The following is a 55,730-nucleotide window of genomic DNA, read 5'->3' on the forward strand; positions in this document are numbered from 1 at the left end:
GGGTTGTTCTCCACGCCTTCCTTGACCCCGGAGGTCTGGGTGTTGGCGGCGTAGGCGAAGACCTTGCCGACCCGCTGCGGGTAACGCATGGCCAGGTCCAGGCCGAGGATCGCGCCGTCGCTCCAGCCGACGAAGTCGGCGCGGGGGATCTGCAACTGGTCCAGCAGGGCGACCACGTCATCGGCCATCAGGTCGTAGCCATAGGGCCGGGCGTCTCGCGTGCTGCGCCCGTGGCCGCGGCTGTCGACGCTGATCACCGTGTGCCGGGCGGCCAGGGCCTTGGCCTGTAGTCCCCAGTAGTCGGCATTGCCCAGGCCGCCATGCAGCAGCACCACCGGCGAGCCGTGGCCGAGCTTGCTGTAGTAGAGGCGAATGCCGTTGACCTCGGCATAACCGGCTTGCGCCCCGGCCACCGGGGCGGGGGTGGGCGGCAGGGTCTGCCAGCGTTCGCCGGCAAAGGCGCTGTTGAAGGACATCAGTAGAGCGATCACTGCGAACAGACGACGAGGCATGGGCTTCTCCGTGCATGGGCCCTCGGGTCGGACCGACCTTGGGGCAGGTGGTTACCGCGATTGATTCGATGAGGGACAGGCTAGACGTCGATGATCACCAGGGTGCCGTGGCTGCCGGGCAGCACGCTGTGGGCCTGGCCGGCCTCCACCAGGTACATCTGGCCCGCCATGACTTCCACGCAAGCCTGGCCAATGCCCAGGCGCAGGCAGCCCTGGGTCACCAGCAGGCCTTCGTTGTAGTCGTGGGTTTCTTCCGGGTAGGGCTGCTCGTCCATGCGCAGCACCTTGATGCGGGCCGGGCCGACCTGGCCCACCCGCGTGGATTGCCAGGGCGCCGGCAACTGGTGGGACAGGTATTCGAATGACAGCAGAGGCATGGCGGATCTCCGAAAGGTCAGTGAGGCTTGGGCTGCTTTCGGTGGTCCGGTCAAGCAAGGGCTGGGTCGGGTTTTCTAGAATTCGTCCATCAGCAGCACACGGCATTCGCGGCGCTGGAAGGCATTGATCTGCGGCACCAGGCGGGTGAAGTGCTCGGTCTGGCAGTGGGCGTCGAGGGCGGCGCGGTCCGGCCACTGTTCGACGAAGATGAAGTGCCCGGGGTCTTGCTGATCAACGAACAGATCGTAAGCGATGCACAGCGGTTCCTGGCGGGTTTTTTCCACCAGTTCGGCGTACCACGGGCGCACCGTGTCCAGGTGTTCGGGGTGGATGAAGTCTTCAGCGATGACCTTGAGCATTGCAATCTTCCTTGGGTTGCGCCCGGCGCTCCCCGGCAACCGGGCAGCGTCGGGCAACGGGGGTTAAGCCGCGGCTTGGTTGTTGGGTTCGAAACTGTCGGCCCGGGCCAGTTGCCACATGCGCGAGTAGAACTCGCCATTGACCTCGCCGGTGAGCAATTCGCCGGGCTTGAGGAACACGTGCAACTGGGAGAACAGCTTGATCTCGGTGGCTGACATGCGCCGCACCAGGTGCTTGGCTTCCAGTTGCGAAGGGTGTTGCAGGCCGGCGGCGGCGAGCATTTCCGCCAGGGCCTTGAGGGTATTGCGGTGGAAGCTGTACACCCGCTGGGCCTTGTCCGGCACCACCAGGGCACGCTGGCGCAGGTTGTCCTGGGTGGCCACGCCGGTCGGGCACTTGTTGGTGTGGCAGCTTTGCGACTGGATGCAGCCGATGGCGAACATGAAGCCGCGGGCCGAATTGGCCCAGTCGGCGCCGATGGCCAGGACGCTGGCGATGTCGAAGGCGCTGACGATCTTGCCGCTGGCGCCGAGCTTGATCTTGTCCCGCAGGTTCAGGCCCACCAGGGTGTTGTGAACGAACAGCAGGCCTTCGCGCATCGGTGCGCCAATGTGGTCGGTGAACTCCACCGGGGCTGCGCCGGTGCCGCCTTCCTTGCCGTCGACCACGATGAAGTCCGGCAGGATGCCGGTTTCCAGCATGGCCTTGGCAATGCCCATGAACTCCCACGGGTGGCCCAGGCAGAACTTGAAGCCCACCGGTTTGCCGCCGGACAGCTCACGCAGTTGCTGGATGAAATGCATCATTTCGATCGGGGTGGAAAAGGCGCTGTGGCTCGACGGCGAAATACAGTCCTCGCCCATGCGGATGCCGCGGGTGTCGGCAATTTCCTGGGTCACCTTGTGCTTGGGCAGGATGCCGCCGTGGCCCGGCTTGGCGCCCTGGCTCATCTTGATTTCGATCATGCGTACCTGGGGGTTCTGCGCCTGGGCGGCGAAGCGCTCGGGGTCGAAGCGGCCGCCGGCAGTGCGGCAGCCGAAGTAGCCACTGCCCAGTTCCCAGGTCAGGTCGCCGCCGTGCTCGCGGTGATAGGGGCTGATGCTGCCTTCACCGGTGTCGTGGGCGAAGTTGCCGAGCTTGGCGCCCTGGTTCAGGGCGCGGATGGCGTTGGCGCTGAGGGAGCCGAAGCTCATGGCCGAGATGTTGAATACCGAGGCTGAGTAAGGCTGGGTGCATTGCGGGCCGCCGACGGTCACGCGAAAGCTGCTGGGATCGCTCAGGGGCGCCGGACGCATGGAGTGGCCGATGAACTCGAAGCCCGACTGGTAGACGTCGATCAGGGTGCCGAAGGGTTTGTCGGCGCTTTCGTTCTTGGCCCGGGAGTACACCAGCGAGCGCTGGGCGCGGGAAAAGGGCAGGGCCTCGCTGTCTGACTCCAGCAGGTACTGGCGGATCTCCGGGCGGATGCCTTCCACCAGGTAGCGGATATTGCCCAGGATCGGGTAGTTGCGCCGCACCGCGTGCGGGCTTTGCAGCAAGTCGAAGATCCCCAGCAGGCTCAGCAGGCCGGTGACCAGGGTGAATGGCCAGAGCCAGTCGTGTTCAAGAAAGGGCAGGCTGGCGAGGGTGAAGATCACGCAGGCAGCAAAGAAGGCGTAGCGGCTCAGGAGTGACAGGCTCATACGGTTTCCTTGGTTCGGATTCATCGGGTCAATCAGGCAGCGGTAGCCTTGATAGCGGGTAATCCACAGCGCCACCGAACGGCTGGGACGGTGAGCTGCGCGGGTATTTCTTATAGGAATTCACGGCTGTGTCAGAGCGTTGCAGCCCAGCATACTGGCCCGCCGGTGCCGTGCGGGCAAGCCTGAATCGGCGGATCAAGGCTGGCGTTAGACCATTGTTGCAGGATCTTATTGCGATAAATTCTCGTTTGCGCGGGATTTTATTGTTACTGTATAACAGTGTTTTTAACCCCAGCCGCTGGAGATTTTGATGAAACCCAACATCCACCCCGACTATCGCACCGTGCTGTTTCACGACACCGCCGCCGACGTGTTCTTTCTCATCGGCTCCACCGTCGACACCGATCGCACGCACACCCACAGCGACGGCAAAACCTACCCCTACGTGACCCTGGACGTGTCCAGCGCCTCGCATCCGGTGTACACCGGCCAGCAGCGCAAGACCCAGTCCGAAGGCCGTATCGCCGGCTTCAACAAGCGTTTCGCTTCCTTCGGCTCCAGCGGCAAAGCGGCCAAGTGAGAGCCTGGCTGGCAGGCGTTGCCTGAAGGCGGCGCCTGCTCTTGGCTGCGCCTGGACGCGGCAACGGATGGATGGCATTAAAAAGCCATCATTCGGACTGGAAATTCTTCTAGTCTTGAATCAGGCAACAGGGATCAGGGTGCCAGCACCACTCATCAAGGACATGTGCATCGATGGTGACCCGAGGTGTCTCATGGGTGAACTAAACGTTGCCACAGTCACACGCTTGCCCGGGGTCCTGCTGGTGGATAGCCAGGACACTGTTCTGCAACGCCTGCATCAACTGCTCAGCGCCCATGACTACCGCCTGTACCTGGCCCACGATGCCAGCGAGGCGTTGCAGGTGATGGCCCGCGAGGAAGTGGACCTGGTGATCAGCGCCGCCCATCTGCCCCAGGTGGACGGAGCGACCCTGTTGGCGCGCCTGCACCAGGACTACCCGGCTACCACGCGCATCCTGCTGACCGGCGATCCAGACTTGAAGCTGATCGCCAAGGCCATCAACGAAGGGGAAATCTACCGTTACCTGAGCAAGCCATGGGACGACCAGGAGCTGCTGCTGACCCTGCGCCAGGCCCTGGACCATCAGCATTCCGAACGCGAGCGCCAGCGCCTGGAAGCCCTGGCCCAGCAGCAGAATCGCGAGCTCAAGGCGGTCAACGCCCTGCTGGAGAAGCGGGTTGCGGCCCGTACCGCCGAGTTGCAGCAAACCGCCGACATGCTCGATCTGGCCTATGAAGAGCTCAAGCACAGTTATGCCACCGGCGCCGAGCTGTTCTCGCTGCTGGTGAACCAGCGTCTGCCCAGCGACAAGCAGACCAACCGCCGGATCATCGAACTGGTGCGCGCCTACTGCAAGGTCCAGGGCATCGACGCCGTGGCCCAGCGCGACCTGGCCATGGCTGCGGCCCTGCACAACATTGGCAAGCTGAGCTGGAGCGACAGCATGATGATCACCCCGGCCGATCTGCTGCATCACCATGAGCGCGAGCGTTATCGGGCCTATCCGGCGCAGAGCGAGTCCCTGCTGATGACCCTGGAGCCGGTGCAGGATGCCGCGCGTCTGATCCGTCACCACCAGGAACACTGGGACGGCACCGGCTTTCCCGATCACCTCAAGGGCGAGGCGATTCCCCTGGGCTCGCGGCTGCTCAAGCTGGCGGTGGATTTTGTCGAACTGCAGTGCGGGCTGATCCTCGAACGTCGCATGAACAGCGACGAGGCCCTGGTGTTCATCCGCAAGTACGCCGGTCGGCTGTACGACCCGCAACTGGTGGAAGGCTTCATCCAGGTGTGTTCGGTGTACCTGAGCGACGTGACCCTGGGCGACCCTTCGGTCAAGGTACTGAGCACCCGGGAGCTGCAGGCGGGCATGGTTCTGGCGCGCAACCTGAATGCCGACAACGGCATGCTGCTGCTCAACGCCGGCAAGGTGTTGAGCATGCCCCTGGTGGACAAGCTGATCGCCTTTGAAACCATGGAGGGCGGTCGCTACAGCGTGTTCGTCAAGCTGCCCCAGGAGACGCCGATGAGGGCCTGAAGCAAGGCGATGAAGCGTCGAAAAGTGTCGGCGGCGGATGACGGCCCTCCGCCGGCCATGGGATCCTTGCGCCCTCACTCTCAAGGCTCCCGGGTTCCCATGTCGTCGTTTTCCGTTGCTGCACCCTCCATCATTCGTATTGCCGCCGCGCTGCTGATCGGTGCCGACGGTCGGACCCTGCTGGTTCGCAAGCGCGGCACCCATGCCTTCATGCAGCCGGGTGGCAAGATCGAGGCCGGGGAACTGCCGGTGCAGGCCCTGGCCCGGGAGCTGGAGGAGGAGTTGGGGGTGTGCATCGATCCAGCCCAGGCCCGCTACCTGCAACGGTTTTCGGCGCCGGCGGCCAATGAGCCGGGGCATGTGGTGGAGGCCGAGGTATTTCTGGTCCACATAAACGGCCCGGTACTTCCAGCGGCAGAGATCGAGGAGGTGCGCTGGATCGATCCGGCCGGCGATGGCGATTTGTTCCTGGCGCCGTTGACACGGGATCTGATCTTGCCGTTTTATCGCCAGGCCCAGGCGGATCTCGCCTGACCTCCCCGTTTGCCAAGGACTGCCATGATTCCACTCCACGACTATCTGATCTTCGCTGCCGCGTCGCTGTTGATGGTGCTGACCCCCGGGCCGAACATGATCTACCTGATATCCCGTTCGATCTGCCAGGGACGCAAGGCCGGCGTCACTTCGCTGTTGGGTGTCGTGGCGGGTTTCTTCGTCCACCTGTTCGCGGCCGCCCTGGGGCTGACCGCGGTGTTCATGGCGGTGCCCCTGGCCTACGAAGTGCTCAAGTGGGCCGGTGCCCTGTACCTGCTGTGGCTGGCCTGGCAGGCGCTCAAGCCGGGCGCCCGTTCGCCGTTCGAAGCCCAGCAGCTGCCGGCGGACTCGCCGCGCAAACTGGTGACCATGGGGTTTCTGACCAGCGCCCTGAACCCCAAGATCGCGATGTTCTACCTGTCGATCTTTCCCCAGTTCATCAACCCCGAGCATGGTTCGGTGTTCGCCCAGAGCCTGATTCTCGGCATGACCCAGATCAGCGTGAGCTTTTCGGTGAACCTGCTGATCGCGCTGTTTGCCGCGGGCATTGCCTCCTGGTTCGCCAACAACCCGACCTGGCTCTCGGTGCAGCGCTACTTCATGGGGTTCGTGCTGGCAGGGCTGGCGGTGCGGTTGATGTTCGAACAACGCCGTACCAACTGACCAGCACGCACTGACGATCCCCCATGAGCCTGCAGATCCAGCAACTGACGCCTGACGATGCCGAGCAATACCGGGCCTTGATGCTCGAAGCCTACGCGCGCCATCCCCAGGCGTTCACCTCCAGTGTCAGGGAGCGCGAGAAACTGCCCCTGGCCTGGTGGGGCGCTCGTCTGGACGGGGAGCTGGACCTGATCCTCGGAGCCTTTGTCCAGGGACGGCTGGCGGGGATCGTCGGCCTGGCCTTCGAGCTGCGGGAAAAGGCCCGGCACAAGGCGACCCTGTTCGGCCTCTACGTCACGGCCGAGCAACGTGGCAGCGGCCTGGGCCGGCAACTGGTACAGCAGCTGCTGGCCGAGGCGGCGCGGTACGAAGGACTGCGTCTGCTGCAACTGACAGTGACGGCGGGCAATGACCCGGCGCTGTCCTTGTACCGGCGCTGCGGCTTTGTCCAGTTCGGTCTGGAACCCCAGGCGGTGCGCGTGGGGGAGGACTATTTCGACAAGATCCATATGTGGCGGGAAGTGCCGGTCGAAGCTTGACCCGGGCCGAGGGGCCCGGACGCCGGTCCGCTGGCGCCCGGCGGATCAGCGTACCGCGCTGACCCCATCCAGGGTCGAGAACGAGGTGTCCTTGGCCGTCAGCAGGAAGTCACGCATGTAGGGCGCGTCCAGCATGTCGGCGCGAACCGCGGCGTACAGCGTGGCGAACAGGCCCTTTTCCCCCAGGCGCTTGGCCTTCACATAGCCCCGTGAACTGTATTCATGCAGGGCCCAGTGGGGCATGCCGCACACGCCACGGCCGCTGGCCACCAATTGCATCATCATCACCGTCAGTTCCGAGGTGCGCACCTGCGCCGGCTCGATGTCCGCCGGTTCCAGGAAGCGGGTGAAGATGTCCAGGCGGTCCCGTTCCACCGGGTAGGTGATCAGGGTTTCGTTCAGCAGGTCTTCGGGAACTATGTAGGGCTTGTTCGCCAGGGCGTGCTGGTTGGCCACGGCGAGCATGGCTTCGTAGGTGAACAGCGGCACATAGGTGATGCCGGTCAACTCCACAGGGTCGGAGGTCACCACCAGATCCAGGTCGCCCCGGGCCAGGGCGGGCAGCGGGGCGAAGGAAAACCCCGAAGCCAGGTCCAGCTCCACTTCCGGCCAGGCATCACGAAACTGGTCGATGGTCGGCATCAGCCACTGGAAGCAGCTGTGGCATTCGATGGCCATGTGCAAGCGGCCGGCGGTGCCACCGGCCAGGCGGGCGATGTCCCGTTCGGCGGCGCGCAGCAGGGGCAGTGTCGCGTCCGCCAATTGCAGCAGGCGCAGGCCGGCGCTGGTGAAACGCACCGGTTTGGTCTTGCGCACGAACAACGGCATGCCCAGGCGCTCTTCCAGCTCCTTGAACTGATGGGACAGGGCGGACTGGGTCAAGTGCAGGCGTTCGGCGGCTTCAACCAGGCTGTCGGCTTCGCGCAGGGCGTGCAGGGTCTTCAGGTGACGGATTTCGAGCACCAGTTTCTCCATGAGTAAATTTTGTGATCAACACGAAAAGGTTGAGTTTGTCTCATGTTGCTTGGGCTGTCGACAATAGCGTCATCTTTTACAAGGAGGCACTTTCCCATGGCCCTGGCCCACACCCTCGGTTTTCCCCGCATCGGCGCTGACCGCGAACTGAAAAAAGCCCTTGAATCCCACTGGAAGGGCGACCTCGATCAGGCGGCCTTGCAGGGGATTGGCCGCGCGCTGCGGGCCCGGCACTGGCAGTTGCAGAAAGACGCCGGCATCGACCTGCTGCCGGTGGGCGATTTCGCCTGGTACGACCAGGTACTCACCCACTCCCTGACCTTCGGCGTGATTCCCGAGCGCTTCGACAACCTTCGCGATGCCCAGGGCCGTCCGACCCTGGACACCCTGTTCGCCATGGCCCGCGGCGCGTCCAGTGGTTGCTGCGACGAGCAGGGGCAGGCGCAGTACGCCCAGGAACTGACCAAGTGGTTCGACACCAACTACCACTATCTGGTCCCCGAATTCAGCGCCGACCAGGCTTTCCAACTGAGCTGGGAGCAGCTGTTCGACGAGGTCGCAGAGGCCCATGCCCTGGGGCATCAGGTCAAGCCGGTGATCATCGGCCCCTTGACCTACCTGTGGCTGGGCAAGGCCAAGGGCAACGCCTTCAACAAGCTCGACCTGCTGGAGCGCCTGCTGCCGCTGTACGGCGAGATCCTCAACCGACTCAAGGCCCAGGGCGTGGAATGGGTGCAGATCGACGAGCCGATCCTGACCCTCGACCTGCCCCAGGAATGGAAGAGTGCCTTCGAGCGGGCTTACCACATCCTTCAGTACTCGCCCTTGAAAAAGCTGGTGGCCACCTACTTCAGCGGCTTGGAAGACAACCTTGGCCTGGCGGTGGGCCTGCCGGTGGACGGCTTGCACATCGACGCGGTGCGTGCCCCGGAACAACTCGGCCAGGTCCTGGACCGGCTGCCGACCTACAAGATTCTTTCGGTGGGGCTGGTCAACGGGCGCAACGTCTGGCGCTGCGAACTGGAACAGGCCCTGCAACAGTTGCAGGTGGCCCAGGAGCGTTTTGGCGACAACCTCTGGGTCAGCAGTTCCTGCTCCCTGCTGCATAGCCCGGTGGACCTGTCCCGGGAAGATCAGCTGGATGCGGAACTGAAAAGCTGGCTGGCCTTCGCCGTGCAGAAATGTGGCGAAATCTCGGTCTTGCGTGACGCCCTGAACGATCCCCAGGCCCCGGCGGTGCAGGCGGCCCTGGCGCAAAGCCGGGCGGTCCAGGCCAGCCGCGCCCGCTCACCACGGATTCACAAGCCCCAGGTCCAGGCGCGGGTCGAGGCCATCGGCGCCGCCGACAGCCAGCGTCGCTCGCCCTTCGCCCGACGCATCGAGCAGCAGCGGGCGCGCCTGCAACTGCCGGCCTTTCCCACCACCACCATCGGCTCGTTCCCGCAGACCTCATCGATCCGCCTGGCGCGCCAGGCCTACAAGCAAGGCAAGCTGTCGCTCAATGACTACACCGACGCCATGCACCGTGAGATCCGTCACGCGGTGGAAATTCAGGAGCGCCTGGGCCTGGACGTGCTGGTTCACGGCGAAGCCGAGCGCAACGACATGGTGGAGTACTTTGCCGAACAACTGGACGGTTACCTGTTCACCCGCTTCGGCTGGGTCCAGAGCTACGGTTCACGCTGCGTCAAGCCGGCGATCATCTATGGCGACCTGAGTCGGCCCCAGGCCATGACCGTGGACTGGATCCAGTACGCCCAGAGCCTCACCGACAAGGTCATGAAAGGCATGCTCACGGGGCCTGTGACCATGCTCATGTGGTCCTTCCCCCGGGAGGACGTGCCACGCAAGGTCCAGGCCCAGCAGTTGGCCCTGGCCCTGCGCGATGAAGTGCAGGACCTGGAGCAGGCCGGGATCAAGATCGTGCAGATCGACGAGGCGGCGTTCCGCGAAGGCCTGCCCCTGCGCCGGGCGCAATGGCAGGAGTACCTGGATTGGGCGGTGCAGGCCTTCCGCCTGAGCGCCTCTGGAGTGAAGGACGAAACCCAGATCCATACCCACATGTGCTACAGCGAGTTCAACGACGTGATCGACGCCATCGCCGCCATGGATGCCGACGTGATCACCATCGAGACTTCCCGCTCGGACATGGAGTTGCTGCAAGCCTTCGAGGCCTTCGATTATCCCAACGACATCGGCCCTGGGGTGTACGACATCCATTCGCCACGGGTGCCGGATACTGCCGAGATGGTCAAGCTGATCAGCAAGGCCGCCCGGCGCATTCCCGCCGAGCGCCTGTGGGTCAACCCCGACTGTGGCCTGAAGACCCGCGCCTGGCCGGAAACCGAAGCGGCCCTGGTGAATATGGTGGCCGCCGCCCGGCAGTTGCGCAGCCAACTGGCCTGAGCCCCTGGCCGGCGAAGGCGATCATCGCTCTGCGTCGGCCAGGCAAGCGCCGTCCGACCGTCTCCCCAGCGATGACCGCTGGGCAATCTTCATCAAACTGTCACGCAACTGTGGCAGCGCGAATCATCGAAGTTCATCAGACTCGCGCTCCACTGGGGTTCTGCGTTTCGGTGTTTTCCATGCGGGCAAGATTGTTTTCCACTGTCATCCTGCTGGCCGGGCTATTGCTCGGCCAGCTGTCCTTTGCGGCCGCGCGCTGCGATGTCAACGTACCCACGCAACGGGTCGACCTGCCACAGGTGAGCCTGGCCTATCAGAGCATTGGCCGTACTTCCGATCCGGCGTTGTTGCTGGTCATGGGCCTGGGCGGGCAATTGATCCACTGGCCGGACGAGGTGGTCATGGCCTTGTGTCAGCAGGGCTTTCGGGTGATTCGCTATGACAATCGCGACGTCGGCCTGTCCACCTGGCGGCAGGTGCCGGACAGCGCCAACCTGACCTTCGAGGTGCTGCGCTACAAGCTGGGCCTGCCGGTGTCGGCGCCCTACACCCTGACCGACATGGCCGACGATGCCCTGGGGCTGATGAATGCCCTGCACGTCGAGCAGTTCCATGTGCTGGGGGCGAGCATGGGCGGAATGATTGCCCAGCACTTGGCGGCCATGGCGCCACAGCGGGTCGAGAGCCTGACCCTGATCATGACCAGCTCCGGCGCCGAAGGTTTGCCGGCACCCAACGCGGCCCTGGTGCAGTTACTGTCCCGGCGCAATGCGCCGAATCGCGAAGTGGCCCTGGAGCAACAGGCCGACCTGTTGGCGGCGCTGGGCAGCCCCAAGGTCGCGGATGATCGTCGGGTCCTGCTGCATCAGGCGGCCCAGGCCTATGACCGGGCGTTCAACCCGCAAGGGGTTCAGCGCCAGATCATGGCGATCCTCGCCGAACCGAGCCGGGTGGCGCTGCTCAAGCAACTGCGGGTGCCGACCCTGGTGGTGCACGGCACCGCCGATCCGCTGTTGCCGGTGATGCACGGGGTGCACCTGGCGGCGCAGATCCAGGGCAGCCAGTTGAAACTGATCCCGGGCCTGGCCCATCGCTTCCAGGAAGCCTTCAAGGCACCCTTGCTGGCGGCGGTGCTGCCGTACCTGCAAAGCCATCGCGAAGACACTTCCCACTGGGCGCAGATCGAACCCGTGGACAATAGCAATGTGCTTTAGGCGAGCCGAGCGCTGGCGTGAGGCTGTTCGCTGGCAAGCCAGCTCCTACGGGCTGGTTTTTCTTGCCGCTTGAAGCTTGCCGCTGACAGCTGTTCGCGTCAGCGAACAATCTTGTCCACCTGAATGCCGAGTTTTTTCAGGCGATACCAGAAGCTGCGCTCGGAGATGCCGATCATCTGCGCCGCCGCCGCCTGGACGCCGTTGCTCTGTTGAAGGGCCGCGAGGATGTAGCTGCGTTCCACCTCCGCCAGGGCTGCGTCCAGGTCGCTGGGCACAGGCGCACTGACGCTGGGAAGGGGGCTGCCTTCGACTCCCGCAGGCTGGGTGTCGAACAGATAGCCCGGCAGGTCGCTCTCTTCGATGACCGAGGCGCGCGCGACGATGGTGGCGCGCTCCACGCAGTTCTGCAGTTCGCGAATGTTGCCCGGCCAGTTGTAGCTGGCCATGGCCTGCAGCGCCTGCGGGCTGAAGCCGGTGATGCGCTTGCCCGCGGCGGCGCCCAGGCTGTGGGCGAAGTGGCGGGCCAGCGGAGCGATGTCTTCGACCCGTTCGCGCAGCGCCGGCAGGGGAATGGGAAACACATTGAGGCGGTAGTACAGGTCTTCGCGGAATTCCTTGTTGGCCACCGCCTCCAGCAGGTTCTTGTTGGTCGCGGCAATCACCCGCACGTCGACCTTGCGCTCCCGGGGATCGCCCACCGGCTCGATCACCCGCTCCTGCAGGGCGCGCAGGATCTTGGCCTGCAGGGCCAGGGGCATGTCGCCCACTTCATCGAGGAACAGGGTGCCCTTGTCGGCCTGCTGAAAGCGCCCGATGCGGTCGGCCACGGCACCGGTGAAGGCGCCCTTGCGATGGCCGAACATCTCGCTCTCCAGCAGGCCCTCGGGAATCGCCGCGCAGTTGACCGCGACAAACGGCTTGTCGGCGCGATTGCCATGCTTGTGAATGGCCCTGGCGACCATTTCCTTGCCGGTGCCGCTTTCTCCGGTCAGGAGGATGGTGGCATTGCTGTCGCGCACCGAGTCCACCGCCTGCAGCACCTGGCGAAAGGTCGGGCTGTCGCCCACCAGACTGTCGAACTGCTGGTGTTCGTCGAGTTCGGCGCGCATGCGCTGGTTGTCTTTGAGAATGTCGCGAAACTGCAGGGCCTTGCTGACGGTGATGTCCAGCTCGTCGATATCGAACGGCTTGGCGATGTAGTCGTAGGCGCCGTTGCGCATGGACTGCACGGCGTTCTTTACCGTGCTGTAGGCGGTCATCACGATCACCGGCAGGTTCGGGTAGCGCTGCTTGATTTCACCCAGCAACTGCGGCCCGTCCATGCCCGGCATGCGCCAGTCGCTGATCACCAGGTCGATGTCCTCCTGCTCCAGCACCTTGAGGGCATGCAGGCCGTTGCTGGCGGTGAACACCTGAATGCCGTCCTGGCTCAGGGCCGAGGACAGCAGGTCGCAGAGTTTCGGTTCGTCGTCGACCACCAGCAGGTTATGCGTCATCACTGTCCTCGTCGTCCTCTTCACCGTTGGCCGGAATGTACAGGCTGAAGGTGGCGCCAGCATCTTTTTCGCTGGCGCACTCGATATGGCCGTCATGGCTTTCCATGATCGAGAAGACTTTAGCCAATCCCAGGCCGGTGCCCGAGGCCTTGGTGGTGACGAATGGGGTGAAAATGCGCTCCAGCATGTCCGGCTCGATGCCCTGGCCGGTGTCGCTGACGCTGATGACGGTTTCGTTTTCCTGCTGGGCGATGCCCAGGGTCAGGCGGCCGCCCTCGGGCATGGCGTCGATGGCGTTGAGGATCAGGTTCAGGCAGGCCTGCTTGAGCTGCCGGGCATCGGCGTGGATGGTCGCGCCGGGGGCCTGGTCGTCGATGCGTGCATCGATGTTGTGGGTCGCCAGTTCCGGGGCGCAGAAGCCCAGCAACTCTTCCAGCAAAGGGCGCGCCGGCTGCGTGGCGCGGATCGGCGCGCTGGGCTTGGCGAAGTCGAGGAATTCGGTGATCAGGTCATTGATCCGGCTGACTTCGCTGATCACGTATTCCAGGTGGCGCTTGTCGTTTTCCGGCAGGTTGGCCCGGCGGTGCAGCAGTTGGGTGGCGGTCTTGATGATGCCCAGGGGATTGCGGATCTCGTGGGCCAGGCCCATGGCCACTTCGCCCAGGGCATGCAGGCGGTCCCGGCGACGCAACTGGGATTCCAGGTGCTGCAGTTCGCCGAGGCGTTCGGTCATGTGGTTGAAGGTGCTGCTCAGTTCCGCCAGTTCGTCGCCGCCGATCACCGGCACCCGTTGCCGGTAGTCGCCGGCAATCACCGCCTGGACGCCCTTGGACAGGCCCCGCAGCGGCCGGGTCAAGCGTTGCGACACCAGCCAGCCGACACACAGCGAGGCCGCCGAGCTGAGGAGAAAGATCAGGATGAACAGGTTGCTCTGGTTGACCAGGCCCACCAGGCTGCTGTGGCGCAGCAAGCCGCTGAAAATCACCCCCACCAGGTCGCCGCTGTCATTGAAGATCGGGCGGTACAGGCCGCTGTAGCGGCTGGTGAACTGTTCGGTGGGCTGGCGCGTCGCGCGCAGGATGTCTTCGATCTTGTGCGGCACCCGCGGCGGGTGATCCTCGAAGCGCTGGGTGGCGAAAATCTCGGAGAAGTCATCGGCCTTGGCCAGGTACAGGCGCAGGTCCAGGGAGTGCACATCGGCCACGCTGGTGAGGAAGCTGGCGTCCAGGTAGGTGGCGATCAACAGCTGATAGTCGACGCCGTCCAGCTGGGTCTGGAAGGTCGAAACCACCGCCCCGGTGGCCACCCCGCCAACCTGGATGGTCTGCAGCACGGCATTGGAGGCGGTACTGATCTGCCCCACCACGTCATCGGCGGCGGTGGTGAACATCACCTTGTGGTCGCTCTTGCGGATCAGCGCCACCACGTCGATGCCCATGGAGTCGGCAATGTCGGCGGTGAGCTTGTCGTGCTTGGCCGCATTGCGATCGGTGGGCGGGCGGGTGTAGCGCAGGAACAGCTGGGCGATCCGCGCGTTGTCACGCAGGATCTCGGTGATCTCGTCCTCGACGATCTTGGTCGACTCCTGCAGCCAGATACGCACGTTGCTGTCGAAGATTTCCGACAGCGTGGTGGCCGCCAGCTCAGCCGCGATCATGGTGGGGATCACACTGACCAACCAGAATGCCAGCACCAGCTTGCGCTGCAGGCTCCAGCGGGAGATGGCGAAGGGGCGGGGCGGGCGACGATCTTTTCTGGTCATGTACTTTCGCTTATTGCAGCAGCCATGGCGGGGTCGGAGCGATCCGGGCGGACAAAGCGTTTTATCACTTTGAGCAGGGCATTGAGCAACGGATTGCGGTGGCGGAAAAACAGCATGTTACCGGTGAAGCGGCAACCCAGACGCAGTTTGCTGGCATAGCCCGCCTGGCCGCACTCGTAGAGCGGAATTCGTTGCTGGATGCAGTAGTCGACATTGGCCAGCCAGCTGCGGAAATACAGGTTGTGCTCGCGACTGACATTGAGGTCGTGGGCGAAGAACTTGTCGATCAGCCGATGCTGGTCGATGAGGATCAGGTTGAACGCCACCAACTGCTCGCCGACCCAGTACAGGACGCAGGCGGCGCGATCGCCCAACTGCTCGAGGATCGCCGTGAAGTAGTCCGCCGGCAGGCGTTCGAACTGCAGGTCGCTGCGGTTCAGGGTCGCTTCGTACAGGCGCATGATGTCCGGCAGCACATCGTCGATCTGCCGGCGCCATTCGATGCGCGGTCCCGGCGCCCGGAGTTTGCGGCGCAGGTCCTTGCGGGTGGATTTGCCCAGGGTGCCCAGGTACGCGTCGATCGAGGCGAAGGGCACGGGCAACAACGCGGTGGGCAGGCTGGGCATGGCTTGCAGGCCGGCGGCCAGGCAGCTGTCGGCCCATTGCTGATCGTGGCTGGGGGCATCCTTGACCGCCAACAGGCCGATGCCAAAGCTGTCGGCGTCGCGCCGGGCCAGTTTCAGCAGTTCTTCGAGCAAGGCCTGGCGGCGCTGGGGCGGGACATGGCTGGCGGTGCCGGCATTGCACTGTTCGGCCACCGGCGAGCCGATGGCGTACAGGCGCAGTTGCAGGACACCGGGCCACTGGCGCTCCAGGCGCTCGGTAAAGCGTTTGGCCAGTCCCGAAACGGTGGTGTCGAGCCGGTACTGGGTGGTGAAGGCTGGAGCCACCGCCACCAGGGTCGAGCCCTCGAAGACCGCCAGGTAGCGCCACTGAAAGTCGGCAATGGCGGCTTTTTCCACGGCCAGGTAGTAATCCCAATCCTCCAGGGCCTCTGGAAAACAGTCATTCCAGGCGCTGCGTTCGATGGCCTGTATGGTTGAAAAGGCTCGGGCGGTAATCACGTCTCTTCCTTAAGTCACGCCAGCTGTCGGTAGTCTTCACGTTCGGCGGGCTGGGTCACTCGTTGCTGGATGAAGTCGACGCTCAGCTCGATCACCCGCAGGTACTGCAGGTCAACGGTGATCATGTGATAGCAGTTGTCGAGGAGGATCTTGGTCACCGGGCCGCCGAGCTTGCGCTCCACGTAGTCGGCGTTCCAGGGGCTGGTGATGTCGTCCTCGCTGGAGTGCAGCACCAGGGCCGGGGTCATGATCGAAGGCATGCGTTTCTTGACCACGGCGTTCATCCGATGCAACTCGCGCACCGTCACGCCCTCCATGGTCAGGAGTCCGGCATTGCTGCTTTCGCCGGCTTTCATCTGCTTCTCGACAATGGCCCGCAGCCGTTCGTTCTTGATGCCGTAGGGCGGCTTCTCTTCGAAACGGCAGATGTGCACGCCAAAGGGGATCTTCATCAGCAACGGCGTGAGGAACGCCAGCTTGTTGATGCTCCAGCCGTCGTACTTGAGGGTGGTGGAGTACATCAGCAGGCCGCTGATCCGCCCCGGATGCTCGGAGGCCAGGTACATGGACATCACCGCGCCCATCGACAAGCCGCCGACGAACACCTGCTCGTGACGCTGCTGCACGCCGACAAAGGTCTTGCGCACGCCCTCGTACCAGTCCTGCCAGCCGGTGGCCTGCAGGTCGCTGTTGTCCCCGCAGTGCCCGGGCAGGGTCGGAACGTACACGGTGCACGTTCCGTCCTTGGCCAGGCCCTGGGCCACCCGACGGAGTTCCGTCGGGGTGCCGGTCAGGCCGTGGATCAACAAGACCCCGACCGGACCCGTGCCGAGAACGAAGCCGGCGTCGCCTTCGCCCAGATCGATCTCAGCCTGGCTCATCGCTTCATGGCCCGATCCAGCAGGCGGTCCAGCAGCGCGATGCCCAGATCGATTTCCGCGTAGCTGATTTCCAGCGACGGGGCCAGGGTGATGACGTTCTTGTAGTAGCCGCCCACATCGAGGATCAGGCCCAGGCGCTGGCCGTCGATTTCGATGTCGCCCTTCATGCCTTCCTCGACCATGAAGTCCAGGGTCGCCTTGTCCGGGGTGAAGCCGTCGGTGGTGCAGATTTCGCAGCGCAGGGCCAGGCCCAGGCCGTCGACGTCGCCGATGATCGGGTAGCGTTTCTGCAGGTCCTTGAGGCCTTCGAGGAAGTACTTGCCCTTTTCCATGACCATCGCGCCGTAGTCGATCTCGCTGGTCATCTTGAACATTTCCAGGCCCACGGCGGTGCCCAGTGGGTTGGAGGCGAAGGTGGAGTGAGTCGAACCTGGCGGGAACACGCCCGGGTTGATCAGCTCTTCACGGGCCCAGATGCCGCCCAGCGGGTTGAGGCCGTTGGTCAGCGCCTTGCCGAACACGATCACGTCGGGTTGGACGTCGAAGTGCTCGATCGACCACAGCTTGCCGGTGCGGTAGAAGCCCATCTGGATTTCGTCCACTACCAGCAGGATGCCGTGCTGGTCCAGGACCTGCTTGAGCTCGCTGTAGAAGTTCATCGGCGGGATCACGTAGCCGCCGGTGCCCTGGATCGGCTCGACGTAGAAGGCGGCGTATTCGCTCTGGCCGACTTTCGGGTCCCACACACCGTTGTATTCGGTTTCGAACAGGCGGGCGAACTGCTTCACGCAGTGGCTGCCGTACTCTTCCTTGGTCATGCCTTTAGGGCCGCGGAAGTGGTACGGGAACGGGATGAACTGCGCGCGCTCGCCGAAGTGGCCGTAGCGGCGACGGTAGCGGTAGCTGGAGGTGATCGACGAGGCACCCAGGGTACGACCGTGGTAGCCGCCTTCGAAGGCGAACATCAGGCTCTTGCCGTTGGTGGCGTTACGCACCACTTTCAGCGAGTCCTCGACCGACTGCGAACCGCCGACGTTGAAGTGCACGCGACCATCGAGGCCGAACTTCTTCTTGGCGTCCACGGCGATCATTTCCGACAGCTCGATCTTGCCCTTGTGCAGGTACTGGCTGGCGATCTGCGGCAGGGTGTCGATCTGTTGCTTGAGGGCGTTGTTCAGGCGCGGGTTGGCGTAGCCGAAGTTCACCGCCGAGTACCACATCTGCAGGTCGAGGTAAGCCTGGTCGCTGGTGTCCCAGACATAGGAGCCTTCGCAGCGGCTGAAAATGCGCGGCGGCTCGATGTAGTGAACGGTATCGCCGTAGGAGCAGTACTTGGCTTCTTTTTCCAGAAGGATCTGGTCTTCGGCGGTAGCGATGCGGATATCAGACATGGTGGAAGAGTTCCTGGGTTTCAAGAGAGAAATTGGTCGCGTTGGCGGCGTTGTTCGGCAGCTTGGCCAGCAGCGCCGGCAGTTCGGCGAAGGAGTCGAACCGCGCATGAGGAATCTTGTTGCGTTCGCAGTAGTCGGCCAGGCGGTCCTTGGCGAACACGAAGTCGGCGGTGGAAGCCACGCACATGTCCGACTGACCGTCGCCGATCACCAGCACGCGCTTGCCCCGTGGGGTGGACTTGCACTTGCAATTGCCGGAAGCGGCGCGGCAGGCGTCGCTGGCATAGGGGAAGTCGATGCGCCAGCTGTTGTGGTCGACCTGGCGCAGGCGGTTGGCGAGGATCGGCAGCAGGGTCACGTAGTTGCGTGCCAGGATCCGGGCGATGCCCTGTTCGATGCCGTCGCTGACCACTTCGATGGAAGCGCCCAGGCCGATCACGTGATCGACGAAGTCGGGGAAGTCAGGGTCGATTTCGACGCTGTCGAAGTAGCCCAGCAGTTCGGCGGGCGAAGCCTTGACCAGGGCCAGTTGGCGGCTGAGGCATTCTCGGGAGCCGATGTGACCGTCCAGCCATTCCTGCTCGATACCTTCCCAGCTCGGGTCGGCGAAGCGTTGGAGAACGTTATCGATCACGTCGGCGCGGGAGATGGTCCCGTCGAAGTCACATACGATATGCCAGTGCATCATCTGCTGTTACCTGTTGAATAAGAGCGCTGTTTGCGCTTGCGGCAGGGGTACAGCAGGGACTGTGCCAAGTGGCGAAAACCCAGCAGGGCCGGGGCTCTGGCTGGGTTGGGAGGGGATTTGTAGCTTTCTGGCTACAATTTTTGTAGCTTGCTACAACCAACATCAGTGCTTGCATCCATGGGCCGCTCTGGTGATTGATGCGCGGCTGTTCAGACAAGGAAACTCACTCATGCCTAGGCTTTCTTTCTCCGCCATCCTGGCCGGCCTGCTGTCGCTGGGCGCGGCAATGGGCGCCGCCGCCGACTCCGGCATCACCGGTGAACTGGGACTTGGCCTCGGCTACCAGCCCCACGACCCGACCGGCAGCAGCTACGACACGGTGCCGCTGCCATATATGGATCTGGAGTGGGGCGATGTCAGCCTGAGCACCGATGACGGCCTGACCTGGAGTGCCTTCAAGGGCAATGGCTTGAGTGCCGGTCCCTACGTCAACTACCTGCAGGGGCGCAACTCCGACGGCAAGCTGCGCGGCTTGCGGGACGTGCGCGACATGGCCGATATCGGCGGTTTCATTGAATACGCTCCGGATGACTTCTGGCGGCTGTTCGCCACCCTGGGCCAGGCGGTCGGCGGTGCCGGCGGCCAGGGCGGCCTGCTGGGCAAGCTCGGTGGCGAGATCGGTTATCCCCTGGGCATGGGCATCATTGGCAGCAACGAACTGACCCTGCACTTTGCCGACGACCGTCAGGCCAACACCTTCTATGGCGTCAGCAGCAAAGAGTCTCTGGCCTCTGGTATCGACCGCTACAACGCCGGCGGTGGCCTGCAGAACTTCACCCTGAGCCAGAGTTTCCAGTTCCCCCTGGGGGACAACTGGTCGCTGGTGGCCAGCGCCAGCTGGATCCGTCTGGCCAATTCCGCCGCGGACAGCTCCATCGTTCGCGATCGGGGCGAGGTCAACCAGGGCCAGGTACAGACCGCCATCAGCTACAAGTTCTGAAGCGCGCCAGCGCCGGCCGCGGCCCGGCCTGCGCTGGCCCCGGTGAAAACTGGTCTGGCCTTTGCAAAGGCGGTCATGAATTCAATTTCTCAGGAAGTTCTTCATGGCTCGACCCGCCTACCGTCTGCTTGCCCATTCCCTCTGGGACCTGATCCCGATTGTCATGGCCCTGGCGCATTTCGCTTTTGTCCTGTGGCTGGTGCTGGACTTTCACGCCCTGTCCTGGTGGGGCATTCTCCCGGCGGCGCTGCTGTATGCGGTCAGCCTGTCGTGGAGCATCAATAGCATTTCCCACAATCAGATCCATAACGCCTACTTCACCCCGGGGTGGATGAACCGCGCCTTCGATCTGCTGTTGTCGGTGACCATCGGTTTTTCCCAGACCCTGTACCGCGACATCCACAACCGCCACCACCGTGGCAACTCCGATCGTCCCGATGCCCAGGGCAAGACCGTGGATCCGCTGTCGATCTACCTGCACGGCAAGAATGGCCAGCCGGACAACCCCTGGGCCTACACCTTCCTGAGCTTCTTTCGCGACGATCCCAAGGAGATCTACCAGGAAATGCAGCGCAAGCGGCCTGACGATGCGCGCTGGGTGAAGGTGGAAATCGGCGTCACCGTGGCCTTCTACCTGGCCCTGGCGCTGTATGACTGGCACGCGGTGCTGGTGCTGCTGCCGTTCTGGTACCTGGGACAATCGCTGTCGTCCCTCAATGGCTACTACGAGCACCTGGGGGGCAATCCCGACCTGCCGATTGCCTGGGGCGTGAGTTCCTACAGCCCGCTGTACAACCTGATCTGGATGAACAACGGCTACCACGCCGAGCATCACTACCGGCCGAAGATGCACTGGACCAAGGTCAAGGCCTTCCACCGCGAGATTCGCGAGCAGCAGCGGGCGGCGGGGGTAAAAGTGATTCCGCTGTCCCACGGCCTGGGCTTCCTGCTATCCCACCGCAAAGCCTGACCGCAAGACTGCCTTTCGCCGGCAAGGACGTCACGCCAATCCCCCACCGTAGGAGCTGGCTCGCCAGCGAAGGGGCCCTCAGGCCTCTTCACCCTCCGCCAGCAGGGCAATCCCGCCGATGATCACGAAGACGCCGATCCAGTGCAGCAGGCTGATCTGCTCACCCAGGCCCAGCCACGACCCCAGCAGGACCACCACGAACACCAGGGAGCTCAAGGGGAAGGCCAGGGACAGGCTGCTGCGGCGCAGGATCAGCATCCAAACGAAAAAAGCGCCGATGTAGCAGGCAATTGCCATCAACACGCCGGGATTGACCGCAACCGCTGCCAGCCATTGCAGGTTGAAGTCCATCTGCCCCAACTGGTCGCCGCCGACCTTGGTGGCGATCTGCCCGGCGCTCTCGAAGCCGATCAGCAGGGCCCAGAGCACGATGGTGCCCAGACGCTCGTGCAGCCAGCCGTGGGAGGTGTTCGAACTCATGAAGCGTTTCCTTCTATTCGTTGAATGAGGCTCAGGTACTGGCCACGCACACCAGCATCACCCCGGCGGTGATCACCAGGGTGCCGAGCCAGCGTCGGCGGCTGACGATCTCGCCCAGCACCACCTTGCCCGCCAGTACCACGCCGCAATAGGCCAGGGCCGCCGCCGGGAACAACAGGCTCAGGGGCGCCCGGGACAGGGCTTCGAGCCAGACGAAGAACTCGATGGCGTAGGCGCCGATGCCGCACCACAGCAGGGGCGCGTTGAACACCTGGCCCCAGAAGGCATTCAGGCGAAAGCCGCCTTCCAGCTCCGGCAGGCGGTCGAGGCCGAGCTTGAAACAGAGTTGGCCAATCACGTCCAGGAGGATCGAAAAGGCCACCAGTAGAACAACGGTCAGGGTCACGGGAACAGCTCCTCGAACAGCGTAATCAGGGCTTCATTGGTTACTGAGTTGCGCAGCAGGTCGTCCTGGCTCCAGCGCTCGGCCGGGGGCTGGTCGGACTTGGCTTCCCAGCGTTTGAAGGCGTTGCTGAAGGCCGGCTGGGCGAACTCGCCACAGACGTCGATGCCCAGGATGCGCTTGCGCGCCGCCAGTTCGCGCAGTGCCTGCAGCAGGTGGGTCAGGCGCATGCCGCCCTGGTCCCAGTTGGTGGCGGCGTCTTCGCTGGCCAGCACGTCCTTGTCGATGGTGATCCACACCGCTTCGGTGGGCAGGCTGTCGATCATCTGCGAAAGGAAGCTGGCCCAGTCCAGGTCCGCCAGGTTGCGCCAGTGCAGGTGGTTTTCCTGCTGCTGATGCCCGGCGCCGTCGCCGACCCGGCCCCAGACCTTGGACGGCGCGTGTTGCCAGGGAAACAGCTGCAGTTTGCCGTGCTTCAGGGCGCCGAGGTTGCCGCCGCGCAGTTGCGGGTTGTGCAGGTCTTCGCTGCACGGGCCGAGGGTGATGATGCGCTGGATGTTCGGCAACTGCAGCGCCCGGTTGACCCAGGAGCCGCAGTGCCGGCGCGGGGCGAAGCGTACCCAGTCGGGGTGGTTGTCGAAGTGGATCAGGCTCACCGGCTCTTTGAGGTCGTACAGAAAGGCCGGGGTCAGGTGGTGATAGTCACCGGAGCCGACGAAGAAGATTTCCGGCTGTGGGCCGCTGTGCCGGGGACGTTGGCCCAGGCGCTCGCGAAAATGGCGGTAGGTGCGTTCGGTGGACCAGAGGCGCAGCTTGGGGCCCAGGTCCAGCAGGTCAAGGCGTCGCGCCTGGCCGCTGTTCAGGCGCCGCATGATCGGCTCCTGGGCGGTCAGGCTGTGGTCGAGATCTAAGATATTCAAGGTGTTCTTTACCCATGGCAGCGCCCTCCAGAAACTGCGTGATAACGCGCAAACGCAGGCTGGACGGGCTTTAGCGGGTAAATGCAAGGGTTGGGCCAGGGTGGCCGGCGACAGGCTGCGGCGCCGGCTTCGCGAGCAAGCTCGCTCCTACAGAAAGGGCGGGGCCTCAGGCGTGGAGGCGCACCCAGACGCTGACCAGGATCGTCGCGGCGATCAGCCAGGCCACGGCCGCCACCGCCAGGGAGGCTTCCAGGCGCAGGCGGTCGACCATCACATACAGGGTCGCCAGGTAGACGAAGTAGGGAATGATCGACCACATGCCGAACAGGATGGTGGTCTTCAGGTCGTCGAGCGAGCGGCCCTTGCCGACGATGTAGTGGGCGATCAGGGCAAAGGTCGGGAACAGCGGCACAAGGCCGGCGATGTAGTAGTTCCGGGTCTTGGCCAGGGCCGCCAGAATCACCACCACCGCCGCGCCCAGGGCGGCCTTCAACAATAGATCCATGGATACTCGCGCCTTGGGTTAATGGCTCAGGCCGTATTTCTTGACCTTGTCGAACAGGGTGGTCTTGGCCATGCCCAGCTCCTGGCTGGCCTGGGTCAGGTTGCCGCCGCTGCGCTGCAAGGCATCGTTGAGCAGGTTGCGTTCGAAGGCTTCCACCGCCTCGGCAAAACCCAGGCCCTGGGCCGGGCTGGCGCCGCTCTTCTTGAACGCCGGCAGGCCCAGGGCGAAGCGCTCGGCGACGTTGCGCAGTTCGCGCACGTTGCCCGGCCAGTCGTGGCTCATCAGGCTCGACAGGGTCTGGTTGTCCAGTTCCGGCACAGCCCGGTCGAAACGCAGGGATGACTGCTGCAGGAAGTGTTCGAACAGTTGCAGGATGTCCTCGCGGCGCTCGCGCAGGGGCGGCAGTTCCAGGGTCACCACGTTGAGGCGGTAGTACAGGTCGCTGCGAAAGGCCTTGGCCCGGCTCAGCTCGTCCAGGTCCGACTTGGTGGCGGCGATCACCCGACAATCCACGGCCACGCTCTGGTTCGAACCCAGGCGTTCTAGGGTCCGCTCCTGCAACACCCGCAGCAGCTTGATCTGCAGGTTGATCGGCATGCTTTCCACTTCATCGAGGAACAAGGTGCCCTGGTGGGCGTGCTCGATCTTGCCGATGCGCCGCTTGCCGGCCCCGGTGAAGGCGTTGGCCTCGTGGCCAAAGATTTCACTTTCGAACAGGTTCTCCGGCAAGCCGCCGCAGTTCAGGGCGACGAACTGTTGCGAATGGCGGCGGCTGAAGTCATGCAGGCAGCGGGCGACCAGCTCTTTGCCGGTGCCGGTTTCGCCTTCGATCAGCACGTTGGCCGAGGTATCGGCGACGTTGGCGATCAGCTCCCGCAGGTTCTGCATGGCCGGCGAGCGACCGATGATCCGGCCTTCCAGGGAATTGCGCTCGGCCAGTTGGCGGCGTAGCGAAGTCACTTCCCGGGCCAGGCCCCGTTGTTCCAGGGCACGGCGGGCCACGTCCACCAGGCGCTCGGGGGAGAAGGGTTTTTCCATGAAGTCGTAGGCGCCTTTCTGCATCGCGCCGACGGCCATGGAGATATCGCCGTGGCCGGTGATCAGCACCACCGGCAGGCTGCGATCGCGCTCTTTGAGGCGGCTCAGCAGTTCCAGGCCGTCGATGCCCGGCAGGCGGATGTCACTGACCACGATGCCGGGGAAGTTGTCGCCAACCTGGGCCAGGGCCTCCTCGGCGCTGCCCACGCCAATGCAGGGGATGTCTTCCAGGGCCAGGGCCTGCTGGCAACCCAGCAGGACATGGGGGTCGTCTTCGACGATCAGCACGGTCAGCTCGTTGTTCATATCGACTCGGCTTGAGTGGGGCTTGCCAGTGGCAAGCAGAGGACAAAGGCGGTGCCGCCGCTTGCCGGGTGCTCCACCCCCAGGCTGCCGCCGGTGGCGGCGGCCAGGCTGGCGGACAGGGTCAGGCCCAGGCCCAGGCCCTGCTCGCCGGGTTTGGTGGTGAAGAAGGGTTCGAACAGGTGCTTGCGCGCCTCAAGATCGATGCCGTGGCCGTTGTCGCGCACCCGCAGGCGGTATTTGCCGTCGCCGGGTTCGCCTTCCAGCCACAGTTCCGGCGCCGGCTGCGCCTGCATGGCGTCCAGGGCATTGCCGATCAGGTTGATCAGGATCTGCTCCAGGCGGGTCTGGTCGATCTGCAGGGTCTGTTCACTGAAGTCGCGGTGCAGTTGCAGGGGCAGGGGTTCGATGCGGGCGTTGAGAATCTGCAGGGCGGCGTCCACCGCCTTGTCCAGGCTGGCCTGGCCCAGGTCGTCGCCGCGGCGGGCGAAGGAGCGCAGGCTGGCGGTGATGCGGCCCATGCGGTCGATCAGTTCGTTGATGGTCTTGAGGGTGGCGCTGGCGGGGTCCAGGGCGCCGCGGTCGAGGAAACGCACGGTGTTGCCGGACAGGGGGCGCAGCGCCGCCAGGGGCTGGTTGAGTTCGTGGGCAATGCTGGTGGACATCTGGCCGATGGCCGCCAGCTTGCCGGCCTGGACCAGCTCGTCCTGGGCCCGGCGCAGGGTTTCCTCGGCCTGGCGGCGTTCGCGGATCTGGCCCTTGAGCCGCTCGTTGCTGGCCCGCAGGTCGGCGGTGCGTTCGGCGATCCGCCGTTCCAGCTGGCTGTTGGCTTCCTGCAGGGCTTCACGGGCTGCCAGGCGGGTGGCGATGACCTTGCGTCGCTCGTTCCAGGCGATCAGCAAGAAGGCCACCAGGGCAAACGCCACGGCCACCAAGATGCCCTGGTTGATGGCTTCGCGGCGCAGGTCCTGCAGGGGCGTGAGCAGGGTGAAATTCCACGGCGTGTCGCTCAGGGGACGGGTCTGGGACAGGTAGCTGATGGCCTTGCCGTCGGATTCGAGCTCGGTGTTGGCGGGGAAGGTCAGTTTCTCCACGCCTTCGGCCAGGCGCTCCCGGGCCAGGGGTTCGAGTTCATTGAGTGGAAACCAGTAGTACTGCAGGCTGCGGGCCAGGCGCTCCTTGGTGTCGTCGCTCAAGGGGCGGACCGACTTGAGGCGACGCGCCGGGTCGCTGGAGAGGATGATGATGCCGTTCTCGTCGCTGACGAAGGCCTCCAGACGGGCGCGCTGCCAGCGTTCTTCCAGGGCTTCCAGGCGCACCTTGACCACCGCCACGCCAATGATCTTGCCGTGCTCTTCCAGGCCGTGGGCCAGGTAGTAGCCGGGTTCGCCGTTGGTGCTGCCGATGCCGTAGAAGCGTCCGGGTTGGCCACGCACGGCGTTCTGGAAGTAGGCGCGAAACGACAGGTCCTCACCCAGGTAGCTGTCGACGTCGCGCCAGTTGCTGGTGGCCAGTACCCGGCCGGTGGTGTCCAGGACATAGATGGCCCGGCTGCGACTGCGGCGGTTCAGGCCTTCGAGGTATTGATTGACGGTCTGCCGGTGTTCCGGCGAGGGGTCGTCCAGCAAGCGCGAGACACTGGATTCCAGTTCCAGCAGGCTGGGCAGATAGGTGTATTTGCTGATCTCGCTTTCTACGGCGCGGGCGTGCAGCTCCAGCTGGCGTTCGCCATTTTCGCCGAGGGTGCGGATACCGTTGTGTTCGCTGACCCAGAAGCCGATGTAGCCCAGGCCGATCATCAGCAGGATGACCAGGGGCGGCAGGAACAGCTGGCGGATCAGACGGGGTTTCACGGCAAGTGATGGCGGCGCGGCGCGATAGAGAGTGGGGTCGCATTTCATCACAGATGCCTTGGGTCAACCAGCGTGGCGAGGGAGCTTGCTCCCGCTCGGCTGCGAAGCAGTCGCGGACCGCCCATGCGTGTCTCGGGTAGCACGCATGGGGCGGTTTTGGGGTCGCTGCGCGACCCAGCGGGAGCAAGCTCCCTCGCCACAAGGGTAAGCACAGCGCTAGCGGTTTAGTGCTGCAGGATCTTCTCGAGGAAGTGCTGGGCACGTTCGGAGCGGGCGCTGATGTCGCCGAAGAATTCCTCTTTCTGGCAGTCTTCGATGATCTGGCCCTTGTCCATGAAGATCACGCGGTTGGCCACTTTGCGGGCAAAGCCCATTTCGTGGGTCACGCACATCATGGTCATGCCTTCCTGGGCCAGTTGCACCATGACGTCCAGTACTTCATTGACCATTTCCGGGTCCAGGGCCGAGGTCGGCTCGTCGAACAGCATGACGATCGGATCCATGGCCAGGGCGCGGGCGATGGCCACGCGCTGTTGCTGGCCGCCGGACAGCTGGCCCGGGTGCTTGTGGGCATGGGCGGCGAGGCCGACGCGGTCCAGCAGTTGCAGGCCTTTCTTGGTGGCCTCTTCCTTGCTGCGACCCAGGACCTTGATCTGCGCGATGGTCAGGTTTTCGGTGATGGTCAGGTGCGGGAACAGTTCGAAGTGCTGGAACACCATGCCCACCCGAGAACGCAGCTTCGGCAGGTTGGTCTTCGGGTCGGCGATGGAGGTGCCGTCCACCACGATGTCGCCCTTTTGGAAGGGTTCCAGGGCATTGACGCACTTGATCAGGGTCGACTTGCCCGAGCCGGACGGCCCGCAGACCACCACCACTTCACCCTTCTTGACCTCGGTGCTGCAATCGGTCAGCACCTGGAAGTCCCCATACCACTTGTTGATGTTCTTGATAGAGATCATACGGCGAACCTTTTTTGCAGACGCTTGACCAGCAGCGAGGCGGCAAAGCTGATTGTGAAATAGACCAGACCGGCAACGATCAGGAATTCATTGGAGCGGCCGATGATGTCGCCGCTGGAACGCGAGGCGTTGAGGAAGTCCACCAGGCCCACGGTGTACACCAGGGAGGTGTCCTGGAACAGGATGATGCTCTGCTGCAGCAGCAAAGGGGTCATCTTGCGGAACGCCTGGGGCAGGATGATCAGGCGCATGGTCTGGCCATAGCTCATGCCCAGTGCCTGGGCGGCGCCCATCTGGCCCTTGGGAATGGACTGCACGCCGGCGCGGACGATTTCGCAGAAGTACGCCGCTTCGAACATCATGAAGGCCACGATGCACGAGGTGAATGCGCCGATCGGGGTGTCTTCGCCAGTGATCCAGCGCAGCACGAAAGGCACTGCCAGGTAGAACCAGGTGATCACCAGCAGCAGCGGGATCGAGCGGAAGTAGTTGACGTAGGCGCCTGCCAGGTTCGACAGCAGCTTGTTGTGGGACAAGCGCATCAGGGCCAGCAAGGTGCCGAGGATGATCCCGCCGACCACGCCCATGACCATCAGCTTGAGGGTCATCAGCATGCCGTTCCACAGACCGGGAATGGCCGGGACGATGCCCGAGAAGTCGAATTCCATTATTTACCTCCCACGGAGATCAGGCCGGGGACCGAAACTTTCTTCTCCACCAGGCGCATCAGCAGCATCAGGCTCATGTTCAGGGTGAAGTAGATCAAGGTAGCCAGGGTGAAGGCTTCGAACAGGTTGGCCGAGAACTCGGCGGTCTGCTTGGTCTGGGCCAGCAGTTCCATCAGGCCGATCAGGGACGCCACGGAGGAGTTCTTGAAGACGTTGAGGAATTCCGAGGTGAGCGGCGGAATGATGATCCGGTAGGCCTGGGGCAGCAGCACGTTCCAGTAGATCTGCGGCAGCGAGAAGCCCATGGCGCGAGCGGCGGACTCCTGGCCGCGGGGCAGCGCCTGGATGCCGGTACGGACCTGTTCGCAGACCCGGGCGGCGGTGAACAGGCCCAGGCACACGACAACGCTCAGGTAGGCCGAGGTGGTCGGGTTGAGGTCCTGCTTGTACCACTCCTGAAGGTTGGCCGGCAGCAGATCGGGCACCAGGAAGTACCAGATGAACAGCTGCACCAGCAGCGGCACGTTACGGAAGATCTCCACGTAGACGGTGGCGATGCCCGACACCAGGCGATTTGGCACGGTGCGCATGACGCCCAGGATCGACCCCAGCAGCAGCGCGATGATCCAGGCCACCACGGCGATGGCGATGGTCCAGCCCAGGCCGCTGATGAACCAGTCGAGATAGGTCTCACTGCCCACGCCGGTGGACTTGAAGAACACGCCCCAGTCCCAGTTGTAATTCATTAGGGTTACCCCTCAGATCGTTCGATGTACAAGCACCCGCCTGGGGACGTCCGTTCCCACCCGGCCAGGACGGCCAGGCACACGCGATCGGCTCGACAACCACCGGTTCGAGTGTTTCCAAAAAAATGCCAGCAGGTAGTGACAGACTCCCGAAGGGGCGGCGCCCCTTCGGGAGATAAGGTTAGTCAGGAATCAGGACTTTTTATCGTCAGCCGCTTTGTCGGTCGGGTTGGCGATCAGGGCCTTGAGCTCGTCGCTCATCGGGAACATCAGGTTCAGGCCTTTTGGTGGGATCGGCGATTGGAACCATTTGTCGTAGATCTTGTTGATCTCGCCCGATTTGTAGGTGGCGACGATGGCGTCATCCACGGCTTTCTTGAACGGGGCATCGCCCTTGCGCACCATGCAGCCGTAGATTTCGTAGGACTGTGGAGTACCGGTCACGGCCCAGTCGGCAGGCTTCTTGGCCTTGGCCATCTCACCGGCCAGCAACGCGTCGTCCATCATGAAGGCAACGGCGCGGCCCGATTCCAGCATCTGGAACGACTCACCGTGGTCCTTGGCGGAGATCACGTTCATGCCCATCTGCTTGTCGGCGTTCATGGCCTTGAGAATGCGCTCGGAAGTGGTACCGGCGGTGGTCACCACGTTCTTGCCTTTCAGGTCAGGGAAGTCCTTGTAGGTCGAGTCCTTTTTGGACAGCAGACGGGTACCGATTTCAAAGATGCCGACCGAGAAGTCGACCTGTTGCTGGCGCTCGACGTTGTTGGTGGTGGAGCCGCACTCGACGTCCACGGTGCCGTTCTGCACCAGCGGGATACGGGTCTGGGAGGTCACCAGGTTGTACTTGACCTTCAGGTCAGGCATGTCGAGGTCTTTCTTGATCGCTTCGACGATTTTCAGCTGGATGTCGTGGGAGTAGCCCACTGGCACGCCGGAAGCGTCAGCGATGTAGGAAAACGGGATGGAAGCGTCGCGATGTCCGAGGGTGATGGTGCCGGATTCTTTGATTTTCTTCAGTGTGCCGGTGAGCTCGGCAGCGAAAACTGGAGTGCTAATCAGAGCGGCAGCGATAGCTGCGCCCAACAGATGGGGAACGATGCGCATCAATATTTCCTCGACATTTGTTTTTTTTATGAAGCCAGTTCGACGGCTCTTATATACAGCGAATGCCTTGACGGCTCCTGAAGTGTTGGCGCGACAGGCATTCGTCGCACAGTGTAGAGCATGAGTCGTGCCAGACCCATTGATCATGATCAAGTCTTTGATTTACAAGGATATTAAATATTTTTCTGGTATAAATTTCCGCGCTTCCATCCGGTTATCCGAATCCCTTTCGGCTGGCCATTCGGAAAACCGAACGCGGTACTCTGCGGTCGGCGCCGGCCGACGCGAGCGGCTGGCCAGGGTGGGGCACAAAAAAGCCCCTGGGCCTTCCGGCGCAGGGGCTTGGCTTGATCCGTGGCGTTCAGGCTGCCTTGATCTTGCCGCGATTGTCCTCGACCTTTTGCAGATAATCCCGCAACTGCTGTTGTTCGGCAGCGGTGGTGAACAAGCCCAGCTTGCTCCGGCGCCAGAGAATATCCTCGGCCTTGAGCGCCCATTCCTCGGCGCACAGATAATCCACTTCGCGGGTGTACAGGCCGCCCCCCAGGTGTTCACCCAGGTCATTGAGGTTGTGCACGCCTTCCAGCAGGCGCCAGGTGCGGCTGCCATAGGTGGTGGCCCAGCGGCGGGCGATCTGGCTGGGCACCCAGTCGAATTTCTTGCGGATGGCTTCCGCCAGGGCTTGCGGCGTGCTCATCTGCTCGCCGCCGGGCAGGGTGGCCTGAGCGGTCCAGCTCGGCTTGGCCTGCTTGAAGTAGGGAGCCAGTTGCGCCATGGCCGATTCTGCCAGCTTGCGGTAGGTGGTCAGCTTGCCGCCGAACACCGAGAGCAGCGGAGCTTCCTCGCCAGTGCCGGAAAGGGCCAGGGTGTAGTCGCGAGTCACCGCCGAAGGGTTGTCGGATTCGTCATTGCATAGCGGGCGAACACCGGAGTAGCTGTGCAGGATATCGCTGCGGCTCAGCTGCTTCTTGAAGTGCGCGTTGACCACCTGCAGCAGGTAGTCGGTTTCGCCTTCGGTGATTGCGACCTTGGCCGGGTCGCCGGTGTATTCCCGGTCGGTGGTGCCGATCAGGGTGAACTGATCGAGGTAGGGAATGGTGAAGACAATGCGCTGGTCCTCGTTCTGCAGGATGTGCGCGTGCTCGCCCTCGTACAGCCGGGGCACGATCAGGTGGCTGCCCTGGATCAGGCGGATGCCGTAAGGCGATTCCAGCTTCAGGTCATCCTTGATGAACTTGGCGACCCAGGGACCGGCCGCGTTCACCAGGGCCTTGGCGGTGATGGAGAACAGGCTGCCGTCGGCCCGTTCCAGTTCCAGTTGCCACAGGCCCTTGCTGCGCCGGGCGCTGACGCAACGGGTCTGGGTATGCACGTGGGCGCCGTGTTCGCGGGCGGCCATGGCGTTGAGCACTACCAGGCGGGCATCGTCGACCCAGCAGTCGGAGTATTCGAAGCCTTTGCTGATCTCGGCCTTCAGCGCGCTGTCGGCACCGAACTTCAGGCTGCGCGAACCGGCGAGTTTTTCCCGCTTGCCCAGGTGGTCATACAGGAACAGGCCGGCGCGAATCATCCACGCCGGGCGCAGGTGTGGCCGGTGCGGCAGGACAAAACGCATGGGTTTGACGATATGTGGCGCCTTGGCCAGCAGTACTTCGCGTTCGGCCAGGGCTTCGCGTACCAGGCGGAATTCGTAATGTTCGAGGTAGCGCAGGCCGCCGTGGATCAGCTTGCTGCTGGCCGACGACGTGTGGCTGGCCAGATCGTCCTTTTCGCAAAGGAACACGGACAAGCCGCGACCTGCCGCATCCGCGGCAATTCCAACACCATTGATCCCACCGCCGATGACGGCGATATCGTAAACCTCGGAGAGAGGGCGCGCGGGCAAGGTAGAAGTGGGCATCGACGGGCCTCGTGTTGCTTTGGTATTTGAATTCGAACATTAATGTTCATTTTCGAAAATACTAGCGCATAAAGAACCCTGCATCCAGCGTGTTTCGATTGAAAAAACTGATCGAAGCGGCTTTGGAAGATGGTTTTCGAACATTGTCAGGCGATTGATGCCGCGGTTGCAGCACGCCCGAAGGCTTGGAGCGCACCAGGCAGGTGCGCGGGGCAGGGGGGGGCTGTAGCGCCGCGCCATGGGCCGGCGCTGGAATCCGGCCTGCTTCGCCTTGCGGGAGGGGAGCTCAGACCACTTCGAGGCGGATCTTGTGCTGGTTGAGCAGTTGGCTCAGGGCCGGGACCGGTTGCTGATCGGTGACCAGGCAATCGATCAGGCTGATGGGGCCGAGGCGGATCATGGCGTTGCGCCCGAACTTGCTGGAGTCGGCGGCCAGGATCACTTGCCGGGCATTGGCGATGATCGCCTGGGACACCCGCACTTCCTGGTAGTCGAAGTCCAGCAGGCTGCCGTCCTCGTCGATGCCGCTGATGCCCACCAGGGCGAAGTCGACCTTGAACTGGTTGATGAAGTCGACGCTGGCCTGGCCTACCACGCCGCCGTCACGGCGCACATTGCCGCCGGTGAGCAGCACGTCGAAATCATCCTTGGCACTGAGCATCGAGGCCACGTGCAGGTTGTTGGTGATGATCTTCAGGTGGCTGTGGTTGAGCAGGGCACGGGCGATGGATTCGGTGGTGGTGCCGATGTTGATGAACAGCGAGGCGTGATCGGGGATCTGCGCGGCAACGGCTTCGCCGATGCGCTGCTTTTCGTCGCGCATCTGGTCGGCGCGCATGGCGTAGGCGGTGTTTTCTACGCTGGAGTCATAGGCCGCGCCGCCGTGGTAGCGACGCAGCAGATTGGCTTCCGCCAGTTGGTTGATATCGCGGCGGATGGTTTGCGGTGTCACAACGAACAGCTGGGCCAATTCCTCGATGCTGACGTAGCCGCGTTCGCGGACCAGATCGAGGATTTGCTGCTGACGGGGAGGCAGATTCATGGGGCTTCCTTTGGGCTGCCGTGCAAAATTTGCCCATGATGCCGCAGGAATCCCCTCCCTACCAGTTACAAGCGGTTACCTATCCACGGCTTGGCTTATTTGGCCTCTTCGTGAGGTTCCCAGTCGCGGGTGCGGCTGACTGCCTTCTTCCAGCCTGCGTACAGGCCTTCTTTTTCCGCTTCGCCCAGTTGTGGTTCGAACTCGCGCTCGATCACCGCCTTGCCCCGCAGTTCTTCCAGGCTGCCCCAGAAACCGCAGGCCAGGCCGGCCAGGTAGGCGGCGCCCAGGGCCGTGGTTTCGCGCATTTGCGGGCGCTCAACCTGGGTGCCGAGGATGTCGGCCTGGAACTGCATGAGGAAGTTGTTGGCCACGGCGCCGCCGTCCACGCGCAGGGCTTTGAGGCGTTCGCCGGAATCCTGCTGCATGGCGTCAAGCACGTCGCGGGTCTGGTAGGCGATGGATTCCAGGGCGGCGCGGATGATGTGGTCCACGCGCACGCCACGGGTCAGGCCGAACAATGCGCCACGGGCATAGGGGTCCCAGTAGGGCGCGCCGAGGCCGGTGAAGGCCGGCACCAGGTACACGCCATTGCTGTCCTTGACCTTGTTGGCGAAGTATTCGGTGTCGTGGGCGTCGTTGATGATCTTCAGCTCGTCACGCAGCCACTGCACGGTGGAGCCACCGTTGAACACAGCGCCTTCCAGGGCGTAGGCCACTTCGCCCCGTGGGCCGCAAGCGATGGTGGTGAGCATGCCGTGCTGGGATTTGACCGCCTTGTCGCCGGTGTTCATCAGCAGGAAGCAGCCGGTGCCGTAGGTGTTCTTGGCCTGGCCCGGCTCGACGCACATCTGGCCGAACAGCGCCGCTTGCTGGTCGCCGGCGATGCCGCCAATGGCGATGCCGCTCTTGGTCCGGCCGTAGATTTCCGACGAGGACTTCACTTCTGGAAGCATTTCCCGCGGGATGTCCAGCACCTCCAGCATCTTCGCGTCCCACTCCAGGGTGTGGATGTTGAAGAGCATGGTGCGCGAGGCGTTGGTGTAGTCGGTGACGTGGGTCTTGCCACCGGTGAATTTCCAGATCAGCCAACTGTCGATGGTGCCGAACAGCAGCTCGCCGCTGCGGGCGCGCTCGCGGCTGCCTTCGACGTTGTCGAGGATCCACTTGAGCTTGGTGCCGGAGAAATAGGGGTCGGTGACCAGACCGGTGGTTTCGCGAATGTAGTCTTCCAGGCCGTCGCGCTTGAGCTGCTGGCAGATTTCGGTGCTGCGCCGGCATTGCCAGACGATGGCGTTGTAGATCGGGCGGCCGGTGGTCTTGTCCCAGACCACGGTGGTTTCCCGCTGGTTGGTGATGCCGATGGCGGCTACCTGGTCGTGATGCAGGCCGGCTTGTGCCAGGGCCTCGACCATCACCGCGCTCTGGGTGGCGAAGATTTCCATGGGGTCATGTTCGACCCAGCCGGCTTGCGGATAGTGTTGGGCGAACTCGCGCTGGGCGGTGCACACCACGTTGGCGTCGCGGTCGAAAATGATCGCCCGGGAGCTGGTCGTACCCTGATCGAGGGCAATGATGTAGTTCTTATTCTGAATGTCGGTCATGTCGATTGCCTTGGACGAAATAAGGGAGAGAGAACTGGCGCGGGATCGATTCGGGCAGGATCACGCGCCGCTGGATTCAGGAAACTTTGATCTTGCCTTCGGCGGCCTGTTCGGCCTCAGGGGCTGGCGCCGCATTAGGCAGGTGGCGCGCGATCAATCCGCGATAGGCCGCTGCACCGAGGCAGGCACCCAGGATCGGCGCGAAGATCGGTACCAGGAAATACGGAATATCACGGCCGCCGGTGAAGGAAATTTCACCCCAGCCAGTGACGAACGTCATCAGTTTAGGTCCGAAGTCCCGCGCCGGGTTCATCGCAAAGCCGGTCAGCGGGCCCATGGAACTGCCGATCACGGCAATCAGCAGGCCGATCAGCAGAGGCGCCATGGCGCCGCGAGGCAGGCCATTGTTGTCATCGGTCAAGGACATGATCACGCCCATGAGAATCGCGGTGATCACCACTTCCACCAGGAACGCCTGGGCCGTGGACAGCGCCGGGTTGGGGAAGGTGGAGAAGACCGAGGCCAGTTCCAGGCTGGCCTGGGAACCACGGATCATCTGGTGAGCTTGTTCGAAATCGAAGAACAGGTTGCTGTACAGCGTGTAAACCAACAGCGCCGCGCAGAAGGCGCCCGCGACCTGGGCCAGGATGTAGAACGGCAGTTTGCGTTTTTCAAAATCGGCGAACAGGCACAGGGCGATGCTTACGGCCGGGTTCAGGTGGGCGCCGGAAACTCCGGCGGTCAGGTAGATCGCCATGCTCACGCCGACCCCCCAGATGATGCTGATTTCCCACAGGCCAAAGCTGGCCCCCGCGACCTTGAGCGCGGCGACACAGCCGGTGCCGAAGAAGATCAGCAGTGCAGTACCCAGAAACTCGGCGATGCATTGGCCCGATAGCGACGGTTGTTGCAGAGCAGTTGTCATGTGAACCTCGATTTTTGTTGTTGTCTGGCGCTGCTGCAAAAGGCATGGAGCGCGACTTCCAACGAAGACGGAATCCCCATTCCGGCTTCGTCTTGCTGCTGGGTACAGCCTTGTATCTACCGCATGATATTCAGAAACGAAAAAATATAGACAAGAAACACCGCTGTCAAAGGTCGAAAGTGAACGGCTGGTCATTTTATAGATATCAATCAAATGAATGATCCGGGGCTGCAGTCCCGGGAGTGACAGGTGGTGCTGCCCTGGTGTCCGTGGCCAGTGCTGATCGAGGCCTGGAATAGAGCCTTTTGTCGATTAATGGCCTAAAATCCGCGCGCTCGGTTTTGCCTTTTCGTCCCCCTTGGAGCTGCCATGACCCCTGCATTGGATCTGCTAAAAAAAGTTCGCGCCGAACATCGCATTCACAGTTACGAACATGATCCCAAGGCAGCTTCCTATGGTCTGGAGGCGGCGGAGAAGCTCAGTCTCGACCCGGCGCAAGTGTTCAAGACGCTGCTGGCCAGCAGCGAGAAGGGCGAATTGCTGGTGGCCGTGGTGCCGGTCGCCGGTAGCCTCGACTTGAAGGCCCTGGCCCACGCGGCCGGGGTGAAAAAAGCCGAAATGGCCGATCCGGCCGCTGCCCAGCGTGCCACCGGCTACCTCTTGGGGGGGATCAGCCCGTTGGGGCAGAAGAAGCGTCTGCGGACCTTCATCGACAGCAGTGCTCAGCCTTTGGCCAGTATTTTTGTCAGTGCCGGTCGTCGCGGACTGGAAGTGGAGCTGTCGGCAGCGGTGCTGGCCGAGCATACCCAGGCCAGGTTTGCCGACATCGGTCGCCCTTGAGCCCGGGCGGCGGTTGAACAGGCCGCTGCTGTATGCCGGAAAATCTTCTCGTCTGTGTCTGTCGCGCTCCCGGTCACGCAGGCCATGCTGGCCGCCGACGGATCAAGGAGAAGAGCTATGCAGCTTGAGTTTCAACAGATCGATGCATTCAGTGATCAACCCTTTGCCGGCAACCCGGCCATGGTCTACCGGCTTGATGCATGGCTTGACGACGCACTGATGCAGCAGATCGCCGCCGAGCACAATCTGGCGGAAACCGCGTTTGTGGTGCGCGAAACCCAAGGCTGGCGGATTCGCTGGTTCACCCCCGCCACCGAGGTGCCCCTGTGCGGGCATGCGACTCTGGCCAGTGCTTACGTGCTGTTCGAGGTGTATGGCGAGCCAGGGCAGCGCCTTGAGTTTCTCAGCCGCTCGGGGCCCTTGAGCGTTACCCGTGAGGGTGGCCTGTTGTGGCTGGACTTCCCTCTGCGCAGCCCTCGTCGCCAGGCCGATGCGGAGCAGGTGGCGCAGATACTCGGCGCCAGGGTCGTCGATCTGCAGGGTGCCAATGAGCTGTTGGCGGTGCTGGAGTCGGAGCAGGCGGTCCGTGATTGTCGGCCTGATCTGGCGGCACTGGCCAAGTTGCCCTGGCCGGGGGTGATTGTCACCGCGCGGGGCGAGCGGCATGACTTTGTCTCGCGGTATTTTGCTCCGGCCATCGGCATCGACGAGGATCCGGTGACCGGCTCGACCCATTGCTGCCTGACGCCTTACTGGGCGCAGCAATTGGATAAACAGCAGTTGAGCGCGTATCAGTGTTCGGCGCGAGGTGGGGCGTTGTTCTGTCGCTTGGAGGGAGAACGGGTGAAGATCGGTGGCCATGCACGGCTGATTGCCAGCGGGCATTTGCACCTGGAATGACTGCGCGGTGGTGGTTTCGCCGGCAAGCCGGCGCCTACAGTGTGCTGTTGTAGGCGCTGGCTTGCCGACGCAGGCGGCTCAGTGAGCGCTGCTGTAGCGCCGTACCCCGGAGTCGCTATGGGGCATCTGCGCCGCCGTGCTGCCTGAGGCCTGGAACAGCACCAGGTGTTCCGCCGCGACTCGAATGCCGACATCCGCTCCGACCTGATGGTCGGCGTGACTGGGGAAGATCGATTCCAGTTGGCTGCCGGTAGGCAATTGCAGGCGATACAGGGTCGAGGCGCCGAGGAAGGTCTTGCCGACCACCCGGGCTTTCAAGTCGCTGTCCGGCGCGTGGACGATGTCGTCCGGGCGCAGCAGGACGTCCACCGCGCCACCTGTCGGCCAGGTATAGGCCCGGTTACCCTGCAGTACACCCAGTTCGGTCTGCACCGATTCCGGCGTGTTCAGCTGGCCGCGAATGAAGTAGCCCTGGCCAATGAAGCTGGCGACAAAGGGCGTCTGTGGTTCGTGATAGAGGTTGTAGGGGGTGTCCCACTGCTCCAGGCGACCTTCCTTGAATACCCCGACCTGATCGCTCACGGCGAAGGCTTCTTCCTGATCGTGGGTGACCAGGATCGCGCTGGTGCCGCGGGCCTTGAGGATGTCGCGCACCTCGTGGCTGAGCTTGCGCCGCAGTTCGCCGTCCAGGTTGGAGAAGGGCTCGTCCAGCAGCAGCAATTGCGGCTCTGGCGCCAGGGCGCGAGCCAGCGCGACTCGCTGCTGCTGGCCGCCGGACAGTTCGTGGGGAAAGCGCTGGCCGAGGTTCTTCAGGTTGACCAGCTCCAGCAGTTCGGTGATCACTCGTTCTCTCTGCGGGTGCTTGCGAATGCCGAAAGCAATGTTGTCCGCCACGCTCAGGTGCGGGAACAGGGCATAGTCCTGAAACACCATGCCGATCCGGCGTTTCTCCGGGGCCAGGGTGAAACCTGCGCTGGATATGGTTTCGCCAGCCAGTTGGATCTCGCCTGCGTGCACCGGCTCGAACCCGGCAATGGCGCGCAGGGTGGTGGTCTTGCCACATCCTGATGAGCCCAGCAGGCAGCCGATGTCCCCGGCGTTGAGGTGCAGATTGAGGTCCTGCACCACGCGTTGGTCCTGGTAGCCGCAAGCCAGGTTGCGCAGGTTCAGCAGTAATGGCTGGCTCATGCGTGGTGGTACGCCGGCTCGACAAGGAACTCGAGCAGGGCCTTTTGCGCGTGCAGACGGTTTTCCGCCTGGTCCCAAGCCACTGAGCGAGGGTCGTCCAGTAGGTCGAGGCTGATTTCCTCGCCACGGTGGGCGGGCAGGCAGTGCATGAACACTACGTCCGGGGCGGCCAGGTCGAGCAGCGCGCGGCTGACCTGGAAGGGGGCAAACAGCTGAAGACGCTTGGCGGTTTCTTCTTCCTGGCCCATGGAGGTCCAGACGTCGGTGCTCACCAGATGGGCGCCGATCACGGCCTCGCGAGGATCGCGGACGATGGTCACGCGATCGCCGGCCTTGGCGATAAATTCTGCGTTGGGCTCGTAGCCTTCAGGACAGGCGATGCGCAGCTGGAAGTCGAACTGGATGGCCGCTTCTATATAGCTGTTGCACATGTTGTTGCCGTCACCGATCCAGGCCACGGTCTTGCCCTGGATCGAACCGCGGTGTTCGAGGAAGGTCTGCATGTCCGCCAGCAATTGGCAGGGGTGCAGGTCGTCGGACAGGCCGTTGATCACCGGCACCCGGGAATTGGCCGCGAACTCGGTCAGGGTGCTGTGGGCAAAGGTGCGGATCATCACCGCGTCGAGCATGCGCGACATGACGATGGCGCAGTCGCCGATCGGTTCGCCGCGACCCAGCTGAGTGTCCCGTGGCGAAAGGAAGATGGCCTGGCCGCCCAGCTGGATCATGCCGGCTTCGAAAGACAGTCGGGTACGGGTCGACGACTTCTCGAAAATCATGCCGAGTACACGATTTTTCAAAGGCTCGAAGAGTACGCCGCGGTTACGCAGGTCCTTCAGCTCGATGCCTCGACGAATCACACTGACCAGCTCTTCGGGCGTGCAATCCATCAGGGAGAGAAAGTGCCTTGCGCTCATCATTAACTACCTTTTTTGCAACGGACCGCAGATTCTCAAAGCCTTGTTTAATCGAACAACGGGCTGGACCTGCGGCGAAAGCCGCACGGGGCGACGAAATAGGGGAAGGCGCGATCTTATAATTAAATGTCGCGTCTTACCAATAGTGCTACGGCGTTCATGGGCATTCAGAGAGGCCAGGACGCGATTGCGCTGGCGCTTTTGAGACCGGTTTTCAGACAGCAGCCGGGCATTTGTACACTGCCCCGGCGCGGCTTGGCAATCGAGTGTGGCGCCGGCTGTGCGGCTGCGGTCGTTTTCTGACCTGTGGGCCGAGGTTCGCTGCGGGGGGAATCCGCGGCTTGGCAACTTGAAACATTTCCTAATGCAAAGTGCTGAGTTTATAAAGGCGAATCTGCGGCAAGGACAGGTGTGCGATGGAATCCAGGGAGCAACAACTGATGACGCTGTTGGGGCTCACGGCCCGGGCGCTTACGGATATGACCGCCTCGGTGACGGCCTTTTCTTTCGAGCTGCTGCGCAGCGAGGATCCGCTGACCCGCGCAGCCGCGCGCAAGATGATCGATCGGATGATGACCCTCAGTGCCGGGCTGGATGAGCATTGGCGACTGCTGGCCGAGTTGTCGGGTGTCCATGCCGAACAGGGCCCCATGGACGTCCCCCCGCAAATCTCCATGGATGGGCCGCCGCGCTTGCCGCCGAACTGACGGCCCTGATCATGGCCCAGGCTGATGGTCCTGAATTCATGGGGCGAACGTCGCTGGTGTCGGCCGAGGCCAGCCGCCATAGTTTTGGCTTCCTGCGGCCCTGTGCGGGGCGCCTTCAAACAAAAGAGACTGGCCATGACCAAGACTCTCCATCACCGTGCCTGCCACCTGTGCGAAGCCATCTGCGGCCTGACCCTGGAAATCACCGAAGAGCCGGGCAGCGTTCCACGCATTAGCTCGATCAAGGGCGACCCCCTGGACAGTTTCAGCCGTGGCCATGTCTGTCCCAAGGCCGTGGCCCTGCAGGATATCCAGAATGATCCCGATCGCCTGCGCCAGCCGGTGCGTCGTGTGGGCAACCAATGGCAGCCCATCGAGTGGGACGAGGCCTTTGCCCTGGTGGCCGAGCGGCTGGCGAGCATCCAGCAGCGCCATGGCAACAACGCCGTGGCGACCTACCAGGGCAATCCCAGCGTGCACAACTATGGGCTGATGACCCACAGCAATTACTTTCTCGGCCAGCTCAAGACCCGCAATCGCTTCTCGGCCACATCGGTCGATCAGTTGCCCCAGCACCTGACCAGTTACCTGATGTACGGCCACGGCCTGCTGTTGCCGATTCCGGATATCGATCACACCGATTTCATGCTGATCCTGGGCGGCAATCCCCTGGCATCCAACGGCAGCATCATGACCGTGCCGGATGTGGAGAAGCGCCTCAAGGCCATTCAGGCCCGTGGCGGCAAAGTGGTGGTGGTCGATCCCCGGCGCAGTGAAACCGCAGCGATGGCCGATCAGCACCTGTTTATCCGGCCGGGGGGCGATGTGGCGCTGCTGTTCGGTCTGCTCAACAGCATTTTCGACGCGGGGCTGACCCGCGACAGCCATTTGCCGGTGGATGGGCTGGCCGAGGTGCGCCAGGCGATTTCGCGGTTCACTGCCGAAGCCATGAGCCCGTTGTGCGCCATTCCGGCTGCGCAGATTCGTCAGCTGGCGCGGGATTTCGCCTCGGCGGACAAGGCGGTCTGTTACGGGCGCATGGGGGTGTCGACCCAGGCCTTCGGCACGCTGTGCCACTGGTTGCTGCAGTTGCTCAATCTGGTCACCGGCAACCTGGACCGGGTCGGTGGTGCCTTATGTACCCAGCCGGCGGTGGACCTGGTGGCGGCGACTTCGGGCGGTCATTTCAATGTCTGGCAGAGTCGGGTTTCCGGGCTTCCGGAGTACGGCGGCGAGCTGCCGGTATCGGCCCTGGCCGAAGAGATGCTCACCGAGGGTGAAGGTCAGGTGCGGGCCTTGATCACCGTGGCCGGCAATCCGGTGTTGTCTACGCCCAATGGCCGGCAGCTGGAGCAGGCCCTGGACGGGCTGGAGTTCATGCTGAGCATCGATCTGTATATCAATGAAACCACCCGTTATGCCGACCTGATCCTACCGTCCACCTCGGCTCTGGAGAATGATCACTACGACACCACTTTCAATCTGTTCGCGGTGCGCAATGTCAGTCGCTTCAATCGAGCGATTCTGCCCAAGCCTGAAGGGGCGCTGCATGACTGGGAGATCTTCGTCGGCCTGGCCAAGGCATTTGCCGCGCAGACCGCCAGCCCGTTGAAGCCGACCCTGGCACCCGCACAGATGATCGACATGGGCTTGCGCGCCGGGCCTTACGGCGATGCCTCGCCGCTCAAGCTGTCCCTGGCGACGCTGGACCAGCACCCCCATGGTATTGATCTTGGGGCGCTGCAGCCGAACCTGGCGGCTCGCTTGAAAACCGAGAATCGGCGGATCCAGGCCGCACCGGCGCCGATCATGGCCGATCTGCAGCGCTTTGCCGCGCTGAGTGCGCCATCTTTGGGCGAGTTGTTGCTGATTGGGCGTCGTCATGTGCGCAGCAATAACTCCTGGATGCATAACTATCACCGCCTGGTGAAGGGCAAGCCTCGCCATCAGTTATTGATGAATCCCGATGATCTGGCCCAGCGAGGCCTGAGTGATGGCCAGCGGGTGCGAGTCAGGTCCCGGGTGGGCGCGGTGGAGGTGGAAGTGCTGGCCAGCAGCGAGATGATGCCGGGCGTGGTAAGTCTGCCCCATGGCTGGGGGCACAGGCGTCCTGGTGTGCAGATGAGCATTGCCATGGAGCAGCCTGGATGCAGCGCCAATGACCTGACCGATGAGCGTCAGCTCGATGCGTTGTCCGGGAATGCGGCGTTGAATGGGGTGCCGGTGACTGTGGAGGCGGCCTGAGGTGTCTGTCGGAGAGGCCGAGCAGGGCGCTCAGGATTCCGTTACAATGCGCCACCGTGCCGACAACAGAGTCGGAAAGTTCAGCCGAGGTGTTCCATGGATATCATCGAAACTATTAAAGAGCAGATTGCCAACAACACCATTCTGCTCTACATGAAAGGCTCGCCGAATGCCCCGCAGTGTGGCTTCTCCGCAAAAGCCGCTCAGGCCGTAATGGGCTGTGGTGAGAAGTTCGCTTACGTGGACATCCTGCAAAACCCAGAGATTCGCGCCAACCTGCCCAAGTACGCCAACTGGCCAACTTTCCCACAACTGTGGGTGGCCGGTGAGTTGGTCGGCGGTAGCGACATCATGGCTGAAATGTTTGCCAATGGTGAGCTGCAGAGCCTGATCAAGGCTGCTGCCGAAAAAGCGGCTGCCAAGACCGAAGCCTGACGCGAACTGCTTATTCGCGTTCAATAAAAAGCCCCGCCTCTCTTACGAGGGCGGGGCTTTTTTATTGCTTGGGCGTTGGTTACTCGTCGCCCATTTGCGATTGCAGGTAGTTCTCGATACCCACTTTGTCGATCAGGCCCAGTTGGGTTTCCAGCCAGTCGATGTGTTCTTCTTCGGATTCCAGAATGTCTTCCAGCAGTTCACGGCTGCCGAAGTCGCCAACCGATTCACAATGAGCGATGGCAACCTTGAGGTCGGCGTGGCCGGTGCGTTCGATGCGCAGGTCGCACTCGAGCATTTCCTTGGTGTGTTCGCCGATGTGCAACTTGCCCAGGTCCTGGACGTTGGGCAGGCCTTCGAGGAAAAGGATGCGCTTGATCAGCTTGTCCGCATGCTTCATCTCGTCGATGGATTCGTGGTACTCGTGCTTGCCCAGCTTGTTCAGGCCCCAGTCTTCATACATGCGTGCATGCAGGAAGTACTGATTGATCGCGACCAGTTCATTGGCAAGGATTTTATTGAGATGCTGGATGACTGTAATGTCGCCTTTCATGTTGGGGTCCTGCCCTTTAATTAGTGAAATAAGAGCAGAGTCTGAGCCGCACAAACATTACTGTCAAACCTAAGTTATTGAATAATATATGAAAATTAATCGGAATAAGAATGTTTGTGTTCCGCGTTTTGCACCTAAGCGATTGAATTACAGACATAAAAAAACCGGGCGCTAGGTCCGGTTGTTTCAAATGCAGCTATTTATTCGGCACATCAAGCAACATTAAATTCCACGGGGTAGGGAATGGCTGCTTGGCTGCTCTGCAATTCGGTCAGGGTTTCGCGAACCACTTGTTTGGCCAGGCACGCGCATTTGCCGCATTGGCTGGCGACGCCGGTGGCCTGGCGCACTTCACGGTAGCTGCAGCAACCTTCGTAGATCGCTTCGCGAATTTGTCCGTCGGTGACACCGGTGCAGAGGCAGACATACATAGGATGAGAACCGTCGCTGGTTAGGGCTCAATTGCGATGGATCTTAATGTTAACGAGAATGATTGTCAAAGTGGTTTCGGCCGCCTTTGCGGTCGTTTTATCCCGGGGTGACGAACGGTTTTGTTAGCGATGGTGACAGATGATTCGCATTTTCTGCTTTGTGAGCCGGGCTGACGAAAAACCGTTAAGGACAGCTCAAAGACGCGGTGTATGATGGTCGGTCCTTGCGAAGCGGGGTCGGGTCACAGAGCTGTCGCATCTGCGTGGCAGACTCAAGGCCAATCCCCTTCTTCATTACTACGTCCACACCAGGAGATATCCAATGAGCGTACTCGTAGGCAAACAAGCCCCTGACTTCACCGTACCGGCCGTTCTCGGCAATGGCGAAATCGTCGACAGCTTCACCCTGTCCTCGGCCATCAAAGGCAAATACGGCCTGGTGTTCTTCTACCCACTGGACTTCACCTTCGTTTGCCCGTCCGAGCTGATCGCTCTGGACCACCGCATGGCCGACTTCAAGGCTCGCAACGTAGAAGTGATCGCTGTTTCCATCGACTCGCACTTCACCCACAACGCCTGGCGTAACACCCCGATCAATGCCGGCGGCATCGGTCAGGTTCAATACATCATGGCTGCTGACATGAAGCATGAGATCGCCAAGGCCTATGACGTCGAGTCCGAAGGTGGCGTGGCGTTCCGTGGCGCATTCCTGATCGACGACAAAGGTGTTGTCCGTTCGCAGATCGTCAACGACCTGCCGCTGGGCCGCAACATGGAAGAGCTGATCCGTCTGGTCGACGCTCTGCAATTCCACGAAGAGCACGGCGAAGTCTGCCCTGCCAACTGGAAGAAAGGCGACAAGGGCATGACCGCCTCCCCAGAAGGCGTTGCTGCTTACCTGAGCGAGAACGCCGGCAAGCTGTAAGCTTGGCGTCACGCATAAAAAAACCGGCCTCAGGGCCGGTTTTTTTATGCGGGCGATTCAACTCGACCAGGGAACGATCAGTCGTCGAAATCCTGCCAGCCGCCCATTTGCTTCCAGCGGTTGACGATGCCGCAGAACAGTTCGGCGGTCTTTTCCGTGTCGTAGCGGGCCGAGTGGGCCTCACGACCGTCGAAGTCGATATCCGCGCTTTGACAGGCCTTGGCCAGAACGGTCTGGCCGTAAGCCAGGCCAGCCAGGGTGGCGGTGTCGAAGCTGGAGAACGGGTGGAACGGGTTGCGCTTCATGTCCAGTCGCGCTACGGCGGCGTTGAGGAAGCCCAGGTCGAAACTGCTGTTGTGGCCTACCAGGATCGCGCGTTTGCAGCCGTTGGCTTTCAGCGCCTTGCGCACGCCGCGGAAAATATCCGTGAGGGCGGTTTCTTCGCTGACGGCCATGCGCAGAGGATGGTCGAGCTTGATCCCGGTGAACTCCAGGGCCGCGGCTTCAATGTTCGCGCCTTCAAAAGGCTCGACACGGAAGAAATAGGTGTGTTCGGGGAACACAAAGCCCTTTTCGTCCATGCCAATGGTGGTCGCGGCAATCTCCAGCAGGGCATCGGTGGCCGAGTTGAACCCCCCGGTTTCTACGTCGACGACTACCGGCAGGTAACCGCGAAAGCGCGCCGCCATCGGATGGCGGGGGCCGCCACTGCTGCCGTCTTGTTCGTCGTCGAAATGGTCGTCACTCACGAGTGATCCTCCAGCAGGCGCCAGCGCAGTTTTTCACCGGCGCGCAGCGGAATGACAGTCAGCTCGCCGAACGGCAGGCTGGCGGGGGCGGTCCATTCTTCACGAACCAGGGTGATGCGATCGGTGTTGGCCGGCAGGCCGTAGAAGCGCGGACCGTTGAGGCTGGCAAAGGCTTCCAGCTTGTCCAGGGCATTGCGCTGTTCGAACGCTTCGGCATACAGCTCGATCGCGGCGTAGGCGCTGTAGCAGCCGGCACAACCGCAAGCGGCTTCCTTGGCATGCTGGGCGTGGGGCGCGGAGTCGGTGCCGAGGAAGAATTTCTGGCTGCCGCTGGTGGCCGCATCCAGCAGGGCTTCCTGGTGGGTGTTGCGCTTGAGGATCGGCAGGCAATAGAAGTGCGGACGAATACCGCCCACCAGCATGTGGTTGCGGTTGTACAGCAGGTGGTGCGCGGTGATGGTGGCGCCGACGTTGGCCGAAGCCTCGTTGACGAACTGCACGGCTTCACCGGTGGTGATGTGCTCGAACACCACTTTCAGGCTGGGGAAGCGCTCGACCACACGACGCATGTGCTCGTCGATGAAGATTTTCTCGCGGTCGAAGACGTCGACCTCGCCACGGGTCACCTCACCGTGGATCAGCAGCGGCAGGCCGACTTCGGCCATGGTTTCGAGCACCGGGAAGATCTTGTCGATGCTGGTCACGCCCGAATCCGAGTTGGTGGTCGCACCGGCCGGATACAGCTTGGCGGCGTGCACGAAGCCACAGGCCTTGGCCGCGCGGATCTCGTCCGGCTGGGTGCGGTCGGTCAGGTAGAGCACCATCAGCGGCTCGAAGCGGCTGCCGGCCGGGCGCGCAGCGAGAATGCGCTGGCGATAGGCGTCGGCTTCCACGGCGTTGCGCACCGGAGGTACCAGGTTGGGCATGATGATGGCGCGGCCAAAGGTGCGCGCGACATCTGCGACTGTATTGGGCAACACGGCACCATCGCGAAGATGAATATGCCAGTCGTCGGGACGCAGCAGGGTCAGGCGGTCGGACATTGGAGGTTCCAGGCGGGTAAAACTCGGGGGAATGCTACCGGAAAAGACTCTTCCAGGCACTCGCTATCAAGTTTTGCGACGAGCAACCGATATCCCGAAGGTATGGCGTATTAACGCCTGTCGATTTTTATGTTGTACACGTCAGTGGAGCCTCCCGTGCGCCAGCGTTATCTAGCCTTGCTCAGTGTGTTTGCCAGCCTGCCCGCGATGGCTCTCACTTTCCAGACCCGTCTGGAGAGCATTGAGTGGACGGTCGAAGGTGACAAATTCGAGTGCCGCCTGATCCAACCGGTGACCGATTTCGGTTCCGGCGAGTTCGTTCGCCGCGCCGGCGAGCAGGCGATCTTCCGTCTCAAGAGCTTCAACCCGATGCAGGCGGGGGGCTCGGCGACTCTACTGGCGGCGGCGGCTCCCTGGCAGCCGGGACGGGGCGACATCAACCTCGGAGCGGTCAAGGCCGGCACCGATGGAGTGCTGTTCAACAGCAACCAGATGCAGGCCGGGCGCCTGATCATCGGGCTGCTGGAGGGGCGCAGCCCTGTGGTGCGCAATTATTCCCGTGAGGGCGGAGTGTCCGAAGTGCGCCTGTTGCCGGTGAAGTTCAGCAAGGCGTATGGCGACTATCAAAGCTGCATGGCCAAGCTGCTGCCGATGAACTACGAGCAGGTGAAACAGGGCGAGATCGGTTTTCCGGGAGGGGGTATCGAGCTCGATGCCCGGGCCAAGGCCAAGCTGCAGGTGATGGTGGACTTCATCAAGGCCGACCCGACGGTCAACCACGTTGAACTCGATGGCCACTCGGACAACAGCGGCAATCGCCTGACCAACCGTGACCTGTCCCGTCGTCGTGCCCTGGCGGTAATGGAGTTCTTCAAGGCCAACGGCCTGGCGGAAAACCAGATCGTGGTGCGCTTCCATGGCGAGCGTTACCCTCTGGCGCCCAACACCAATGCCGCCAACCGGGCGAAGAACCGTCGGGTCAACGTGCATCTGGAGCGGGTAGCACCCACCGAGAAGCCGACTCCAGCGCCCCAGGCCGCCTCTGGCTCCAGCGCTGCTGCGACCTCCTGATACGGCTGTCATCGTCGCGCGCTCGACATAATCTGTCGCTTGGTCGTCATAAGCTGTCGCGCCACTGTAAATTATCCGCGTGGATCGGTAGACTTGGCGGCTTTCCGTACAACCCCGTGGAGTGATGGCATGGCGGACGTTAACAAGGTCGTTCTGGCGTATTCGGGCGGCCTGGACACTTCGGTGATCCTCAAGTGGCTGCAGGATACTTACAACTGTGAAGTAGTGACTTTCACTGCTGACCTGGGCCAAGGCGAAGAGGTCGAGCCGGCCCGCGCCAAGGCGCAAGCCATGGGCGTCAAAGAGATCTACATCGACGATCTGCGCGAAGAGTTCGTGCGTGATTTCGTCTTCCCGATGTTCCGAGCCAACACCGTCTACGAAGGCGAGTACCTGCTGGGTACTTCCATCGCTCGTCCGTTGATCGCCAAGCGTCTGATCGAGATCGCCAACGAAACCGGCGCCGACGCCATTTCCCATGGTGCTACCGGCAAGGGCAATGACCAGGTGCGTTTCGAGCTGGGCGCCTATGCCCTCAAGCCGGGCGTGAAAGTGATCGCTCCCTGGCGTGAGTGGGACCTGCTGTCCCGCGAGAAGCTGATGGATTACGCCGAGAAGCATGGCATTCCAATCGAGCGTCACGGCAAGAAGAAGTCGCCGTACTCGATGGACGCCAACCTGCTGCACATCTCCTATGAAGGCGGCGTGCTGGAAGACACCTGGACCGAGCACGAAGAAGACATGTGGCGCTGGACCGTCTCCCCGGAGAAGGCTCCTGATACCCCGCAGTACCTGGAACTGACCTACCGCAACGGTGACATCGTCGCCATCGACGGCGTGGAAATGACCCCGGCTACCGTGCTGGCGACCTTGAACCGCATTGGTGGCGAACACGGCATCGGTCGTCTGGACATCGTCGAGAACCGTTACGTCGGCATGAAGTCCCGTGGCTGCTACGAGACTCCGGGCGGCACCATCATGCTGCGTGCCCACCGCGCGATCGAGTCCATCACCCTGGACCGCGAAGTGGCTCACCTCAAAGACGAGTTGATGCCCAAGTACGCCAGCCTGATCTACACCGGCTACTGGTGGAGCCCTGAGCGCCTGATGCTGCAACAGATGATCGACGCTTCCCAGGCTCACGTGAACGGTGTAGTGCGCCTGAAACTGTACAAGGGCAACGTGATCGTGACCGGTCGCAAGTCCGATGAGTCGCTGTTCGACGCCAACATCGCCACCTTCGAAGAAGACGGCGGTGCTTACAATCAGGCGGACGCAGCTGGCTTCATCAAGCTCAACGCCCTGCGCATGCGTATTGCCGCCAACAAGGGACGGACTCTGATCTGATCCCGAGTTGTTGAGAAAGAGCCCCGCTATATGCGGGGCTTTTTCTTGCCTTCGATTAAGTCAGCGGCGTGTTGCTGTAGACCAGCGGTTTGATAGAGAAGTTGATTGAACAGAATGAAGTTAGTGATGGCGGACTTGGCCACGCTTGTCGCTGAAAAAGATGGTTGGGTCTGCGAATTTTTAGTACGAAAAGTAGCTGATTTGAAGATTAATCCTAAGCGTCTTTTCCCTTGAACGACCTTTATCTAATTTATTTTGTAAGGTAAATCGGTATTGTTTGTAAGGATCGTCCTCGTAGGGTCGTAGCCCCTTTTGGCACGGTGTCAGAGTCAATTCTCTGGGGTATTGTGCGGGCTCTAAAAAACTCTAAGTACCTGGATGGACCTATGAAAAGAGTATTGATCGTGGACGATCATCCTGTTGTTCGCCTCGCTGTTCGCATGCTGATGGAACGTCATGGTTTTGAAGTAGTAGCCGAAGCAGATAACGGCACGGACGCATTAAAGCTGGCTCTTGAATATCTTCCCGATATCTTGATTCTGGATATTGGCATACCGCAACTTGATGGACTTGAAGTTATAGCTCGCCTCATGTTCAGAAGTTTGCCGATCAAGATCCTGGTGTTGACGCTGCAAGCGCCAGGGCCCTTTTCCATGCGCTGCATGCAGGCCGGCGCCGCCGGTTACGTGTGCAAGCAGCAGGACATTACCGAACTGATCAGTGCGGTACGGGCGGTACTGGCGGGCTACAGCTACTTTCCCAACGAGGCGTTGCACACTTTTCGTTCCAGTCAGGGCATCAGCAGCGAGGAAGAAATGATCGAGCTTCTTTCCGGACGTGAGTTGATCGTATTGAAGCAGCTCACCAACGGCATGAGTAACAAGGAGATCGCTGAAGGCCTGTGCCTGAGCAACAAGACGGTCAGTACTTACAAGCGACGGTTATTGGCCAAGCTCAATGCGCGCTCACTGGTTGACCTGATCGAGTTTGCCCAGCGCCATCAGTTGGTCTGAGTCTTGTCGTCCGAGATGGTGCTGGACTGTCAGGCCTGAAAGTACGGATAAGGCCGGTCATGCCGGGAGGCTGACCGGCCGGACATGACGGCAAGACAGGCACAAAAAAACCTCCGTATGGAGGTTCTTTTGCGACTAAAGGTCAAAGTCGTAATCGGCCAGTTGTTTCTGCAGACGCCGCTCTTCCAGAAGATTGTCGATGGTGCGGCGCTTGCTCAGATTGGTTTTCGCCACTTCGACCACCGGTTCGACATCGTCTGTTTCCGCGGCGATGAAGTCTTCTTCTACGTCCAGTTGTTCTTTGCCAGTGCTCATAAGGTCAACTCCAGGCTAAGACTGCCATTGGCGCCCCTTATATCGATATTCTCCTGGCGGGTAAAAAAGATTTTTTCAATCGATTCATCGGCAAAATCAATGCTTCATCAATCGTCGGAAGTCTTCTGCTTGTATTCGCACAGGTCTTCTATTCGACAGCTGCCGCAACGTGGCTTGCGGGCCAGGCAGACATAGCGTCCATGCAGGATCAGCCAGTGATGGGAGTCCAGCAGGAACTCCTTGGGCACGAACTTGAGCAGCTTTTTCTCCACTTCCACCACGTTCTTGCCCGGGGCCAGACCGGTGCGGTTGCTGACCCGGAAAATGTGGGTGTCCACCGCCATGGTCAACTGCCGGAAGGCGGTGTTGAGGACCACGTTGGCGGTCTTGCGCCCGACGCCGGGCAAGGCCTCCAGTTCTTCCCGGGTCTGTGGCACTTCGCCGTTGTGGCGTTCCACCAGCAGGCGGCAGGTTTCGATGACGTTCTTGGCCTTGCTGTTGTACAGGCCGATGGTCTTGATGTACTCGGACAGGCCTTCGACTCCCAGGGCATGGATCGCCGCGGGTGTATTGGCCACGGGGAAGAGTTTGGCGGTCGCCTTGTTGACCCCGACGTCGGTCGATTGCGCCGAAAGAATCACCGCGATCAGCAACTCGAACGGCGAGGAATAGGCCAGTTCGGTCTTGGGCTCGGGATTGTCTTCATGAAGTCGGCGAAATATTTCCAGGCGTTTGGCGGCATTCATGGGTGGTTCATTTCCTTGAAGACTGTCGGTTGAAGGGCGATGAGGCGGTCCAGGCCCGCTTTGCCGCCAACAACAGGCCCAGCAGGATAAAGCCCCCGGGGACCAGAGTCAGCAGGCGCAAGCCGCCCTGGGGCAGCAGCACCCAACCGGTGCTGTCGCCGCTCAGGCCGACAAGCCAGCCCAGATGGCTGCCCAAGGCGCCTGTACCCAGCAGTTCGCGCAGTGCGCCCAGCAGTGCCAGGGCGCCACAGAAGCCGGCGGCCAGGCGCAACCGATCGCGGTGCTGGAAGAAGCCCGCCTGTTCCAACATCACGCATTGCAGGGGCAGCAGGCCCAGGTACAGGCTCAACTGCTGGTGCAGTTCATAACTTAATGCTTGCAGCGCCAGCCACAGGCAACTGCCGAGGGACGCTCCGAGCAGCAGGCTGGCGAACCACTGCTGCTGGCGTTGCAGTTGTGCCCGCAACAGACCCATGCCGGCTCCGAACAAGCTCAGCAGCAGCCCGGATGCCAGGGCCAGGCCCAGGGCCTTGACCCAGGAGTCGGTAGCCCCGATCAACGGCGTCAGCATCAGCAGGCCCGGCAATGTCAGCGGCTTACTCATGGACGGCCTCCGGGAGCAGTTGCTGGCGATGTTCGTCGAAGTAGCGCAAGGCATCGTGTAGGGCACTGATGACCGCGCGGGAGGTGATGGTGGCACCGGCGATCTGATCGAACTGGCCACTGTCCTTCTTCAGGGCCCAGGCGGCATCACCCGGATCACCGCGGGACTTGCCGGAAAAACCCTGCAACCAGGGGTTGGGCTGATCAGCGATCCTGGCGCCCAGGCCGGGGGTTTCATCCTGTCTCAGGGTCTTGCTGCCCAACAGCCGGCCCTGGCTGTCAATGGCGATCAAAAGCTCGATGGGGCCGGCGTAGCCGCTCACCTGGCTGCGCAACAGCACGGCGCTGGGGTGGCCCTGAAGAGTGGCCAGGTAGCCCTGCAGCAAGCGGCTGTTGTCCAGTTGCACATCCTCAAGAGGCAGTGGCTGCTCCAGGGGCTGGTTGTCGTAGCGGGCGATGGGCAGCAGGTCGAGCAACTTGCGCGCCTGCAGCGCCCGTTGTTCAGCGACGATACGTGGCGCCGCAACCCCATGTAGCCACAAGGTCGCCGCCACCCCCACGAAACCGAGCAGGGCCAGCAGGAGCAGACCGCCAGACTTTTTCATGCTCAAGCGTTCTCCCGTTTTGCCGCGCACAGGCGTTCCAGTCCCGGCACTGTCAGATTCATCAGCAGCACGGCGAAGGCGACGCCGTCGGGGTAGCCGCCCCATGTCCGGATCAGGTAAGTCAGCAGGCCGACGCCGACGCCAAACAGCAGCCGGGCTTTTTCCGTCTTGGGTCCCGATACCGGTTCGGTGACGATAAAGAACGCGCCGAGCATGCTGGCGCCGCTGAGCAGATGAAACAGCGGTGAACCGTGGGAGTCCGAGCCCGTACCGTTCCAGCACACCAGGCTGATGACCAGGAGGCTGCCCAGCATGCCCGCCGGCGCCTGCCAGCCGATGACCCGCTGCTGCAGCAGAAACAGGCCTCCGGCAAGAAATCCCAGGTTGATCCATTGCGCGGCACGACCGCCGAAATGGCCGAAGGCTGGGTTGCTGGCAAAGAGTTCGTCGAGGGTCAGGCTCTTGTTGACGCGCAGACTGTCCAGCGCCGTGGCTTGGGCCCAGGCATCCACTTGCAGGCCGTCAGAGAGGCCGAACACCTGTTGCAGTCCCGCGAGCAGGTCCATGGCGTGCGGCGCGGGCCAATGGGTCATCGACTGGGGAAAGCACAGCAAGGCCAGGGCGTATCCGAGCATCGCCGGATTGAACGGGTTCTGGCCGACTCCGCCGTACACCTGCTTGCCCAGGGCAATGGCAGCTGCCGCGGCGCTGAGCGGCAGCCACCAGGGGCAGTAAGGTGGCAACGCCAGGGCCAGCAATGTGGCGCTGACCAAGGCGCTGCCATCGCCCAGGCCGGCTGACAGCGCACGCTTTCTCAGGAACAGCGCCAGGGCTTCCATGGCCAGGGCGCCGCATGCCGCCAGCAACAGGTTGAGCAGCACGCCCCAGCCGAACCACCACAGCAACACCAGCAGCCCGGGCAGCGTGGCCAGCAGCACGCGTTGCATGGCCAGGCGCAGGCGCGGGTCGACGCCGTCAGCGGTCAGCATGGGCCTTCACCTGGCGTTCGGCTTCGTGCAAGCGTGCCTGAGCCTCGGCCAGTTGCTCGGCATGGGTGTCAGGCTGGCGCTGCAGTTTGTGCAGTTCGGCGCGGGCGTAGGCCAGTTCGGTTTTCAGTTGCCGCAGTTGGGGATCGATCGGGCGCTTTTCGACACGCACCAGGACTGGGGCCGGTTTGCCGTTGGCGTCCTCGGCGGCGTGCAGCGCCTGTTCGGCGGCCGCCAGGGCGGCGCTCAAGGCTTGTAGCTCGGCGTCGGAGGCGTGCGCGGCCTGGGCCTTTTTCAGTTCGGCGCGGCGGGTGGCCAGTTGGATCTTTGCCCGCTTGAGTTCGGCGTCCTTGGCCACTGGGGCCGCGGTAGCCGCAGCTGGAGCTGCCGGCTCCAGCTGCGCCAGGGCCTGTTCGGCGGCTTCGAACTGACGCTGCAGAACGATGAGCTGCGTTTGCTGCTCGAAGGTCGGTGGATGGCCGAAGGCCTTGAGGGATTTGTGCAATTGAGCCCGGCTCATGGCCAGCTCGATCTTGGCTTTTTTCAGCGCCGCGTCGGCGGCCGCGGCTTTCTGCGCGCGGACCCGATCGATGGCCGCCTGCAGCGGATTCTGGCTGTCGTCGACAGCCTGCGCGGCTTTCTGCGCACGCGCCTGACGCTCGGCCAGGCGCCGGGCTTCTTGCCGTTGCAAGCGCTCGTTGCGTTGTTCGAAGCGCCGGCGCGCCTGCTCGCGCTTGCTGTTGCGGGCCTGCAGTTGCTCGGGGCTGGTGGCCAGGCCGCCAACAATCGGTACCACCTTGGCTTCTGGGAGCGGCAGCATGTCGATGCAGTCCACCGGACAAGGCGCCACGCACAGGTCGCAACCGGTACATTCGTCGATCAGCACGCTGTGCATGAATTTGGCCGCGCCGACGATGGCGTCCACCGGGCAGGCCTGGATGCACTTGGTGCAGCCAATGCACTCCGCCTCGCGGATATGGGCGATCTGTGCCGGCGCTTCGCCGCGGCTGCGGTCCAGCTCCAACACCGGCAATCGCAACAGTTGCGCCAGGCCGGCAATGGTTTCCTGGCCGCCGGGCGGGCACTTGTTGATGGCCTCGCCGTTGGCGATGCCCTGGGCGTAAGGCTTGCATCCTGGATGGCCGCACTTGCCGCATTGGGTCTGGGGCAGGAGGGCATCGATGCGTTGAATCAGACTCATGTTTTGATCAGTCCGTTGAAGCCGAAAAACGCCACTGCCATGACGCCGGCGCTGATCAGGTCGATCGGCAGGCCGCGCCAGGGCAGGGGAATATCGTTGGTGGAAATACGCTGGCGCAGGTCGCTGAACAGGCTCAGCACCAGCCAGAAACCCAGTCCGGCCCCCAGGCTCATGGCGCTGAGGGTGGCCAGGTCCAGATCGTCCCGGGCGCCGATCAGCAGCAGGCCGAGCATGCCGGCATTGCCCAGCAGCAAGGGCCAGAGGCCTTCGAACGGCAAGCGCGGCAGAACGCGGGACAGCAGCCTCAGCAGCGGCTTGATCAGCAACAGGTTCAATGGCAGCCAGATGAACAATTGCAGCGCCGCCAGCCCCCAGGGCTGCAGCAGCCCACGATAAAGGACATGCCCCAGCACGCTGCTGAGCAGCATCAACCCCGTGGTCGCCAGCCCCAGCGCATGAACCCGTTGTCGGTTGCTAGCGTCGGCCTGCAACAGCGGATCGACGCCCAGCGGCCATTGCAACACGAAGTTGTTGATCAGGGCGGTGCTGAACAGGGCGAGCAGGAAGTGGGTCATGGTGGCGGCCGGTGCGGGCAGGCTATCCCTCAAGAGTAGGCAAACTCTGCGCGCACGCAGGGGCGCCAGATATGCAAATCCCCCCGTTGCGCCTGGGCGCGACGGGGGGATGGGGGCAGCGTGGAGGCTTACTTGATCCGCTGGCCGGGCTTGGCGCCGCTGTCCGGGCTCAGCAGGTAGATCTCTTCGCCGCCAGGGCCGGCAGCCATCACCATGCCCTCGGAAATGCCGAACTTCATTTTCCGCGGCTTGAGGTTGGCGATCATCATGGTCAGGCGCCCATCGAGCTTGGATGGGTCCGGGTAGGCGCTCTTGATTCCGGAGAACACGTTGCGTTGCTCATCACCGATATCCAGGGTCAGGCGCAGCAGCTTGTCGGCACCTTCCACGGCTTCGGCCTTGACGATCAGGGCGACGCGCAGGTCGACGGCGGCGAAGGTGTCGAAGTCGATTTCCGGCGACAGCGGATCCTTGGCCAGTTCGCCGTTGCCGGCTGGCGCGGCGGCGCCGGTGTCGGTCTGGCTGGCGGTCAGGTCTTCTTTCGAGGCGTCGGTCATGGCTTGTACTTTTACCGGGTCGATCCGCGTCATCAGCGGCTTGAATTCGTTGAGCTGATGGTTGGCCAGCAGGTGCTGGTGGTCGTTCCAGGTCAGCGGCGCGACGTTGAGGAAGGCCTCGGCATCGGCGGCCAGCAGTGGTAGCACCGGTTTGAGGAAGATCACCAGCTGGCGGAACAGGTTGATGCCGGTGGCGCAGATGGCCTGGACCTCGGCCTGCTTGCCTTCCTGCTTGTTCAACGACCATGGAGCCTTGTCGGCGATCCAGGCATTGGCGCGGTCGGCCAGGGCCATGATTTCGCGCATGGCGCGGGCGAAGTCGCGGGCTTCATAGGCGTCGGCGATGCTGGGCGCGGCGGCCAGGAAAGCCTCGGTCAGCTCGGGGGCGGCATTGCTGTCGACCATCAACCCGGCGTTGCCCTTGTGGATGAAACCGGCGCAACGGCTGGCAATGTTGACCACCTTGCCCACCAGGTCGGAGTTGACCTTCTGCACGAAGTCTTCGAGGTTCAGGTCCAGGTCGTCGACGCCACGGCCCAGCTTGGAGGCGTAGTAGTAGCGCAGGTATTCCGGCGACAGGTGCTCCAGGTAGGTGCGGGCCTTGATGAAGGTGCCGCGGGACTTGGACATCTTC

General features: G+C 62.6%; 57 protein-coding genes (2 of these 57 only partly in view). 18 read left to right on the forward strand and 39 right to left on the reverse strand.

What is annotated here, in order from left to right; genetic code table 11:
• The 4 genes from DNK59_RS01650 to DNK59_RS01665 all read right to left on the reverse strand — a co-directional run.
• A protein-coding gene (locus tag DNK59_RS01650; RefSeq protein ID WP_110722078.1) for an alpha/beta fold hydrolase crosses the window boundary here: on the reverse strand, positions 1–512 show its 5' portion. 331 nt of this gene lie to the left of the window's left edge; only the first 512 of its 843 coding nucleotides appear in the window; its start codon is at positions 510–512; its stop codon lies off the left edge, out of view.
• 80 nt (positions 513–592) lie between these two features.
• Positions 593–889: a cupin domain-containing protein gene (locus DNK59_RS01655; protein WP_092310919.1), complete on the reverse strand. Its 297-nt coding sequence runs from the start codon at positions 887–889 to the stop codon at positions 593–595.
• A gap of 75 nt (positions 890–964) precedes the next feature.
• Positions 965–1,249 (reverse strand): putative quinol monooxygenase, encoded by a 285-nt coding sequence (locus DNK59_RS01660; RefSeq protein WP_092310922.1) that lies wholly within the window; start codon positions 1,247–1,249, stop codon positions 965–967.
• A 63-nt stretch (positions 1,250–1,312) separates the two neighbouring features.
• Positions 1,313–2,932 (reverse strand): FMN-binding glutamate synthase family protein, encoded by a 1,620-nt coding sequence (locus DNK59_RS01665; RefSeq protein ID WP_110722079.1) that lies wholly within the window; start codon positions 2,930–2,932, stop codon positions 1,313–1,315.
• 310 nt (positions 2,933–3,242) lie between these two features.
• Here DNK59_RS01665 and DNK59_RS01670 point away from each other — a divergent pair, with 310 nt between their 5' ends.
• The 5 genes from DNK59_RS01670 to DNK59_RS01690 all read left to right on the forward strand — a co-directional run bounded on the left by DNK59_RS01670 (position 3,243) and on the right by DNK59_RS01690 (position 6,788).
• Complete coding sequence (locus DNK59_RS01670) at positions 3,243–3,512, forward strand: type B 50S ribosomal protein L31 (protein WP_092310928.1); 270 nt, start codon at positions 3,243–3,245, stop codon at positions 3,510–3,512.
• Positions 3,513–3,705: 193 nt separating this feature from the next.
• Positions 3,706–5,052 carry an HD domain-containing phosphohydrolase gene (locus DNK59_RS01675; RefSeq protein ID WP_110722080.1) on the forward strand — a complete coding sequence of 449 codons (1,347 nt, stop codon included), beginning with the start codon at positions 3,706–3,708 and terminating at the stop codon, positions 5,050–5,052.
• A 99-nt stretch (positions 5,053–5,151) separates the two neighbouring features.
• Entirely contained in the window at positions 5,152–5,586 is a 435-nt protein-coding gene (locus tag DNK59_RS01680; protein WP_110722081.1) for an NUDIX domain-containing protein, read from the forward strand.
• Positions 5,587–5,610: 24 nt separating this feature from the next.
• Positions 5,611–6,249: a LysE family translocator gene (locus DNK59_RS01685; protein ID WP_092310937.1), complete on the forward strand. Its 639-nt coding sequence runs from the start codon at positions 5,611–5,613 to the stop codon at positions 6,247–6,249.
• Positions 6,250–6,278: 29 nt separating this feature from the next.
• A complete protein-coding gene (locus DNK59_RS01690; RefSeq protein WP_110722242.1) occupies positions 6,279–6,788 on the forward strand; it encodes a GNAT family N-acetyltransferase in 510 nt (169 codons plus the stop codon).
• Positions 6,789–6,833: 45 nt separating this feature from the next.
• On the opposite strand, the gene metR is transcribed toward DNK59_RS01690, so the two are convergent.
• Positions 6,834–7,751: a transcriptional regulator MetR gene (metR, locus tag DNK59_RS01695; RefSeq protein WP_092317061.1), complete on the reverse strand. Its 918-nt coding sequence runs from the start codon at positions 7,749–7,751 to the stop codon at positions 6,834–6,836.
• Between the two features lie 108 nt (positions 7,752–7,859).
• Here metR and metE point away from each other — a divergent pair, with 108 nt between their 5' ends.
• Together metE and DNK59_RS01705 are read left to right on the forward strand one after the other, a co-directional pair.
• Positions 7,860–10,169, forward strand: a complete 2,310-nt coding sequence (metE, locus tag DNK59_RS01700; RefSeq protein ID WP_110722082.1) for a 5-methyltetrahydropteroyltriglutamate--homocysteine S-methyltransferase — start codon at positions 7,860–7,862, stop codon at positions 10,167–10,169.
• Between the two features lie 179 nt (positions 10,170–10,348).
• Positions 10,349–11,383, forward strand: coding sequence for an alpha/beta fold hydrolase (locus tag DNK59_RS01705; RefSeq protein WP_110722083.1), 1,035 nt, complete (start codon positions 10,349–10,351; stop codon positions 11,381–11,383).
• Between the two features lie 98 nt (positions 11,384–11,481).
• On the opposite strand, the gene DNK59_RS01710 is transcribed toward DNK59_RS01705, so the two are convergent.
• The 6 genes from DNK59_RS01710 to DNK59_RS01735 are packed head-to-tail and all read right to left on the reverse strand — an operon-like array spanning position 11,482 to position 18,725.
• Complete coding sequence (locus tag DNK59_RS01710) at positions 11,482–12,879, reverse strand: sigma-54 dependent transcriptional regulator (protein WP_110722084.1); 1,398 nt, start codon at positions 12,877–12,879, stop codon at positions 11,482–11,484.
• Positions 12,869–14,641 (reverse strand): ATP-binding protein, encoded by a 1,773-nt coding sequence (locus DNK59_RS01715; protein WP_092310947.1) that lies wholly within the window; start codon positions 14,639–14,641, stop codon positions 12,869–12,871. The genes DNK59_RS01710 and DNK59_RS01715 overlap by 11 nt, the downstream gene beginning before the upstream one ends.
• On the reverse strand, positions 14,638–15,765 hold the full coding sequence (locus tag DNK59_RS01720) for a GNAT family N-acetyltransferase (RefSeq protein WP_092310950.1): 1,128 nt from the start codon (positions 15,763–15,765) through the stop codon (positions 14,638–14,640). The genes DNK59_RS01715 and DNK59_RS01720 overlap by 4 nt, the downstream gene beginning before the upstream one ends.
• 14 nt (positions 15,766–15,779) lie before the next feature.
• The gene (locus DNK59_RS01725) at positions 15,780–16,646 is read right to left on the reverse strand and encodes a carboxylesterase (protein WP_092310953.1); all 867 of its coding nucleotides are present in this window, start codon (positions 16,644–16,646) and stop codon (positions 15,780–15,782) included.
• A complete protein-coding gene (locus DNK59_RS01730) occupies positions 16,643–18,037 on the reverse strand; it encodes an aspartate aminotransferase family protein (RefSeq protein WP_110722085.1) in 1,395 nt (464 codons plus the stop codon). Before DNK59_RS01730 ends, DNK59_RS01725 begins: the two co-directional genes overlap by 4 nt.
• The gene (locus DNK59_RS01735) at positions 18,030–18,725 is read right to left on the reverse strand and encodes an HAD-IB family phosphatase (protein WP_011063137.1); all 696 of its coding nucleotides are present in this window, start codon (positions 18,723–18,725) and stop codon (positions 18,030–18,032) included. Before DNK59_RS01735 ends, DNK59_RS01730 begins: the two co-directional genes overlap by 8 nt.
• A gap of 229 nt (positions 18,726–18,954) precedes the next feature.
• Between DNK59_RS01735 and DNK59_RS01740 the strand changes: the two genes are divergently transcribed.
• Together DNK59_RS01740 and DNK59_RS01745 are read left to right on the forward strand one after the other, a co-directional pair.
• Positions 18,955–19,725, forward strand: coding sequence for a MipA/OmpV family protein (locus tag DNK59_RS01740; protein WP_110722086.1), 771 nt, complete (start codon positions 18,955–18,957; stop codon positions 19,723–19,725).
• A gap of 103 nt (positions 19,726–19,828) precedes the next feature.
• On the forward strand, positions 19,829–20,695 hold the full coding sequence (locus DNK59_RS01745) for a fatty acid desaturase (protein ID WP_110722087.1): 867 nt from the start codon (positions 19,829–19,831) through the stop codon (positions 20,693–20,695).
• Between the two features lie 78 nt (positions 20,696–20,773).
• Here the strand turns inward: DNK59_RS01745 and DNK59_RS01750 are convergent, their stop codons facing one another.
• The 14 genes from DNK59_RS01750 to DNK59_RS01815 form a co-directional block, all read right to left on the reverse strand.
• Complete coding sequence (locus tag DNK59_RS01750; RefSeq protein ID WP_047288912.1) at positions 20,774–21,175, reverse strand: EamA family transporter; 402 nt, start codon at positions 21,173–21,175, stop codon at positions 20,774–20,776.
• Between the two features lie 31 nt (positions 21,176–21,206).
• Entirely contained in the window at positions 21,207–21,581 is a 375-nt protein-coding gene (locus DNK59_RS01755) for a transporter (RefSeq protein WP_110722088.1), read from the reverse strand.
• Entirely contained in the window at positions 21,578–22,498 is a 921-nt protein-coding gene (locus DNK59_RS01760) for an arginase (protein WP_110722089.1), read from the reverse strand. Before DNK59_RS01760 ends, DNK59_RS01755 begins: the two co-directional genes overlap by 4 nt.
• A 166-nt stretch (positions 22,499–22,664) precedes the next feature.
• Positions 22,665–22,994 carry a GlpM family protein gene (locus tag DNK59_RS01765; protein WP_169892259.1) on the reverse strand — a complete coding sequence of 110 codons (330 nt, stop codon included), beginning with the start codon at positions 22,992–22,994 and terminating at the stop codon, positions 22,665–22,667.
• Between the two features lie 27 nt (positions 22,995–23,021).
• Entirely contained in the window at positions 23,022–24,347 is a 1,326-nt protein-coding gene (locus DNK59_RS01770) for a sigma-54 dependent transcriptional regulator (RefSeq protein ID WP_110722090.1), read from the reverse strand.
• Complete coding sequence (locus DNK59_RS01775) at positions 24,344–26,245, reverse strand: sensor histidine kinase (RefSeq protein ID WP_110722091.1); 1,902 nt, start codon at positions 26,243–26,245, stop codon at positions 24,344–24,346. Before DNK59_RS01775 ends, DNK59_RS01770 begins: the two co-directional genes overlap by 4 nt.
• 176 nt (positions 26,246–26,421) lie before the next feature.
• Positions 26,422–27,156, reverse strand: a complete 735-nt coding sequence (locus DNK59_RS01780; RefSeq protein ID WP_016964662.1) for an amino acid ABC transporter ATP-binding protein — start codon at positions 27,154–27,156, stop codon at positions 26,422–26,424.
• Positions 27,153–27,824, reverse strand: a complete 672-nt coding sequence (locus DNK59_RS01785; RefSeq protein WP_110722092.1) for an amino acid ABC transporter permease — start codon at positions 27,822–27,824, stop codon at positions 27,153–27,155. The genes DNK59_RS01780 and DNK59_RS01785 overlap by 4 nt, the downstream gene beginning before the upstream one ends.
• Positions 27,824–28,570 carry an amino acid ABC transporter permease gene (locus tag DNK59_RS01790; protein ID WP_092310977.1) on the reverse strand — a complete coding sequence of 249 codons (747 nt, stop codon included), beginning with the start codon at positions 28,568–28,570 and terminating at the stop codon, positions 27,824–27,826. The genes DNK59_RS01785 and DNK59_RS01790 overlap by 1 nt, the downstream gene beginning before the upstream one ends.
• A gap of 192 nt (positions 28,571–28,762) precedes the next feature.
• Entirely contained in the window at positions 28,763–29,677 is a 915-nt protein-coding gene (locus DNK59_RS01795; RefSeq protein WP_110722093.1) for a glutamate/aspartate ABC transporter substrate-binding protein, read from the reverse strand.
• A 361-nt stretch (positions 29,678–30,038) separates the two neighbouring features.
• Positions 30,039–31,577, reverse strand: a complete 1,539-nt coding sequence (glpD, locus tag DNK59_RS01800) for a glycerol-3-phosphate dehydrogenase (protein ID WP_110722094.1) — start codon at positions 31,575–31,577, stop codon at positions 30,039–30,041.
• Between the two features lie 286 nt (positions 31,578–31,863).
• Entirely contained in the window at positions 31,864–32,619 is a 756-nt protein-coding gene (locus tag DNK59_RS01805) for a DeoR/GlpR family transcriptional regulator (protein ID WP_092310986.1), read from the reverse strand.
• Positions 32,620–32,714: 95 nt separating this feature from the next.
• Positions 32,715–34,220 carry a glycerol kinase GlpK gene (gene glpK / locus DNK59_RS01810; RefSeq protein ID WP_092310989.1) on the reverse strand — a complete coding sequence of 502 codons (1,506 nt, stop codon included), beginning with the start codon at positions 34,218–34,220 and terminating at the stop codon, positions 32,715–32,717.
• 76 nt (positions 34,221–34,296) lie between these two features.
• On the reverse strand, positions 34,297–35,145 hold the full coding sequence (locus DNK59_RS01815) for an MIP/aquaporin family protein (protein ID WP_110722095.1): 849 nt from the start codon (positions 35,143–35,145) through the stop codon (positions 34,297–34,299).
• A 369-nt stretch (positions 35,146–35,514) separates the two neighbouring features.
• Between DNK59_RS01815 and ybaK the strand changes: the two genes are divergently transcribed.
• A complete protein-coding gene (ybaK, locus tag DNK59_RS01820; RefSeq protein ID WP_110722096.1) occupies positions 35,515–35,985 on the forward strand; it encodes a Cys-tRNA(Pro) deacylase in 471 nt (156 codons plus the stop codon).
• A gap of 117 nt (positions 35,986–36,102) precedes the next feature.
• Positions 36,103–36,885 (forward strand): PhzF family phenazine biosynthesis protein, encoded by a 783-nt coding sequence (locus DNK59_RS01825; RefSeq protein WP_092310995.1) that lies wholly within the window; start codon positions 36,103–36,105, stop codon positions 36,883–36,885.
• Positions 36,886–36,963: 78 nt separating this feature from the next.
• On the opposite strand, the gene DNK59_RS01830 is transcribed toward DNK59_RS01825, so the two are convergent.
• Positions 36,964–38,073, reverse strand: a complete 1,110-nt coding sequence (locus DNK59_RS01830; RefSeq protein WP_110722097.1) for an ABC transporter ATP-binding protein — start codon at positions 38,071–38,073, stop codon at positions 36,964–36,966.
• Entirely contained in the window at positions 38,070–38,990 is a 921-nt protein-coding gene (argF, locus tag DNK59_RS01835; protein WP_110722098.1) for an ornithine carbamoyltransferase, read from the reverse strand. Before argF ends, DNK59_RS01830 begins: the two co-directional genes overlap by 4 nt.
• A 416-nt stretch (positions 38,991–39,406) precedes the next feature.
• On the opposite strand from argF, the gene DNK59_RS01840 reads away from it, so the two are divergent.
• From DNK59_RS01840 to grxD, 3 genes are all read left to right on the forward strand, one after another.
• Complete coding sequence (locus tag DNK59_RS01840; protein WP_110722099.1) at positions 39,407–39,697, forward strand: hypothetical protein; 291 nt, start codon at positions 39,407–39,409, stop codon at positions 39,695–39,697.
• Between the two features lie 135 nt (positions 39,698–39,832).
• Positions 39,833–41,941 (forward strand): molybdopterin oxidoreductase family protein, encoded by a 2,109-nt coding sequence (locus DNK59_RS01845; protein ID WP_110722100.1) that lies wholly within the window; start codon positions 39,833–39,835, stop codon positions 41,939–41,941.
• Between the two features lie 96 nt (positions 41,942–42,037).
• Entirely contained in the window at positions 42,038–42,376 is a 339-nt protein-coding gene (gene grxD / locus DNK59_RS01850; RefSeq protein WP_011063114.1) for a Grx4 family monothiol glutaredoxin, read from the forward strand.
• 79 nt (positions 42,377–42,455) lie between these two features.
• Here grxD and bfr read toward each other — a convergent pair whose 3' ends face one another.
• Together bfr and DNK59_RS01860 are read right to left on the reverse strand one after the other, a co-directional pair.
• On the reverse strand, positions 42,456–42,929 hold the full coding sequence (gene bfr, locus DNK59_RS01855) for a bacterioferritin (RefSeq protein ID WP_092311010.1): 474 nt from the start codon (positions 42,927–42,929) through the stop codon (positions 42,456–42,458).
• Between the two features lie 212 nt (positions 42,930–43,141).
• A complete protein-coding gene (locus DNK59_RS01860) occupies positions 43,142–43,360 on the reverse strand; it encodes a bacterioferritin-associated ferredoxin (RefSeq protein WP_011063112.1) in 219 nt (72 codons plus the stop codon).
• Between the two features lie 322 nt (positions 43,361–43,682).
• On the opposite strand from DNK59_RS01860, the gene DNK59_RS01865 reads away from it, so the two are divergent.
• Complete coding sequence (locus DNK59_RS01865; protein ID WP_011063111.1) at positions 43,683–44,285, forward strand: peroxiredoxin; 603 nt, start codon at positions 43,683–43,685, stop codon at positions 44,283–44,285.
• Between the two features lie 77 nt (positions 44,286–44,362).
• Here DNK59_RS01865 and rnt read toward each other — a convergent pair whose 3' ends face one another.
• On the reverse strand, positions 44,363–45,034 hold the full coding sequence (gene rnt / locus DNK59_RS01870; protein ID WP_110722101.1) for a ribonuclease T: 672 nt from the start codon (positions 45,032–45,034) through the stop codon (positions 44,363–44,365).
• A complete protein-coding gene (gene pyrC, locus DNK59_RS01875) occupies positions 45,031–46,077 on the reverse strand; it encodes a dihydroorotase (protein ID WP_110722102.1) in 1,047 nt (348 codons plus the stop codon). Before pyrC ends, rnt begins: the two co-directional genes overlap by 4 nt.
• A gap of 156 nt (positions 46,078–46,233) precedes the next feature.
• On the opposite strand from pyrC, the gene DNK59_RS01880 reads away from it, so the two are divergent.
• From DNK59_RS01880 to DNK59_RS01890, 3 genes are all read left to right on the forward strand, one after another.
• A complete protein-coding gene (locus DNK59_RS01880; protein ID WP_110722103.1) occupies positions 46,234–47,148 on the forward strand; it encodes an OmpA family protein in 915 nt (304 codons plus the stop codon).
• A 129-nt stretch (positions 47,149–47,277) separates the two neighbouring features.
• On the forward strand, positions 47,278–48,495 hold the full coding sequence (locus DNK59_RS01885) for an argininosuccinate synthase (protein WP_016965323.1): 1,218 nt from the start codon (positions 47,278–47,280) through the stop codon (positions 48,493–48,495).
• 386 nt (positions 48,496–48,881) lie between these two features.
• Positions 48,882–49,508: a response regulator transcription factor gene (locus tag DNK59_RS01890; RefSeq protein ID WP_092311016.1), complete on the forward strand. Its 627-nt coding sequence runs from the start codon at positions 48,882–48,884 to the stop codon at positions 49,506–49,508.
• 135 nt (positions 49,509–49,643) lie between these two features.
• Here the strand turns inward: DNK59_RS01890 and DNK59_RS01895 are convergent, their stop codons facing one another.
• The 8 genes from DNK59_RS01895 to metG all read right to left on the reverse strand — a co-directional run.
• Positions 49,644–49,823: a PA3496 family putative envelope integrity protein gene (locus DNK59_RS01895; protein WP_016965325.1), complete on the reverse strand. Its 180-nt coding sequence runs from the start codon at positions 49,821–49,823 to the stop codon at positions 49,644–49,646.
• Between the two features lie 107 nt (positions 49,824–49,930).
• Positions 49,931–50,569 (reverse strand): endonuclease III, encoded by a 639-nt coding sequence (gene nth, locus DNK59_RS01900; protein WP_016965326.1) that lies wholly within the window; start codon positions 50,567–50,569, stop codon positions 49,931–49,933.
• Between the two features lie 7 nt (positions 50,570–50,576).
• Complete coding sequence (locus DNK59_RS01905) at positions 50,577–51,173, reverse strand: Rnf-Nqr domain containing protein (protein WP_110722104.1); 597 nt, start codon at positions 51,171–51,173, stop codon at positions 50,577–50,579.
• Positions 51,166–51,777 (reverse strand): RnfABCDGE type electron transport complex subunit G, encoded by a 612-nt coding sequence (locus tag DNK59_RS01910; protein WP_110722105.1) that lies wholly within the window; start codon positions 51,775–51,777, stop codon positions 51,166–51,168. Before DNK59_RS01910 ends, DNK59_RS01905 begins: the two co-directional genes overlap by 8 nt.
• A 2-nt stretch (positions 51,778–51,779) precedes the next feature.
• A complete protein-coding gene (locus tag DNK59_RS01915; RefSeq protein ID WP_110722106.1) occupies positions 51,780–52,766 on the reverse strand; it encodes an RnfABCDGE type electron transport complex subunit D in 987 nt (328 codons plus the stop codon).
• A complete protein-coding gene (gene rsxB, locus DNK59_RS01920) occupies positions 52,753–53,964 on the reverse strand; it encodes an electron transport complex subunit RsxB (RefSeq protein ID WP_110722107.1) in 1,212 nt (403 codons plus the stop codon). The genes DNK59_RS01915 and rsxB overlap by 14 nt, the downstream gene beginning before the upstream one ends.
• Positions 53,961–54,539 (reverse strand): Rnf-Nqr domain containing protein, encoded by a 579-nt coding sequence (locus DNK59_RS01925; RefSeq protein WP_110722108.1) that lies wholly within the window; start codon positions 54,537–54,539, stop codon positions 53,961–53,963. Before DNK59_RS01925 ends, rsxB begins: the two co-directional genes overlap by 4 nt.
• 128 nt (positions 54,540–54,667) lie before the next feature.
• Positions 54,668–55,730 carry the 3' portion of a methionine--tRNA ligase gene (gene metG, locus DNK59_RS01930; protein WP_092311037.1) on the reverse strand. The gene runs 989 nt beyond the window's last position, so only the last 1,063 of its 2,052 coding nucleotides appear in the window; its start codon lies off the right edge, out of view; it ends in the stop codon at positions 54,668–54,670.

The sequence above is a fragment of the Pseudomonas sp. TKO26 genome (assembly GCF_003225665.1).
In the GTDB taxonomy this organism is placed as follows: domain Bacteria; phylum Pseudomonadota; class Gammaproteobacteria; order Pseudomonadales; family Pseudomonadaceae; genus Aquipseudomonas; species Aquipseudomonas saponiphila.

Bases quoted from the DNA above. Each gene is read 5' to 3' on its own strand.
- DNK59_RS01655 (WP_092310919.1), bottom strand. From the start codon at position 889: ATGCCTCTGCTGTCATTCGAATACCTGTCCCACCAGTTGCCGGCGCCC.
- DNK59_RS01660 (WP_092310922.1), bottom strand. From the start codon at position 1,249: ATGCTCAAGGTCATCGCTGAAGACTTCATCCACCCCGAACACCTGGAC.
- DNK59_RS01665 (WP_110722079.1), bottom strand. From the start codon at position 2,932: ATGAGCCTGTCACTCCTGAGCCGCTACGCCTTCTTTGCTGCCTGCGTG.
- DNK59_RS01670 (WP_092310928.1), top strand. From the start codon at position 3,243: ATGAAACCCAACATCCACCCCGACTATCGCACCGTGCTGTTTCACGAC.
- DNK59_RS01675 (WP_110722080.1), top strand. From the start codon at position 3,706: ATGGGTGAACTAAACGTTGCCACAGTCACACGCTTGCCCGGGGTCCTG.
- DNK59_RS01680 (WP_110722081.1), top strand. From the start codon at position 5,152: ATGTCGTCGTTTTCCGTTGCTGCACCCTCCATCATTCGTATTGCCGCC.
- DNK59_RS01685 (WP_092310937.1), top strand. From the start codon at position 5,611: ATGATTCCACTCCACGACTATCTGATCTTCGCTGCCGCGTCGCTGTTG.
- metE (WP_110722082.1), top strand. From the start codon at position 7,860: ATGGCCCTGGCCCACACCCTCGGTTTTCCCCGCATCGGCGCTGACCGC.
- DNK59_RS01705 (WP_110722083.1), top strand. From the start codon at position 10,349: ATGCGGGCAAGATTGTTTTCCACTGTCATCCTGCTGGCCGGGCTATTG.
- DNK59_RS01710 (WP_110722084.1), bottom strand. From the start codon at position 12,879: ATGACGCATAACCTGCTGGTGGTCGACGACGAACCGAAACTCTGCGAC.
- DNK59_RS01715 (WP_092310947.1), bottom strand. From the start codon at position 14,641: ATGACCAGAAAAGATCGTCGCCCGCCCCGCCCCTTCGCCATCTCCCGC.
- DNK59_RS01725 (WP_092310953.1), bottom strand. From the start codon at position 16,646: ATGAGCCAGGCTGAGATCGATCTGGGCGAAGGCGACGCCGGCTTCGTT.
- DNK59_RS01730 (WP_110722085.1), bottom strand. From the start codon at position 18,037: ATGTCTGATATCCGCATCGCTACCGCCGAAGACCAGATCCTTCTGGAA.
- DNK59_RS01735 (WP_011063137.1), bottom strand. From the start codon at position 18,725: ATGATGCACTGGCATATCGTATGTGACTTCGACGGGACCATCTCCCGC.
- DNK59_RS01740 (WP_110722086.1), top strand. From the start codon at position 18,955: ATGCCTAGGCTTTCTTTCTCCGCCATCCTGGCCGGCCTGCTGTCGCTG.
- DNK59_RS01745 (WP_110722087.1), top strand. From the start codon at position 19,829: ATGGCTCGACCCGCCTACCGTCTGCTTGCCCATTCCCTCTGGGACCTG.
- DNK59_RS01750 (WP_047288912.1), bottom strand. From the start codon at position 21,175: ATGAGTTCGAACACCTCCCACGGCTGGCTGCACGAGCGTCTGGGCACC.
- DNK59_RS01770 (WP_110722090.1), bottom strand. From the start codon at position 24,347: ATGAACAACGAGCTGACCGTGCTGATCGTCGAAGACGACCCCCATGTC.
- DNK59_RS01775 (WP_110722091.1), bottom strand. From the start codon at position 26,245: ATGAAATGCGACCCCACTCTCTATCGCGCCGCGCCGCCATCACTTGCC.
- DNK59_RS01780 (WP_016964662.1), bottom strand. From the start codon at position 27,156: ATGATCTCTATCAAGAACATCAACAAGTGGTATGGGGACTTCCAGGTG.
- DNK59_RS01785 (WP_110722092.1), bottom strand. From the start codon at position 27,824: ATGGAATTCGACTTCTCGGGCATCGTCCCGGCCATTCCCGGTCTGTGG.
- DNK59_RS01790 (WP_092310977.1), bottom strand. From the start codon at position 28,570: ATGAATTACAACTGGGACTGGGGCGTGTTCTTCAAGTCCACCGGCGTG.
- DNK59_RS01795 (WP_110722093.1), bottom strand. From the start codon at position 29,677: ATGCGCATCGTTCCCCATCTGTTGGGCGCAGCTATCGCTGCCGCTCTG.
- glpD (WP_110722094.1), bottom strand. From the start codon at position 31,577: ATGCCCACTTCTACCTTGCCCGCGCGCCCTCTCTCCGAGGTTTACGAT.
- DNK59_RS01805 (WP_092310986.1), bottom strand. From the start codon at position 32,619: ATGAATCTGCCTCCCCGTCAGCAGCAAATCCTCGATCTGGTCCGCGAA.
- glpK (WP_092310989.1), bottom strand. From the start codon at position 34,220: ATGACCGACATTCAGAATAAGAACTACATCATTGCCCTCGATCAGGGT.
- DNK59_RS01815 (WP_110722095.1), bottom strand. From the start codon at position 35,145: ATGACAACTGCTCTGCAACAACCGTCGCTATCGGGCCAATGCATCGCC.
- ybaK (WP_110722096.1), top strand. From the start codon at position 35,515: ATGACCCCTGCATTGGATCTGCTAAAAAAAGTTCGCGCCGAACATCGC.
- DNK59_RS01825 (WP_092310995.1), top strand. From the start codon at position 36,103: ATGCAGCTTGAGTTTCAACAGATCGATGCATTCAGTGATCAACCCTTT.
- DNK59_RS01830 (WP_110722097.1), bottom strand. From the start codon at position 38,073: ATGAGCCAGCCATTACTGCTGAACCTGCGCAACCTGGCTTGCGGCTAC.
- argF (WP_110722098.1), bottom strand. From the start codon at position 38,990: ATGAGCGCAAGGCACTTTCTCTCCCTGATGGATTGCACGCCCGAAGAG.
- DNK59_RS01840 (WP_110722099.1), top strand. From the start codon at position 39,407: ATGGAATCCAGGGAGCAACAACTGATGACGCTGTTGGGGCTCACGGCC.
- DNK59_RS01845 (WP_110722100.1), top strand. From the start codon at position 39,833: ATGACCAAGACTCTCCATCACCGTGCCTGCCACCTGTGCGAAGCCATC.
- grxD (WP_011063114.1), top strand. From the start codon at position 42,038: ATGGATATCATCGAAACTATTAAAGAGCAGATTGCCAACAACACCATT.
- bfr (WP_092311010.1), bottom strand. From the start codon at position 42,929: ATGAAAGGCGACATTACAGTCATCCAGCATCTCAATAAAATCCTTGCC.
- DNK59_RS01860 (WP_011063112.1), bottom strand. From the start codon at position 43,360: ATGTATGTCTGCCTCTGCACCGGTGTCACCGACGGACAAATTCGCGAA.
- DNK59_RS01865 (WP_011063111.1), top strand. From the start codon at position 43,683: ATGAGCGTACTCGTAGGCAAACAAGCCCCTGACTTCACCGTACCGGCC.
- pyrC (WP_110722102.1), bottom strand. From the start codon at position 46,077: ATGTCCGACCGCCTGACCCTGCTGCGTCCCGACGACTGGCATATTCAT.
- DNK59_RS01885 (WP_016965323.1), top strand. From the start codon at position 47,278: ATGGCGGACGTTAACAAGGTCGTTCTGGCGTATTCGGGCGGCCTGGAC.
- DNK59_RS01890 (WP_092311016.1), top strand. From the start codon at position 48,882: ATGAAAAGAGTATTGATCGTGGACGATCATCCTGTTGTTCGCCTCGCT.
- DNK59_RS01895 (WP_016965325.1), bottom strand. From the start codon at position 49,823: ATGAGCACTGGCAAAGAACAACTGGACGTAGAAGAAGACTTCATCGCC.
- nth (WP_016965326.1), bottom strand. From the start codon at position 50,569: ATGAATGCCGCCAAACGCCTGGAAATATTTCGCCGACTTCATGAAGAC.
- DNK59_RS01905 (WP_110722104.1), bottom strand. From the start codon at position 51,173: ATGAGTAAGCCGCTGACATTGCCGGGCCTGCTGATGCTGACGCCGTTG.
- DNK59_RS01910 (WP_110722105.1), bottom strand. From the start codon at position 51,777: ATGAAAAAGTCTGGCGGTCTGCTCCTGCTGGCCCTGCTCGGTTTCGTG.
- DNK59_RS01915 (WP_110722106.1), bottom strand. From the start codon at position 52,766: ATGCTGACCGCTGACGGCGTCGACCCGCGCCTGCGCCTGGCCATGCAA.
- rsxB (WP_110722107.1), bottom strand. From the start codon at position 53,964: ATGAGTCTGATTCAACGCATCGATGCCCTCCTGCCCCAGACCCAATGC.
- DNK59_RS01925 (WP_110722108.1), bottom strand. From the start codon at position 54,539: ATGACCCACTTCCTGCTCGCCCTGTTCAGCACCGCCCTGATCAACAAC.